General features: G+C 72.5%; 50 protein-coding genes (2 of these 50 only partly in view). 25 read left to right on the top strand and 25 right to left on the bottom strand.

Translation table 11 applies throughout. The annotated features are described in order from the left end of the window. The 4 genes from ACFVFQ_RS22850 to ACFVFQ_RS22835 form a co-directional block, all read right to left on the bottom strand. Positions 1-921 carry the 5' portion of a hypothetical protein gene (locus ACFVFQ_RS22850; RefSeq protein WP_383418925.1) on the bottom strand. The gene continues 843 nt to the left of window position 1, outside the view, so the window shows 921 of its 1764 coding nt (coding positions 1-921); it begins with the start codon at positions 919-921; its stop codon lies beyond the left edge, outside the window. Next, entirely contained in the window at positions 918-1787 is an 870-nt protein-coding gene (locus ACFVFQ_RS22845) for a nucleic acid/nucleotide deaminase domain-containing protein (protein WP_383418923.1), read from the bottom strand. Before ACFVFQ_RS22845 ends, ACFVFQ_RS22850 begins: the two co-directional genes overlap by 4 nt. A 101-nt stretch (positions 1788-1888) precedes the next feature. Then, positions 1889-2482 carry an SUKH-4 family immunity protein gene (locus ACFVFQ_RS22840; RefSeq protein WP_383418921.1) on the bottom strand — a complete coding sequence of 198 codons (594 nt, stop codon included), beginning with the start codon at positions 2480-2482 and terminating at the stop codon, positions 1889-1891. A 38-nt stretch (positions 2483-2520) separates the two neighbouring features. Continuing rightward, complete coding sequence (locus ACFVFQ_RS22835; RefSeq protein ID WP_383418919.1) at positions 2521-3390, bottom strand: nucleic acid/nucleotide deaminase domain-containing protein; 870 nt, start codon at positions 3388-3390, stop codon at positions 2521-2523. A gap of 467 nt (positions 3391-3857) precedes the next feature. Between ACFVFQ_RS22835 and rsgA the strand changes: the two genes are divergently transcribed. Next, the gene (gene rsgA, locus ACFVFQ_RS22830) at positions 3858-5045 is read left to right on the top strand and encodes a ribosome small subunit-dependent GTPase A (protein ID WP_383418917.1); all 1188 of its coding nucleotides are present in this window, start codon (positions 3858-3860) and stop codon (positions 5043-5045) included. A gap of 63 nt (positions 5046-5108) precedes the next feature. Here the strand turns inward: rsgA and ACFVFQ_RS22825 are convergent, their stop codons facing one another. Beyond that, on the bottom strand, positions 5109-5591 hold the full coding sequence (locus ACFVFQ_RS22825; protein WP_383418914.1) for a DUF456 domain-containing protein: 483 nt from the start codon (positions 5589-5591) through the stop codon (positions 5109-5111). Positions 5592-5777: 186 nt separating this feature from the next. On the opposite strand from ACFVFQ_RS22825, the gene ACFVFQ_RS22820 reads away from it, so the two are divergent. Together ACFVFQ_RS22820 and ACFVFQ_RS22815 are read left to right on the top strand one after the other, a co-directional pair. Continuing rightward, a complete protein-coding gene (locus ACFVFQ_RS22820) occupies positions 5778-7148 on the top strand; it encodes a protein phosphatase 2C domain-containing protein (RefSeq protein ID WP_383418912.1) in 1371 nt (456 codons plus the stop codon). Between the two features lie 135 nt (positions 7149-7283). Then, the gene (locus tag ACFVFQ_RS22815) at positions 7284-9026 is read left to right on the top strand and encodes a pyruvate dehydrogenase (protein WP_383418910.1); all 1743 of its coding nucleotides are present in this window, start codon (positions 7284-7286) and stop codon (positions 9024-9026) included. 34 nt (positions 9027-9060) lie between these two features. Here the strand turns inward: ACFVFQ_RS22815 and ACFVFQ_RS22810 are convergent, their stop codons facing one another. Beyond that, positions 9061-12186: an alpha-mannosidase gene (locus tag ACFVFQ_RS22810; protein ID WP_383418908.1), complete on the bottom strand. Its 3126-nt coding sequence runs from the start codon at positions 12184-12186 to the stop codon at positions 9061-9063. Positions 12187-12550: 364 nt separating this feature from the next. Here ACFVFQ_RS22810 and ACFVFQ_RS22805 point away from each other — a divergent pair, with 364 nt between their 5' ends. Continuing rightward, positions 12551-12922: an ATP-binding protein gene (locus ACFVFQ_RS22805; RefSeq protein ID WP_383418906.1), complete on the top strand. Its 372-nt coding sequence runs from the start codon at positions 12551-12553 to the stop codon at positions 12920-12922. 42 nt (positions 12923-12964) lie between these two features. Here the strand turns inward: ACFVFQ_RS22805 and ACFVFQ_RS22800 are convergent, their stop codons facing one another. Both ACFVFQ_RS22800 and ACFVFQ_RS22795 read right to left on the bottom strand, forming a co-directional pair. After that, positions 12965-14056, bottom strand: a complete 1092-nt coding sequence (locus tag ACFVFQ_RS22800) for a DUF2637 domain-containing protein (RefSeq protein ID WP_383418904.1) — start codon at positions 14054-14056, stop codon at positions 12965-12967. Positions 14057-14269: 213 nt separating this feature from the next. Next, positions 14270-15121 (bottom strand): (2Fe-2S)-binding protein, encoded by an 852-nt coding sequence (locus ACFVFQ_RS22795; protein ID WP_383418902.1) that lies wholly within the window; start codon positions 15119-15121, stop codon positions 14270-14272. 221 nt (positions 15122-15342) lie between these two features. Between ACFVFQ_RS22795 and ACFVFQ_RS22790 the strand changes: the two genes are divergently transcribed. After that, positions 15343-16119: a GntR family transcriptional regulator gene (locus tag ACFVFQ_RS22790; protein ID WP_383418900.1), complete on the top strand. Its 777-nt coding sequence runs from the start codon at positions 15343-15345 to the stop codon at positions 16117-16119. A 32-nt stretch (positions 16120-16151) separates the two neighbouring features. On the opposite strand, the gene ACFVFQ_RS22785 is transcribed toward ACFVFQ_RS22790, so the two are convergent. The 3 genes from ACFVFQ_RS22785 to ACFVFQ_RS22775 all read right to left on the bottom strand — a co-directional run bounded on the left by ACFVFQ_RS22785 (position 16152) and on the right by ACFVFQ_RS22775 (position 20231). Continuing rightward, a complete protein-coding gene (locus tag ACFVFQ_RS22785) occupies positions 16152-17027 on the bottom strand; it encodes a hypothetical protein (RefSeq protein ID WP_383418898.1) in 876 nt (291 codons plus the stop codon). Positions 17028-17306: 279 nt separating this feature from the next. After that, positions 17307-18191: a hypothetical protein gene (locus ACFVFQ_RS22780; RefSeq protein WP_383418896.1), complete on the bottom strand. Its 885-nt coding sequence runs from the start codon at positions 18189-18191 to the stop codon at positions 17307-17309. A 327-nt stretch (positions 18192-18518) separates the two neighbouring features. After that, positions 18519-20231, bottom strand: coding sequence for a PucR family transcriptional regulator (locus ACFVFQ_RS22775; RefSeq protein ID WP_383418894.1), 1713 nt, complete (start codon positions 20229-20231; stop codon positions 18519-18521). Between the two features lie 262 nt (positions 20232-20493). Between ACFVFQ_RS22775 and ACFVFQ_RS22770 the strand changes: the two genes are divergently transcribed. The 5 genes from ACFVFQ_RS22770 (at position 20494) to ACFVFQ_RS22750 (ending at position 27318) form a co-directional block, all read left to right on the top strand. Next, positions 20494-21387 (top strand): FAD binding domain-containing protein, encoded by an 894-nt coding sequence (locus ACFVFQ_RS22770; protein ID WP_383418892.1) that lies wholly within the window; start codon positions 20494-20496, stop codon positions 21385-21387. After that, complete coding sequence (locus ACFVFQ_RS22765) at positions 21387-21977, top strand: (2Fe-2S)-binding protein (RefSeq protein WP_383418890.1); 591 nt, start codon at positions 21387-21389, stop codon at positions 21975-21977. Before ACFVFQ_RS22770 ends, ACFVFQ_RS22765 begins: the two co-directional genes overlap by 1 nt. Before the next feature lie 4 nt (positions 21978-21981). Next, positions 21982-24372, top strand: a complete 2391-nt coding sequence (locus ACFVFQ_RS22760; protein WP_383418888.1) for a xanthine dehydrogenase family protein molybdopterin-binding subunit — start codon at positions 21982-21984, stop codon at positions 24370-24372. Positions 24373-24626: 254 nt separating this feature from the next. Further along, positions 24627-26093 (top strand): NCS2 family permease, encoded by a 1467-nt coding sequence (locus ACFVFQ_RS22755; protein WP_383418886.1) that lies wholly within the window; start codon positions 24627-24629, stop codon positions 26091-26093. A 34-nt stretch (positions 26094-26127) separates the two neighbouring features. Beyond that, complete coding sequence (locus ACFVFQ_RS22750; protein WP_383418884.1) at positions 26128-27318, top strand: XdhC family protein; 1191 nt, start codon at positions 26128-26130, stop codon at positions 27316-27318. 67 nt (positions 27319-27385) lie between these two features. Here the strand turns inward: ACFVFQ_RS22750 and ACFVFQ_RS22745 are convergent, their stop codons facing one another. From ACFVFQ_RS22745 to ACFVFQ_RS22730, 4 genes are all read right to left on the bottom strand, one after another. Continuing rightward, positions 27386-27577, bottom strand: coding sequence for a DUF397 domain-containing protein (locus ACFVFQ_RS22745; protein ID WP_383418882.1), 192 nt, complete (start codon positions 27575-27577; stop codon positions 27386-27388). An 11-nt stretch (positions 27578-27588) separates the two neighbouring features. Further along, complete coding sequence (locus ACFVFQ_RS22740; protein ID WP_383418880.1) at positions 27589-27783, bottom strand: DUF397 domain-containing protein; 195 nt, start codon at positions 27781-27783, stop codon at positions 27589-27591. Further along, on the bottom strand, positions 27780-28667 hold the full coding sequence (locus ACFVFQ_RS22735) for a Scr1 family TA system antitoxin-like transcriptional regulator (protein ID WP_383418878.1): 888 nt from the start codon (positions 28665-28667) through the stop codon (positions 27780-27782). The genes ACFVFQ_RS22740 and ACFVFQ_RS22735 overlap by 4 nt, the downstream gene beginning before the upstream one ends. 315 nt (positions 28668-28982) lie before the next feature. Further along, entirely contained in the window at positions 28983-30218 is a 1236-nt protein-coding gene (locus ACFVFQ_RS22730; protein WP_383418876.1) for an MFS transporter, read from the bottom strand. Between the two features lie 145 nt (positions 30219-30363). Between ACFVFQ_RS22730 and ACFVFQ_RS22725 the strand changes: the two genes are divergently transcribed. Both ACFVFQ_RS22725 and ACFVFQ_RS22720 read left to right on the top strand, forming a co-directional pair. Next, positions 30364-31392 carry an ArsR family transcriptional regulator gene (locus tag ACFVFQ_RS22725; protein WP_383418874.1) on the top strand — a complete coding sequence of 343 codons (1029 nt, stop codon included), beginning with the start codon at positions 30364-30366 and terminating at the stop codon, positions 31390-31392. Between the two features lie 59 nt (positions 31393-31451). Beyond that, positions 31452-32654 (top strand): RNA-guided endonuclease InsQ/TnpB family protein, encoded by a 1203-nt coding sequence (locus tag ACFVFQ_RS22720; protein WP_383418873.1) that lies wholly within the window; start codon positions 31452-31454, stop codon positions 32652-32654. 43 nt (positions 32655-32697) lie between these two features. Here the strand turns inward: ACFVFQ_RS22720 and ACFVFQ_RS22715 are convergent, their stop codons facing one another. Continuing rightward, on the bottom strand, positions 32698-33273 hold the full coding sequence (locus ACFVFQ_RS22715) for a GNAT family N-acetyltransferase (RefSeq protein ID WP_383418871.1): 576 nt from the start codon (positions 33271-33273) through the stop codon (positions 32698-32700). 311 nt (positions 33274-33584) lie between these two features. Between ACFVFQ_RS22715 and ACFVFQ_RS22710 the strand changes: the two genes are divergently transcribed. The 3 genes from ACFVFQ_RS22710 (at position 33585) to ACFVFQ_RS22700 (ending at position 38330) form a co-directional block, all read left to right on the top strand. Next, on the top strand, positions 33585-35102 hold the full coding sequence (locus tag ACFVFQ_RS22710) for an AMP-binding protein (RefSeq protein ID WP_383418869.1): 1518 nt from the start codon (positions 33585-33587) through the stop codon (positions 35100-35102). Positions 35103-35664: 562 nt separating this feature from the next. After that, a complete protein-coding gene (locus ACFVFQ_RS22705; RefSeq protein ID WP_383418867.1) occupies positions 35665-37398 on the top strand; it encodes an AMP-binding protein in 1734 nt (577 codons plus the stop codon). Positions 37399-37652: 254 nt separating this feature from the next. After that, positions 37653-38330 carry a hypothetical protein gene (locus ACFVFQ_RS22700; protein WP_383418865.1) on the top strand — a complete coding sequence of 226 codons (678 nt, stop codon included), beginning with the start codon at positions 37653-37655 and terminating at the stop codon, positions 38328-38330. Positions 38331-38426: 96 nt separating this feature from the next. Here the strand turns inward: ACFVFQ_RS22700 and ACFVFQ_RS22695 are convergent, their stop codons facing one another. From ACFVFQ_RS22695 to ACFVFQ_RS22665, 7 genes are all read right to left on the bottom strand, one after another. After that, complete coding sequence (locus ACFVFQ_RS22695) at positions 38427-38804, bottom strand: MmcQ/YjbR family DNA-binding protein (RefSeq protein ID WP_383418863.1); 378 nt, start codon at positions 38802-38804, stop codon at positions 38427-38429. Positions 38805-38845: 41 nt separating this feature from the next. Next, positions 38846-39370: a GNAT family N-acetyltransferase gene (locus ACFVFQ_RS22690; protein ID WP_383418861.1), complete on the bottom strand. Its 525-nt coding sequence runs from the start codon at positions 39368-39370 to the stop codon at positions 38846-38848. A 78-nt stretch (positions 39371-39448) separates the two neighbouring features. Beyond that, a complete protein-coding gene (locus ACFVFQ_RS22685) occupies positions 39449-40213 on the bottom strand; it encodes a hypothetical protein (RefSeq protein WP_383418859.1) in 765 nt (254 codons plus the stop codon). Positions 40214-40651: 438 nt separating this feature from the next. Beyond that, entirely contained in the window at positions 40652-42109 is a 1458-nt protein-coding gene (locus ACFVFQ_RS22680; protein WP_383418956.1) for a catalase, read from the bottom strand. 206 nt (positions 42110-42315) lie between these two features. Next, complete coding sequence (locus ACFVFQ_RS22675) at positions 42316-43506, bottom strand: thiamine pyrophosphate-binding protein (RefSeq protein ID WP_383418858.1); 1191 nt, start codon at positions 43504-43506, stop codon at positions 42316-42318. Between the two features lie 10 nt (positions 43507-43516). Beyond that, on the bottom strand, positions 43517-44428 hold the full coding sequence (locus ACFVFQ_RS22670; RefSeq protein ID WP_383418856.1) for a 2-hydroxy-3-oxopropionate reductase: 912 nt from the start codon (positions 44426-44428) through the stop codon (positions 43517-43519). A 57-nt stretch (positions 44429-44485) separates the two neighbouring features. Continuing rightward, positions 44486-45325, bottom strand: a complete 840-nt coding sequence (locus tag ACFVFQ_RS22665) for a TIM barrel protein (protein ID WP_383418854.1) — start codon at positions 45323-45325, stop codon at positions 44486-44488. Between the two features lie 135 nt (positions 45326-45460). Here ACFVFQ_RS22665 and ACFVFQ_RS22660 point away from each other — a divergent pair, with 135 nt between their 5' ends. The 8 genes from ACFVFQ_RS22660 to ACFVFQ_RS22625 all read left to right on the top strand — a co-directional run bounded on the left by ACFVFQ_RS22660 (position 45461) and on the right by ACFVFQ_RS22625 (position 52833). After that, the gene (locus ACFVFQ_RS22660) at positions 45461-45745 is read left to right on the top strand and encodes a hypothetical protein (protein WP_383418852.1); all 285 of its coding nucleotides are present in this window, start codon (positions 45461-45463) and stop codon (positions 45743-45745) included. Further along, positions 45742-46122 (top strand): helix-turn-helix domain-containing protein, encoded by a 381-nt coding sequence (locus ACFVFQ_RS22655; RefSeq protein ID WP_383418850.1) that lies wholly within the window; start codon positions 45742-45744, stop codon positions 46120-46122. Before ACFVFQ_RS22660 ends, ACFVFQ_RS22655 begins: the two co-directional genes overlap by 4 nt. A 170-nt stretch (positions 46123-46292) precedes the next feature. Further along, the gene (gene uraD, locus ACFVFQ_RS22650) at positions 46293-46805 is read left to right on the top strand and encodes a 2-oxo-4-hydroxy-4-carboxy-5-ureidoimidazoline decarboxylase (protein ID WP_383418848.1); all 513 of its coding nucleotides are present in this window, start codon (positions 46293-46295) and stop codon (positions 46803-46805) included. After that, entirely contained in the window at positions 46802-47218 is a 417-nt protein-coding gene (gene uraH / locus ACFVFQ_RS22645; protein WP_383418845.1) for a hydroxyisourate hydrolase, read from the top strand. The genes uraD and uraH overlap by 4 nt, the downstream gene beginning before the upstream one ends. A gap of 7 nt (positions 47219-47225) precedes the next feature. Beyond that, positions 47226-48173 carry a factor-independent urate hydroxylase gene (gene pucL, locus ACFVFQ_RS22640; RefSeq protein WP_383418843.1) on the top strand — a complete coding sequence of 316 codons (948 nt, stop codon included), beginning with the start codon at positions 47226-47228 and terminating at the stop codon, positions 48171-48173. Between the two features lie 83 nt (positions 48174-48256). Continuing rightward, positions 48257-49660 carry a nucleobase:cation symporter-2 family protein gene (locus ACFVFQ_RS22635; RefSeq protein WP_383418841.1) on the top strand — a complete coding sequence of 468 codons (1404 nt, stop codon included), beginning with the start codon at positions 48257-48259 and terminating at the stop codon, positions 49658-49660. A gap of 45 nt (positions 49661-49705) precedes the next feature. Next, the gene (locus ACFVFQ_RS22630) at positions 49706-51109 is read left to right on the top strand and encodes an 8-oxoguanine deaminase (RefSeq protein WP_383418839.1); all 1404 of its coding nucleotides are present in this window, start codon (positions 49706-49708) and stop codon (positions 51107-51109) included. Positions 51110-51378: 269 nt separating this feature from the next. Beyond that, complete coding sequence (locus ACFVFQ_RS22625; protein WP_383418837.1) at positions 51379-52833, top strand: nucleobase:cation symporter-2 family protein; 1455 nt, start codon at positions 51379-51381, stop codon at positions 52831-52833. A 79-nt stretch (positions 52834-52912) separates the two neighbouring features. Here ACFVFQ_RS22625 and ACFVFQ_RS22620 read toward each other — a convergent pair whose 3' ends face one another. Next, on the bottom strand, positions 52913-53794 hold the full coding sequence (locus ACFVFQ_RS22620) for a chitosanase (RefSeq protein WP_383418835.1): 882 nt from the start codon (positions 53792-53794) through the stop codon (positions 52913-52915). Positions 53795-54022: 228 nt separating this feature from the next. Continuing rightward, positions 54023-54589, bottom strand: coding sequence for a TetR/AcrR family transcriptional regulator (locus ACFVFQ_RS22615; RefSeq protein ID WP_383418833.1), 567 nt, complete (start codon positions 54587-54589; stop codon positions 54023-54025). A gap of 290 nt (positions 54590-54879) precedes the next feature. Between ACFVFQ_RS22615 and ACFVFQ_RS22610 the strand changes: the two genes are divergently transcribed. Together ACFVFQ_RS22610 and ACFVFQ_RS22605 are read left to right on the top strand one after the other, a co-directional pair. Next, the gene (locus ACFVFQ_RS22610) at positions 54880-56265 is read left to right on the top strand and encodes a M20/M25/M40 family metallo-hydrolase (protein WP_383418831.1); all 1386 of its coding nucleotides are present in this window, start codon (positions 54880-54882) and stop codon (positions 56263-56265) included. Continuing rightward, a protein-coding gene (locus tag ACFVFQ_RS22605) for a YfcC family protein (RefSeq protein WP_383418829.1) crosses the window boundary here: on the top strand, positions 56262-56432 show its start. It continues 1446 nt past the right edge of the window; only the first 171 of its 1617 coding nucleotides appear in the window; the start codon lies at positions 56262-56264; its stop codon lies beyond the right edge, outside the window. The genes ACFVFQ_RS22610 and ACFVFQ_RS22605 overlap by 4 nt, the downstream gene beginning before the upstream one ends.

The following is a 56432-nucleotide window of genomic DNA, read 5'->3' as shown; positions in this document are numbered from 1 at the left end:
GCGGGCGAGGGTGGGGCTGGCGCCCAGCGCTGCGGTGTGCAGGAGGGCGGCGCGGTCCGCGGCGGGCAGTTCGGTGTCCGACAGCAGGGGAGCCGCCAGCCGCCAGGTCTGCCGGAGTCCCGGCGGGGCCGGGATGCGGTCGTCGGCCAGGCAGGCGGCGAGCGACACCGGCGAGCCGTGGAGCAGGAACCCGGGGTCGGTGATCAGGGCGCGGACGGCCGGCCCGGAGTCGTCGGCGAGCAGTGCCTGGTCCAGCGCCCGCGCCCGGACGTCCTCGGGGGCCCGGTCCCACAGGGGGCGGCCGTCGGCGGTGCGGGGGAGTTGGGTGGCGAGGTCGATGCGCGCCGGCTCGTCGACGGGGCCGAGCGCCGCACCACCGAGGTCGATGGTCTCGACGGGCAGGCCAGCCGCCCCGTCGTCGAAGAGCTCGGCGTTGTCGACCTCGATGACGGCGCGGGTCTCCGGGAGCTCCAGCAACGGCCGCAACAGGTCCCGGACGAGGGCGGCGGGCCGGGCCAACGGGCCGTCGGCGGGGCCGCGTCCGGCGCGGTGGAGGTCGGCCACGAGCAGCAGCAGGGGCCGTCGATCGACCAGCAGTCGGTCCAGCAACCGGGCCGGCGACAGCGGGCCGTAGCCGAGTTGCCGCCCCACGTCCCAGGCCGCGGCGTCCGAGATCAGCCCCTCGGCGAGGACGGCCGCGTGTACGACGGTGCGGGGGTGGGCCGGCGAGCCCATCAGGAACCACGCCAGTAACCGGCTCTTCCCGCTGCCCCTGGCTCCCCGCACCAGACAGACCCGCGGGCGTTCCGGGGAGGTGTCGGCCGCCCAGTCCAGCAGCGCCGGCCCGTGGGCCGCGGTGACCTGGTCCAACGGCGGCCAGGCGGCGATATCGGGACCGCCCGGCGCGGGGGCGGCGCTCACCGGTCGGCCGCCGAACCGTCCGAGCCGTCCGGATCCTCCGGCCCGTCCTCCTGGGCGGCGCTCTCCCGCAGGGCCCGGACGCCGGCGGCCCGCGACGCGGCGGACTCGCCGTAGGGGAAGCTGTGCGTCAACTCCGCGTGCGGGAAGACCTGTCCGAGCCACAGCGAGCAGTAGTGGCCGGGCAGGAAGCACGGCTCCAGGTCGGTGTGGATGCGCAGGACCTGCTCCGGCTTTACGCCGGCCGCATGCAGCCCGTCCCACAACCGCTCCTCGGGGTGCAGGCCGAGGGTGCCGGAGCGGGTGACGATCCGCTTGCCGCTGGCCGGGTCGACGTACTCGAAGGCCGCGTAGTTCTCGACGCTCGCGGTGTCGCGGATGTCGTCCAGCACCAGCGGCCACCAGCTCTCCCGATCCACGAACGCCCGTGGATCGGCGGCCTTCAGACGCTCCGTCAGTTTCTCGAAGGCCGCGGCGGCGGTCTCCGGGCGGTCGGTGCTCAGGATGACCCGCAGGGCCTCGTGCAGCTCCGCGAGGCCGGTGGCGAACTCCTCGGGGGAGGAGTTGACGAACCGGTCCTCCTCCTCGAAGTCCAGCAGCACCGCCCACACCGAACCCTCGGCGTCCGCGCACAGTTCGAAGCCGTTGTCGGTGCCCAGCCGCGCCCAGTCCGCGCAGTCCGCCCGGCTGAGGCGGTGCCCGTTCACCTCGGCGTAGGCGCCCAGCGGGACCGGATCGTCGCCGCGGGTGGCGAAATAGGGACCGACCTGCCACGGCACGGACACCCCGGCCAGGTGGTGCGCCGGTGCGCCGGCGGGGTCTTCGGGGTCGCTCGGCCCGAAGGTCCGCAGGGATGTGTCCTCAGTCACCGGATCGGGGCTCCTTGGGCGGGAATGCGGGTAGCTGCCGGACGGGGGGTCGGTAAATGGCGTCGTCAGTGGCCGTGAGCCGCAACTGTTGGTAACGGCCGTCAGTAGTGGTCGTATTCGGGGTCTTCGATGCCGGCGAGTACGTCGTGCCAGCGCGATTCCGGAATTTCCAGGGCGGCGGGATCGATGGACCGCATCGCCGCCTCGACGCGGGAACGCGCACCCTCGGAATCGAAGAGGTCGTCGTCGCCCTCCCATTCCATGTCGTATGCGGGGCGCTCGACTTGCAGAATGTAGAGGAAGTGCACGAAATGCCGGAGCGTGCTGTTGAAGAGGTAGATCTCGCCGTCCTGCGGAAGGCAGTGGACCTTACCGGTTTCGGGGTCCAGGACGATGCTGTCGTAGGGGATCTCGGCCAGCGGGATCCACCTGTCAGCGCCCGGCGGCACCTCGTCGTACGTATCGGCGAGCTCCCAGTCGAAGTCCTCGCCGACCCGCTCGAACCGTTCGCCGATCTTGGTGTAGAAGCTGAACCACGGGTTGGCCCCCGTCGGAAGCCCCAGTGTGCGCAGTACCTCTCTGGCGTCCGGGTCGGCCACGTCGGCGAGTTGGCGCTCCGGGACGGTGATCAGCTCGGCCGGGGTGAACACGGTCTCAAGCGCTTGGCGACTGAGGTCGTCAGGGCTGGTGGTCATGCGCCGTTCCTGTCGCTGGGTAGGGGCGGGTACGGAGTCTATCTACTGGCCTTCAGCCCGTCGAGATATTGCTGCATTGCCGCATTACCGGCGGCTCTTGACGCCGTGGTGTTTCCGTACTCGAAGGTGTGGCTGACATTGACGTGCGAGAGTCTTTCGGCCATCCAGGCCGAGCAGTTGGCCGCCGGTCCGCAGGGTGCTCGTTCCGTATACAGGTCCTGTATTCGGCCCCCTTCTCCCTGTCTGAGGAAGGGCGTTCCGATCATGCGCTCGGAATGGGCGCCGGGATACTCGCTGGTGCCCCGGTGGCTGCGTCCGACGAGGATGAAATCCCCCTTGCCGTTCGCGCCCGTGATGCGCGCCGCGGCGTAGTTATTGCTGGAGAACTCGCCGCCCCGGTGCGTGCCGTAGCTGTTGTCCGCGTGGCGGGCGAGCTGGGTGGCCTGGGCGAGGTCCGAACTCCCCTGCGCTACCGGCGTCGAGGACGACTTCGGTCGTGGGTCGGTCCTGCCCTCCTGCTTGTTCTTGAGGCGCGCGGCCTGCTCGCCCTTCCGGGGGCCCCCGATCGACGAACTCTGCAGCCCCAGCCGTTCCTTGTCCTCGGAGGTCAGCTTCTCCTTCTTGTACCGCTCCTCCGGCGTCTTGGCGTTGGGGTTGTGGCGCAGCCGGCTGATGTTGCCGCGGTCGTCGAGGTGGTACACCGGCGTCTCGGTGCGCGGGCGCTTGGCGATCCGCTCCATCTCCGCCGCGTGCTTGGCGTCGGTCTCCAGATGGTTGTCGGCGACCCGCTTCAGCCGCTTGCCGGTGTCGTGGTAGAGGTCCTGGACGGCCTTCCCGGCGTCCTTGCCAAGGGTCTTGGCCAGCTTGCCGGCCCCGTCCTCCAGCGCCTTGACGATTCTGTTCGTCATGCGGAGCCCCCGCCCGCGCCATGGCCGTGGGCCCGGGCTAACCGGGTTGCGCGGCCGGGCAGTTCGACATTCAAGGTAATCCCCCGTCAAGTCGTACGTGTCGACAGCGTGGCGCACCGCCGTTCCGCTGACGACAAGGCGAGGGCAAAGGTTCGATAAGGAATTGGGCGGTGGGGAGGGGGAGTTGGCGGGGGAGGGGGCGTCGTCTGCTGGCCCGGCGGGGGCGGTTGCGCAGGGCGCGATAAATGCGTGGCGGTGCCCGGCGGGGTCGGGTTAGGGTCGCTGGCAGCCGTTGAGGAAAGGGAGGTGGGACCTGATGACCGTCGTCGTGGTGTCGGGCATTGCCCGCATGCAGCAGACCCGCACTCTTCCTTCCGTGGTCTCCGGCTGACCGACTCTCCTTCTGCGTACGCGCCCGAGTGCCGTGCGCCGCGCCGGGGCCCGTATTTCCCGAAAGGGCCATCGCGTTGTTCGACTTCGCTTTCTCCGCTGCGCATCCGCTGACCGGCTACGGCTGGGACGACGGCTTCGCGGAGAGTTTCACCCCCTTCGCCGGGCAGGGGTTCGTGCCCGGCAGAATCGTCCGCGTGGACCGCGGGCGGGTGGACGCCGTCGTGCCCGAAGGGGACGGCGTCCGGACCGTGTTGGCGGACTCCGCGCTGGTGGCGACCGGCGACCCGATGCGGGTGCCGTGCACCGGCGACTGGGCCGTGATCGACCTGGTGAACGGCCGGAGCGGCGACCATCTCGACGGCGTCGTCAGGGCGTTGCTGCCCCGGCGGACGGCGTTCGTCCGGTCCGCCTCGTCGAAGCGCTCCGAGGGCCAGGTGCTGGCCACCAACATCGACCGCATCGTCATCTGTGTGTCGCTCGCCGAACAGTTGGACCTCGGGCGCATCGAGCGGTTCCTCGCGCTGGCGCTGTCCAGTGCGGCGGACGGGTCCGCGTCGCCCGGCGCGGGCGGGGCGCGCCCGTTGGTCGTCCTCACCAAGGCGGACCTGGTGGGCGATCCCGTCGTGCTCGATCACCTCGTGGCCGACGTCGCGGCGGCCGCCCCCGGGGTGCCGGTGCTGGGGGTCAGCGCGGCAACCGGCAGCGGCCTCGACGCGCTGTCCGCGCAGCTCGCCGGCGCCACCTCCGCCCTGGTGGGGCGGTCCGGGGCCGGCAAGTCCACCCTGGCCAACGCACTGCTGGGGGTGGACGTCCAGGAGGTGCAGGCGGTCCGCGACCAGGACGGCAAGGGGCGGCACACCACCACGACCCGGGACCTGCTGGTGCTGCCCGCCGGCGGTGCCCTCATCGATACGCCGGGGCTGCGCGGCGTCGGCATGTGGGACGCGGAGGCCGGGCTGGCCCGGGCGTTCGCGGACGTCGAGGAACTGGCCGGGCGCTGCCGGTTCCACGACTGTGCCCACGAGGCGGAGCCGGGCTGCGCGGTCCAAGAGGCCGTGGAACGTGGCGAGTTGGCGCCGCGTCGACTGGAGAGCCATCGCAAGCTACAGCGCGAGAACCAGTGGATCGCGGCCAAGACCGACGTCCGGCAACGGGCCCAACTCCGGCGCGAGTGGAAGCAGAAGCAGGCGCTGGGGCGGCACATGACGGAGCGGAAGCGGGGGCAGGGGGCGGTGGGCCGGGAGCGCCGGCGGGGGCGGTAAGTAGCGTCTCCGGCCGGCCGGCCGGCCGGGCGCGGTACGGGGCGGGGCGGTGGTCGCGGGGGTTCAGCCCGCGACCACCGCCCCCACCCAGGCGCCCACCACCAGCAGGCAGGCGAACAGTTCGACCAGCACGCTCAGGCCGACGGCGCGCAGCACCGTGCGGGTGGAGGCCCAGGCGTCGCCGTGGCTGCCGAGGCGGACCCGTTCCAGCGCGTAGAGGCCGCCGAACGCGCCCAGCGGGCAACCGATCACCGGCAGCAGGAAGAAGCCCGCGATCCCGGCCATGCCGGCGAGGACCAGGGTGCGGTACGGGGCGCCCGCCTCGCGCAGATTGCGGGCCGGCAGCAGCCACTTCAGCACCTGGTTGAGGAGCAGCACGCCGGTGCCGGCCACCAACACCGTCCACGCCGACGAGGACCGCTCCGCCGTCGTCCACCACAGCAGCCCCGCCCACACCACCAGCGGCCCCGGCATGCCCGGGACCAGCACGCCGAACACCCCGAGCAGCATGACGAGCCCGACGACGACCAACTGCCCGACGTTCATGCCGCGGCCCCGGAGGCGCCGGCGCCCGGCCGGGTCCGGAGCGGCGCGCGCCCGGCGACGGCTCGAAGGCTGCGCTCTCTCAGGGCCCGCATGGCCCAAGACTGCCGGACGCGGACCGGGCGCGCTTCCTGGAATGCCCTGTTCGCGCCCTGTTTCGACGGCGCGCGCAACGGGACAATGCGACCCATGAAGCAGCAGGGGGCGGGCCGCGGCAGAGAGGACGACTGGTGGTGGCGCGAGCTGTACGGGGACGGTCCCGAGGAAGGGGCCGGGGACGAGGCCGGGGACGCCGAGCGGCCCGACGGGGTCCGGCCTGACGACGCCTCGGACACCCTCGATGACCGGATCGAGTCGGCGCTGCGGACGGTGCGGACGGTGCGGCGGGATTCGGGGCCCGGGGGAGCGTCCAAGTCCGCGGGTGCGAGTGAGAGTGCGAGTTCGGGTGCGGGTGCAGGTGCGTCGGGGGCGTCGCCCGGGCCGTCGGCCGCTGACGCGACCGCTGCTGACCGGAGCCCCTCGGAGGGGGCGGCCCTCGCCGGGACCGGATCGGAGGGTTCCGGCTCCGGGGAGTTGGCCCTCGGGGCGTTCGAACCCCGGCCGTGGGAGCCGAGCGGTTGGGAGCCGCGGCCCTGGGAACTGCCGGCCCGCTCGAAGCCGTTCTCCACGCCTTCCGCACCCCTAGCGCCCCCAGAGCCCACCACCCGGGAGCCCGCGGCCCGCTCCCTCCCCGACGCCTGCGGGTTTCCCGAGGCCGATCCGGACGCGCTCGACGAGCTGGTGCCGGACACCGTCGTGGAGGGCGCCGCGTTCGGTTCCGCGGCGGTCCGTGCCGTCGCCCGGCGCGGGGCCGACGCCCGCCGGCGCGGGGCCGCCCGCGGGGCCGCGCTCCTCACCGCCCGGTTCGGGACGGGCCGGGACGCGCTGTTGCTGATCGCCGTGGCCACCGCGGCGCCCGCCGCCCCGCGCGCGGCCCGCGACGCCTGCACCTGGCTCGGCGGCGCCATCGGCCGCAGCGCCGCCCAACTGGCGCGGGACCTCCGCACCGGCCGGACCGACGCGCTCCGGGCGGGCTTACAGCGCCTCACCAACCGCGCGCACGGCAAGCTCCGCACCGGGCCCCCCGAGCCAACCAGCACGCCACCCAGGACAGTCGACCCGCCCAGCACCCCAAGCGCCCCCAGCACCCCCGGCCCGCCCCCCGCCGCCCTGCGCTGTCTCCTGCTGTCCGCGGACCCCGGTTGCCGCACCCGGGTGTTCTTCGGCGTCGGTGCGGGCGGGCTGTTCCGGCTGAGGGACGGCGGTTGGGCGGACCTGGAGCCCGGCGACGGGACGCCGTTCCGCTTCCGCGCCGAGCCGGGGCGCCCGGGGGACGTCCTGCTGCTGTGCGGTCCCGACCTGGCGGGGCGGCTCGGCCTCGACCCGGACGCCGCCGCCCGGCTGGCCGCCGCCTGGTCCGCGCCCGCCCCGCCCGACCCCGCCGACTTCCTCACCGCCGTGCGGCCGCAGGCCACGGAGGACGTCGGGGACCGCACGGCGGTGGGGGTGTGGGAGGCGTGAGGCGGCGGGCGCCGCTCGCGCGCCCGTTCGCACGCCGCCGGAGGCGGAGCGGAGGGTCCCGTGGGTACATGGGAAGACCAGCCAGCAGCCAGCCGTGCCCGTCGGCCCGTGCACCGTCCCAAGGAGGCTCGTTCCGTGGCCAAGCAGACCGTAGCCGAACAGTTCATCGACATCCTGGTGCGGGCCGGTGTGCGACGGCTCTACGGGGTCGTCGGGGACAGCCTGAACCCGGTGGTGGACGCCATCCGCCGCCATTCCGGGATCGACTGGATCCAGGTCCGGCACGAGGAGACCGCCGCCTTCGCCGCCGGCGCGGAGGCGCAGCTCACCGGGAAGTTGGCGGCCTGCGCGGGGTCCTGCGGGCCCGGCAACCTGCACCTGATCAACGGCCTGTACGACGCGCACCGCTCGATGGCCCCGGTGCTGGCGCTGGCCTCGCACATCCCGTCCAGCGAGATCGGCACCACCTTCTTCCAGGAGACCCACCCGGACCGGCTGTTCGCCGAGTGCAGCCACTACAGCGAGCTGATCTCCAGCACCAAGCAGATGCCGCGGGTGGTGCAGACCGCGATCCAGCACGCCGTGGGGCAGAGCGGCGTTGCGGTGGTCTCGCTGCCCGGCGACCTCGCCGCCGACCCGGCGCCCGAACGGGCCTTCCAGCACGCCCTGGTGACCACCCGGCCCTCGGTCCGCCCCGGGGACGGGGAGATCGACGAGCTGGCCCGGATGGTCGACGAGGCGGACCGGGTCACGCTGTTCTGCGGCAGCGGCACCGCGGGCGCGCACGCCGAGGTGATGGAGTTCGCGGAGCGGGTGAAGTCGCCGGTGGGCCACGCGCTGCGCGGCAAGGAGTGGATCCAGTACGACAACCCCTACGACGTGGGGATGAGCGGGCTGTTGGGGTACGGCGCGGCCTATGAGGCCACCCACGAGTGCGATCTGCTGATCCTGCTCGGCACGGACTTCCCGTACACCGCCTTCCTCCCCGACGACGTCCGGATCGTCCAGGTGGACGTGCGGCCCGAACACCTGGGCCGGCGCTGCAAGTTGGACCTCGCCGTCTGGGGCGACGTCCGGGAGACGCTGCGCTGTCTGACCCCGCGGGTGCGGGCCAAGAACGACCGCAGGTTCCTGGACCGGATGCTGAAGAAGCACGCGGACGCGTTGGAGGGCGTGGTCAAGGCGTACACCCGCAAGGTGGAGAAGCACGTGCCGATCCATCCGGAGTACGTCGCCTCGGTGCTCGACGAGGAGGCCGCCGAGGACGCGGTCTTCACCGTCGACACCGGGATGTGCAACGTCTGGGCGGCCCGCTATCTCACGCCCAACGGGCGCCGGCGGGTGATCGGTTCGTTCAGCCACGGCTCGATGGCCAACGCGCTGCCGCAGGCGATCGGCGCCCAGTTCCTCGACCGCGGCCGGCAGATCGTCTCGATGTCCGGGGACGGCGGCTTCACGATGCTGATGGGCGACTTCCTGACCCTGGTCCAGTACGACCTGCCGGTGAAGGTGGTGCTGTTCAACAACTCCTCCCTGGGAATGGTGGAGTTGGAGATGCTGGTCTCGGGGCTGCCCTCGTACGGCACCACCAACAAGAACCCGGACTTCGCCGCGCTCGCCGGCGCGGCCGGGGCGTACGGCGTGCGGGTGGAGAAGCCCAGGCAACTGCGCGGGGCGCTGCGGGACGCGTTCCGGCACAAGGGGCCGGCCCTGGTCGACGTGGTCACCGACCCCAACGCGCTGTCCATCCCGCCGAAGATCAGCGCCGAGATGGTGTCGGGCTTCGCGCTCTCGGCCGGGAAGATCGTGCTGGACGGCGGGGTGGGGCGGATGCTCCAGATGGCCCGGTCCAACCTGCGGAACATTCCGCGGGGGTGAGGCCCGCCGGGCGCACCGACGGGCCGAACTCGCCTCACTCCGGGGCCGCGGCCGGGTGCTGCGGCCGGAGCCGGAGGGTCAGGATCTGGAACGGGCGCAGGGTGAGCGTCAGATCCGAGGTCGGGCCCTCCGCCTCGTCCCGTAGGGGGCGTTCGAGCAGGTCGGTGACGGTGGCGTGGGCGACGGGGAAGCCGGGCGCGAGGGTTCCGGTGGCGCGGCCGCCGTGCGATTCGTAGAGCCGGACGACGACGTCGCCGCTGCGGTCGTCGGCGAGCTTCACCGACTCGACGGTCAGGGCGGGGTGGTCGACGCGCACCAGCGGGGTGAGGTGCCCGGTGCCGGGGGCGGTGCGCAGCGGGAGGTTGAGGGCCAGGCCGCCGGCGAGGGCGTCGCCGGTGCCGGCGCCGGGCAGCAGCGCGTAGCTCAGGCGGTGGGTGCCCTGGTCGGTTTCCGGGTCGGGGCTGTGCGGGGCGCGCAGCAGGGTGAGCCGCACGGTCGTGCCGACGCCGTCCTCGTGGGGGGTGCGGGTGACGTCGTGGCCGTAGGTGGAGTCGTTGAGGACGGCGATGCCGTAGCCCGGTTCGGCGACCCGGAGCCAGCGGTGCGCGCAGATCTCGTAACGGGCCGCGTCCCAGCTGGTGTTGGCGTGGGTGGGGCGGTGGACGTGGCCGAACTGGATCTCGGCGGTGGAGCGTTCCGCGTGCACGTCCAACGGGAACGCGGCCTTGAGGACCTTCTCCGACTCGTGCCAGTCGATGTCGGTGGTGACCTCCAGGCGACGGGAGCCGGCGTGCAGGGTGAGGTCCTGGGTGAGGCGGGAGGCGCCGAAGGTGCGGGTGATGCGCACGGTGGCGGCCAGCGGGCCGGAGGCGACCAGGTCGACGGCGTCGGCGGCGGTGAGGTCGGTGTGCCGGTTGCGGTAGTGCCGGTCGAGGTCCCAGGCGTCGTACTGGTTGGGGTGGTCGGGGTGCAGTTGGAGGAGGTTGCCGCGGGCGCCGGGGGCCAGCGCCTCCCGGCCGGCGGTCAGGTCGTACACGGACGTCAGCAGGCCGTCGGGGTCGATGCGCACCCGTAGCCGGCCGTTGTCGAGGGTGACGTGGTGGCCGTCGGCGGTGGCCCGTACCGGGGTGGGGGAGTCGGTGCCGGGCGTGGGGAGCGGGGCGGCGCCGAGTGCGGGGACGTGGACGGCGACCGGCGGGCCGTCGGCGCCGTCGGGCGGGGTGAGGACCTCGTCGCGGTCGTAGGGCGAGGCGTTGTAGACGGCCGTGCCGGGCGGTTGACCGTCCCCCGTCTCGTCCGCCAGCGCCGCGAGGCCCCCCTCGATCAGCGTGGTCAGCTCGGCCTCCGCCGCGGCGTACGTGGCGCGGGCCTCACGGTGCACCCAGGCGATCGACGAGCCGGGCAGGATGTCGTGGAACTGGTGCAGCAGCACGGTCTTCCAGAGGCGGTCCAGCGCCTCGTACGGATAGCGGTAGGCGCCCGCGCCGGCCCCGGCGGTGCGCACGGCCGCGGTCGCGGCCCACAACTCGGCCTCCCGCAGCAGGTGTTCGCAGCGCCGGTTGCCCTGCTTGGTCTTGGCCTGCGAGGTGTAGGTGCCGCGGTGGAACTGGAGGTAGAGCTCGCCGGACCATACGGGTGCGGCCGCGCCGTACTCCTCGTGTGCGGCCTCGAAGAAGCGGGCCGGCGGCTCGACGGTGACCCGCGGGGAGCCCTCCAGGGAACGCAGCCGGCGGGCCCGCTCCAGCATCTCGCGGGTGGGTCCACCGCCGCCGTCGCCCCAGCCGAACGGCACCAGGGAGCGGGTGGCCCGGCCCTTTTCCGCGAAGTTCCGTTCCGCGTGCGCCAGTTCGCGGCCGTGGAGCTGGGAGTTGTAGGTGTCGACGGGCGGGAAGTGGGTGAAGACCCGGGTTCCGTCGATGCCCTCCCACCAGAAGGTGTGGTGCGGCATCCGGTCGGTGTCGTTCCAGGACAGCTTCTGGGTGAGGAACCACTTCGCGCCGGCCAACCGGGCCAACTGCGGGAAGGCGGCGGTGTAGCCGAAGGAGTCCGGCAGCCAGACCTCCTCGGTCTCCACGCCCAGCTCGTCCAGGAAGAACCGCTTGCCGTGCACCAGTTGCCGGGCCAGCGCCTCGCCGCCGGGCATGTTGGCGTCGGACTCCACCCACATCGAGCCGACCGGCGCCCAGTTCCCCTGCCGCACCGCCGCCTTGATGCGCTCCCAGATGTGCGGCTGGTTGTCCCGGACCCAGGCGTACTGCTGGGCCTGCGAGCAGGCGAACACCAACTCGGGGTATTCGGTCGCCAGTTGGGTGACGTTGGCGAAGGTGCGGGCGGCCTTGCGGACGGTCTCGCGCAGCGGCCAGAGCCAGGCCGAGTCGATGTGGGCGTGCCCGGTGGCGGAGACCCGGTGCGCGCTGGCGGCGGCCGGGTCGCCGAGCACCTCCGCCAGTTCGGCGCGGGCCGCGGCCGCCGTGCCGCCGACGTCGTACGGGTCGAGGGCGTCCAGCATCCGCTCCAGGGCGCGCAGGATGCCGTGCCGGCGGGGGCGGTCGACGGGCAGCTCCGCCATCAGCTCGGACAGCACCTCGATGTCCAGGAGCAACTGCCACACGGTCTCGTCGAGCACCGCGAGGTCGGCGGCGGCGAAGCGGTACAGCGGCCGGCGCGGGGCGGTGCGGACGTCGCCGAGGTCGGTGGGGCGAAAGCCGTGCAGCACCGCCGGGTTGGCGGCCGCCTCCAGGAACAGGCGGACCTCCTCGCCGCCGCGCGCGGGGCGGGCGACGGGGACGTGCCGGTTGCGCGGGTGGATGCCCTTGAGGGGCACGCCGGCTGCGTCGTGGACCAGGCCCTCCGCCTGGAATCCCGGGCCGTCGCCGGTGAACCCCGGGTCGAGGACGGCCTCCACCCGGCGCCCGGCCCACTCCGCCGGCACCTCGCCGGCCAGCCGGAACCAACTCGTCGACCACGGCGGCCCCCAGGCGTCCCCGAGGGCGAACGGCTCGTAGTCGGCGGCCAACGCCCGGGCGACGGGCACGGGTTCGCCCGGTACGTGCCACACCGCGAGCCGCAGCGGTCGGCGGGCCGCGTACTGGGCGGGCCGGATGTGCTGTTCGAGCGCCCGGGCCAGGCGCCCCTCCACCAGCAGTCGATCGTCGTGCACGGCGGCTCCTCAACGCTCGTACGGACGGGCCCGGTACCGGGCCGCGGACCGGCGCGCTCCGGGCGGTCGCGGAACGTATACCCACCTCGGCCCGCCCGGGCCCGTTGCGCCGGCCGCCGAAGACCGGTCCTGGGCGGCCGGGGCGGGCGCGCCGGGGGTCGGCGGCAAGCGGAAGCATGGCGGCGGGCCCGGTGGGAATGCTGACCGTGAGGCTGTTCGAGGCAGAACGCTGAGTTCGTTGGGGGCGGGGGAGAGCATGCGTCAGCCTGTGCGGTGCGAGGAGCGCAAGAGACGGCAGCGAGGGGACGGGGGGAGCGGGCGCGGGGCGGTCGCGGTGCGGCCGCCGGGAGTGTGGGAACGCAAGGTGCGACAGGCCGATCTGCGGGCCGTCGGCGAGGTGCGCAGGGAGCTGCGGGAGTTACTCGGCCGCTGGGCGCCGCCGGATGGCCGCGCACCGGCGGACCCCGAGGTGGCGGTGCTGCTGACCAGCGAGTTGATCACCAATGCCCTGCTGCACACCGAGGGCGGGGCGGTGGTGACGGTGCGGGTGACCGACCTGTTGCGGGTGGAGGTGCGGGACTTCGCCACCCGGATACCCGAGCCGCGCGCCCCGTCGGTCGCCGGGACGTCGGGGCGGGGGCTGACGCTGGTCCGGGCGCTGGCGGACAACTGGGGCGTCCGGTCCGAGGGCGTCGGCAAGTGTGTGTGGTTCGAGCTGGGCGGCGGACCGGCCTGACGCGCAGCCGGGGGGTGTGGGGCCGGCGCGGTCCGCCACCGATCAGCCGAACTGCCGCTCGATCTCGGCGAGTTTCTCCTCCAGGGTGTCCAGCCGGGGGCTGGTCTGGGGGTCGTCCTCGGTGGTGAGGTCGATGGTGCCGCGACGTCCGGGCGCGGGCCCGTCGGGCTCGGCGCCGGTCACCGCCTTGAGGGCCGGGCGGGGCCGCTTGGTCGACTCGCCCTGCGGCAGCGGCGCCGGATCGGCCGACCCGGAGGTGTCCGGGCCGGGGGGCGGGGCGGGCTCCGCGGCGGGCGCCGGCGCGGCCACCGCGACGGCGACCTGACGGGTGCCACGCCTGCCCCAGGAGCGGTGCTGCCGGTTGAGGGCCTTGATGCGGGCCCGGTCCAACTTGCCCTGCTCCCGCCGGCGGAGCCGGCTCTGGGCCTTCTCCCGCTTGTCCTCGCGCACCTCCTCGACCGCCTCGTCCAGCGTCCGTACGCCCTCCAGCAGCATCAACGACCAGGCGGCGAAGGTCTCGCGGGGCGCCCGCAGCCAGCGCACGATCCGGATCTGCGGCAGCGGACGGGGCACCAGGCCCTGCTCGCGCAGCGCCGCCCGGCGGGTCTGCTTCAGCGCCCGGTCGAAGAGGACCGCGGCCGACAGCGACATCCCGGCGAAGAACTGCGGGGCCCCGGCGTGGGCCATGCCGCGTGGCGCGTGCACCCAGTTGAACCACGCGGCGGCGCCGGCGAACGTCCACACCAGCATCCGGGAGCCGAGCGCCGCGTCACCGTGGCTGGCCTCGCGCACCGCCAGCACGGAGCAGAACATCGCCGCGCCGTCGAGCCCGAACGGCACCAGGTACTCCCAGCCCCCGGACAGCCCGAGGTTCTGGACGCCGAAGCCGACCAGACCGTGGAAGGAGAGTGCCGCGGCGACCGCGGCACAGCAGAACAGCAACACGTAGGAGGCCGAGGCGAAGACGGTCTCCTTGCGGCGGCGGCGCTCCTCGCTGCGTTCCCAGGAGTCGTCGGTGCCGGCCTGCCGGTCCGCGCGTTTACCGCGCAGCACGAGGACGGCGGCGACCAGGACCCCGGCGAGCAGCAGAAGCGCCGGAACCAGCCAACTCAGCGATATATCGGTCGTTCTCATTCCGGTGACCCCTTGCTCAGATTGCCGCGCTGTCGCGAATCGGCGAGCGCGCGCGCCATCCTGACGGAACCGGCTGTGGACGTACCGGGTTTCCGCGCAAGAGCACGCCTAGGGGTGCCGGGGTGAACGGCTGACCGGCCGGAAAATCGAACTGCCGCACCTGTTACGGGAGTTGTGTGCGAGAAATGCTCGCCCTTGTGGGCGGCCGGTGGGTCAGGAGGTTGCCGTGAGGCGGCTGATGCGCTCCGCGTCGCAGGTGCGCGGGCAGGTGGCGCAGGTGTCCTCGGGGCGCAGCGTGTAGTACATGCAGCAACTGGCCCGGTCCCGGGTCGGCAGCGCGGCGCCGTCCGGCCCGGTCAGCTCGCGGAACCCGGCGCCGGCCGCGTACGGCGCGGTGGCCCCCGGCAGCAGCCGCGCCAACTCGGCCTGCGCGCGCGGCCCTTCGCCCAGCAACTGCCCGACGTACCACAGCCCCTCGACGATCTCGTCGGACGCCATCCCCCACAGCGCCCGAGGCCCGCGCCGCACCCGGGTGCGGAAGCCGTCCAGGACGGGCCGCAGATGGTCGGCGACCGCCGCGCGGACCTCGGCGCGCAGCGCCTCCTCGTCCGGCACCACCCGGGCGCCCGGCAGGGTCGCCGCCGGGTCGTCGGGGAGGCACCCGAACGAGGCGGTGCGCACCGCCAGTCGACCCAGCCCGCGGTGGAAGCGGACGTCCGCCACCGGCAGGTGCGGCACCCGCCGGAGCAGGAACCACGGGACGGTGATCAGCAGGCAGACCGGCCAGGCGTAGCGGTGCAGGGCGAAGCTGGCGACCACGTCGGGGCGGGCGGGGCGGCCGTGTTCGGTCGTGATGCGGGCCGCCTCGTCGGCGAGGAAGGCGTCCAACACCGGGTCGCCGGCGGCCAGCGCGGAGGCCGCCCACCAGTCGTCGCCGGCGGGCGGCTCGTCGTCCCAGAGCGTCACCCGGAGGTCGGGGAAGACCTCGGCGAGCCGGGCGTAGGCGTCCTCGGCCGGGTGGCCGGCGAAGGGAGCGGCAGGCGCGGCAGCAGTGGCAGAAGGCATGCGGGGGACCACCGAATCGCGATCGTTAGCAGGTAAGGCTTACCTTATCCGACATCCCTACCCGCCCCCACGGGCGTGTGAACCGCGGCTTCGGCCGCTTAGAGTGCTAGCTCGATCGACCGATCCTGGCCGTCCGACCCCGACCAGCCGCCCGGCAGCCGCCCGGCCCCGGTGTCGACCAGGCCCCCGATCGTCAGCAGTCGTCAGCAGGAGGAGCGTCCATGGAGCAGGGCACGGCGGAACCGCGGCCGCAGGCCGGGGCGTGGCCGCCCGCAGCGACCGCCTGCGCCGCCCCGCACGGTGCCGGGGACGGCGACGGCGACGACGGCCCGGAGGCGGCCGCCGCCGGCCTGCGCCTGCCCCGGCAGCGACCGCGGCGGCACTCGGTCCGCGGTCAGGTCCTCACCGCCCTGCGCCGCGCGCTGACCGCCGGCGAACTCCTGCCCGGCGAGGTCTACTCCGCGCCGGCCCTCGCCGAGCGGTACGGCGTCTCCGCGACCCCGGTCCGCGAGGCCATGCAGCAGCTCGCCGGGGAGGGCGCCGTCGAGGTGGCGCCCAACCGCGGCTTCCGGGTCCGCGAGCGCAGCACCCGCGACCTCGCCGAACTCGCCGAGGTCCGCACCATGTTGGAGGTGCCCGCGCTGCTGCGGCTGGCCCGGGCGGTGCCGGCGGAGCGCTGGGAGGAGCTGCGCCCGCTGGCCGACGACGGGGTGGCCGCCGCCGCCCGGGGCGACCGCGTCGGGTACGCCGACGCCGACCACGCCTTCCACGAGGCGCTGATCTCGCTGACCGGGAACCGCCGGCTCACCGAGGTCGCCGGCGAACTGCTGCGCCGCGCACAGTGGTCGGCGGGCGGCGGCTCCCGTCTCCGCACGGCCGAGCTGCTGGCCGACGCCTCCGAGCACACGGCCCTGCTGGACGCGCTGATCGCCCAGGAGTACGGGGTCGTGGAGCGGATCGCCCGGGCTCACCTGTCGGCGGCGCCGCGGCCGCACTGAGCGCGGGGCCGGCCGTGCGGTGACGGCCGGCGTCAGAAGGCGGGCAGCAGCTCCGCCAGGGGCAGCGCCGCGACGTCGGCGGCGGGCCGGGAGACGTACAGCTCGGCGTGGTAGAAGCCGTCGGCCTCCTTGCCGCCGATGGGCAGCCCGCGGGCCGCCAGCGCCTCGTACGCGGCCCGGCGCTCGGCCTCGTCGGCGAACCGGCGCTGGCGGAACGTGCGCGTGGTGACCCGCTCGGTCACCAGCCCGGCCCGCGCCAACAGCGCGGAGATCGGCCGGTACGACACCGTGCGCAGCACGAACGCGGCGACCCAGGGCGGCTCGGCGAGGCAGTCGAAGAGCCGGGCGAAGGTGCGGGCGGTGATGTAGCCGACGCCGCCGGTGACGGTGATCAGGTCGGTGCCGGCCAGCGCCTGGTGCAGCGTGGGGCTGGCGGCTTCGAGCTCCAGGTTCTCCGCGAAGCCGTGGTCGAGCAGGCCGGCGGCCACCGCGTAGCCGACTGCGCGGTCCGCCGCGTCGATGCCGGTCACCCGGGCCGCGCCGGGCAGCCGGCGGGCGGCGTAGTAGGCCCGGTCCGCGCGGGCCAGGGCGTCGCCCTTGAGGGCGTGCGGGTCGGTGGTGACGTAGTGGTGGTAGAGGTCGTCGAGGGTGATCCGGTGGTTGAGCAGGGCCGCGTTGACCCCGTAGGAGCAGCACAGGTCGACGACGCGTAGCGGCGGACGGTCGCCGCGGCGGCGACGTAGGGCGTCGGCCAGGGCGCGGAACACCGCCTGGCCGTGGTGCGGGATCTGGTACGCGAGCGGGTGGAGCGTGTCGAAGTAGCGGCGCGGATCAGGGCAGTTGTAGATCGACTCGAAATGTGCCTTGCCCCAGTCGGTTCCGGAGCTCGTGGGGGTGACTCCTGCCACGGTGTGCCTCCTGAAAGGCGCTGCCAAAGGGACGCTGGACCCGGACCAGCATCCAGGCCGCGCCGCCCCATTGCAGTGCGACTTGTGGCCATTCTCGTGGCCGGTGGGGCGCCGCGCTACTGCCCGGTCGGCGGCCTGTGCGGCGGCGACAGCCACCGCGGCCCGGCCGATCCGCGACCGGCGGGGCCACATTCCGGCCAAACGGCGCGGGGCGCGGCATGGCCGATGTCGGGTGGTTGACGGCCGGGGAAGTGCCTTCGGCCGCCGCCGGCGTGGTGCCTACTCGGCGCCCTCCCCGGACTCCCCGGCCTCCGAGGGCTCCTCCGGCGGCGGCTGCGGGAGCTGGCCGGCGAGCCAGGTGGGCACGCCGCCCATGAGGCGGAACAGCCGGGCGGCCTCCGTGCGCAGCCGGGCCGCCTCGTCGTCGGGGACGGCCTCCGCCAGCGCGGCCAGCGCCGGTGCGGTGCCGACCAGGAACCCCAACTCCTCGCGGATGCGCAGGGACTCCGCGAAGCCGTGCCGGGCCTCCGCCAACTCCCCGTCGCGCAGCGCCAGTCCGGCCAGGTGGCGCCAGGTGAAGGAGAGCAGCAGGCTGTCGCCGTGGGCGGCGGCACCGGCGTGCGCGCGGCGGTAGGCGGCGCGGGCGGCGTCCGGGCTGTCCGCGAGGTGCTCGGCCATCAGGCCGCGCCGGTAGTCCAGCAGCGGGCGGCCCGGCGTGCCCGGGGCGAGCAGTGCGGCGGCCCGGCCCAGCGCGGAGCGCGCCTCGTCGGCGCGGTCGCGGACGCCCAACACCGTGGAGGTGTAGGCGAGTTGGCCGCGCTCGCAGGCCGCGCCGCCGCGTTCGTCGTCGTCGCCGGCGAGCGCCTCCGCGGTGCGCAGCGCGTCCTCCGCCTCGGCCCAGCCGGCGGCGGTGAACATGCAGCGTTCCACTAAGAGCGCGGCGCGGTGCAGCGCGGCGGGGGCCTGCCGGGCGGCGTGCGGCGCCAGGAGGGCGGCGGCGTCGAGCCAGCAGCCGCGGGAGCGCAGCCGCCACACGGCGCGGCCGAGCGGATCGTCGTCCCCGGGGGCGCCGGCCGGCGCCGGCGCGGCGCCCGGGCGTGGAGCCGGGACCGCCAGCTGATCCGCGGGACTCCTGGAATCCGCCGGATCCACGGATCCGGGCATGGCGGTGTCCGCCACAGTGCCTCCCCGAGCGCCATTGAGCGGGAATTCAGGATGCTGTGGGGCGCATCACAGCACGAATCCCGGTACCGGGCCAAGGGGATGGGTGAAAGTTTTCACAATCGGGCGGGGCGGTCCGCGTGGCTGGTAACCGGCGGTTCGGCGGCGTCACGGGGCGGGCCGTCCGCCCCGCGCACCAAGGGCGTTGCCCCGACTTCCCTCGATCGTGGTACCTCGGACGGCGCAGGCCCCGCGGCGGCCGCCCGCGCCCGGCGGGCCCGGCGGGGCGGCCGCCGAACCGGCCGCCCCGCGCGGTGCGTTGAAGCCCCGTCAGCTCATCCGGAGCGCCAGGAAGAAGTCCAGCTTGTCCTCCAGGCGCGAGAGGTCACGGCCTGTCAGCTGCTCGATCCGGCCCACGCGGTAGCGGAGGGTGTTGACGTGCAGGTGGAGGCGGGTGGCGCAGCGGGTCCAGGAGCCGTCGCAGTCGAGGAACGCCTCCAGGGTGGGGATCAACTCGGCGCGGTGGCGGCGGTCGTAGTCGCGCAGCGGGTCCAGGAGCCGGGCGGTGAAGGCCCGGCGGACGTCGTCCGGGACGAACGGCAACAGCAGGACGTGCGAGGCGAGTTCCTCGTGGCCGGCGGCGCAGACCCGGCCGGGGCGGGCGGCGGCGACCCGGCGGGCGTGCCGGGCCTCCTCCAGGGCGCCGCGCAGCCCCTCGGCGGAGTGCACCGAGGCGCTGACGCCGACCGTCAGCCGGCCGTCGTCGGCCAGGCCGCGGGCGAGCGGTTCCCGGATGGTGCGCAGCAGTTGGTCGGCGTGCAGGCCGTCCGTCGCTCCGTCGCCGGCCTCCTCCGGGACGGCCGGCAGCGGCACCAGCGCCACCGCCTCGTCGCCGGTGTGTGCCACCGCGATCCGGTCCGCGGGCTCCGGGCCGGACGTGCCGGGGGCGACCAGCACCTCCTCCAGCAGGCTCTGCGCCACCGGGCCGCCGGGCACGTCGCCGCCCTCCCACTCGACCCGGGCCACCACGATCTGCCAGTGCGGGGCGGCGCCCAGCCCGGGCAGCAGGACCGGGGCCGCCACCCGCAGCCGGGCGGCGATCTCGGCCGGCGGCGCGCCGGTCTGGACCAGCTCCAGGACCTCCTGGGCCAGCCGCCGGCGGACCGTGCGGGCGGCGTCCCGGCGGTCCCGCTCGACGGCGATCAGCTGGGTGACGCCATGCAGCAGGTCCAGCCGCTCCTCGGACCAGTCGCCGGCGTCCGCCTCGACGGCCAACAGCCAGTCGCTCAGCAGCGTCTGCCGCAGGTCACGGCTCCCGTGGCGGATCGGGAAGAGCGAGTAGGTCGTGCCCGAACCGTCGCTTGGCCGCCCCTCGTCGAGCGGGTGCGCGCCGGTGCCCTGGAGCGTGATCCGGTGCGGGCCGCGGCGCCCGCTGCGGGCCGCCGCCAGGTGCTCGCCGGCCAGCCGGGCGCCCACCTCCGCGGGCAGCTCGGGGCCGGCGCCGGCCAGGGTGGAGCCGGCGATCTGCCGGCCGGTGGGGGAGAGCACCCAGGCCCGCAGGTCCAGGTCGGAGCCGAGCAGGTCCAGCACCACCTCGGGGCCGCCGCCGGCCGGCCCGGAGGTCATCAGCCGCCGGTGCCGGTCCACCACGGCGGCCAGGTCGCCGGCCCGCTCGCTGGAGACCTGCCGGACGACGTGCTCGGTGATCGAGGCGAACGACACCTTCTCGTCGACCGAGAACAGCGGCAGCCGGTGCCGGGCGCATGCCTGCACCAGGTCGTCGGGGATGGCGCCCAGCTCCGCCTCGCCGGCCGCGAGCCCGGCCACCCCCGCGGTGGCCAGGATGCGGACGAACCTTTCGGCGTCCTCCGGCTCCCGGCGCCAGGCCAGCCCGGTGAGCACCAGCTCGCCGCCGGAGAGGTACCGGCTGGGGTCCCGCAGGTCGGTGGTCATCACGCCACGGACGGTGCGGTCCAGCTCCTCATCGCCTCCGAGTAGCGTGAGGCCCAGAGAGTGTGTGTCCAGGAGTGCGCGGAGCCGCATGACCTCGCCCGCCGTTCTGTGCTGTCTCGTGTTTCCGGTGGAATGCCGCGAGGTTTTGATCCCTCGTCTTTCGTTCGAATCTACAAGACGGGCACCGTGGCCAGCCAACCGCTTCATGGTTTCGGTGACTGCACCCGGTGGGTGTGGTGCGCGTTCACTAACCACAACCGCGTGAACGAGACATGAACGGCTCACTGGCGACGAGGGCCCAAGGTCCCGACCATGAGCAGCGGACGACCCAATTTCTCAGAAGAGGCCAACGATGGACTTCCTTCGCCCCGCCAGCTGGGAGGAGGCGCTCGCCGCTAAGGCAGCGCACCCGACCGCTGTGCCCATCGCGGGCGGTACGGACGTGATGGTCGAGATCAACTTCGACCACCGCCGCCCCGAGTACCTGCTCGACCTGAACCGGATCGGCGACCTGGACGAGTGGGAGGTCGGGGAGAAGACCGTACGCCTGGGCGCCTCCGTCCCCTACACCAAGATCATGGAGAACCTGCGGGCCGAGCTGCCGGGCCTGGCCCTGGCCTCGCACACCGTGGCCTCCCCGCAGATCCGCAACCGCGGCGGCGTCGGCGGCAACCTCGGCACCGCCTCGCCGGCCGGTGACGCGCACCCCGCGCTGCTCGCCGCCGGCTGCGAGGTCGAGGTCGAGTCGGCCGAGCGCGGCGTGCGCCTGATCCCGATCGACGACTTCTACCTCGGCGTCAAGCGCAACGCCCTCCAGGCCGACGAGCTGATCCGGGCCGTCCACCTGCCCAAGGCCGACGGCCCGCAGCAGTTCTCCAAGGTCGGCACCCGCAACGCCATGGTCATCGCGGTGTGCGCCTTCGGCATCGCGCTGCACCCCGAGACCCGCACGGTGCGCACCGGCATCGGCTCGGCCGCGCCCACGCCCGTGCGGGCCAAGGAGGCCGAGGCGTTCCTGGGCGCCGCGCTGGAAGAGGGCGGGTTCTGGGACAACGGCAAGGTCATCACCCCGTCGGTCGCCCGGCAGTTCGCGGACCTGTGCGCCGCCGCCTGCAACCCCATCGACGACGTGCGCGGCACCGCCTCGTACCGCCGTCACGCGGTCGGTGTCATGGCCCGCCGCACGCTCGGTTGGGCGTGGGAGACCTACCGGGGCCGGGCCCCGCGCACGGAGGGAGTCGCGTAATGCGCGTCAATTTCACGGTCAACGGCCGCAAGCAGGAAGCCGACGACGTGTGGGAGGGCGAGTCCCTGCTGTACGTGCTGCGCGAGCGGCTCGGCCTCCCGGGCTCCAAGAACGCCTGCGAGCAGGGCGAGTGCGGTTCGTGCACGGTCCGCCTCGACGGGGTGCCGGTGTGTTCGTGCCTGGTGGCCGCCGGACAGGTCGAGGGCCGGGACGTCGTCACCGTCGAGGGCCTCGCCGACTTCGCCAGGAACCGCGCCTGCGGCGGCCACGAGGACCGCGGCGCCGACGGCACCTCCCTCCAGGAGGCCCAGGGCTGGTCCGCCAAGGGCACCGACTCGCAGACCGGCGAGGGCGCGGAACTCGCCCCGATCCAGCAGGCGTTCATCGACGCCGGCGCCGTGCAGTGCGGCTTCTGCACGCCGGGTCTGCTGGTCGCCTCCGACGAGCTGCTGGAGCGCACCCCGAACCCGAGCGACGCGGACATCCGCGAGGCGCTGTCGGGCAACCTGTGCCGCTGCACCGGCTACGAGAAGATCATGGACGCGGTGCGCCTGGCCGCGGCCCGCCAGTCCGAACCCGAGGGGGTCTGACGCCATGGCAGACACACGCACCACCGGCATCCCGTCCAAGGTCACCCAGGGATCGCAGACCCAGGGCGGCATCGGTGAGTCCACGCTCCGCCCCGACGGCACCCTGAAGGTCACCGGCGAGTTCGCCTACTCGTCCGACATGTGGCACGAGGACATGCTGTGGGGCCAGATCCTGCGCTCCACCGTCGCGCACGCCGAGATCGTCTCCATCGACACCGGCGAGGCGCTCGCGACCCCCGGCGTCTACGCGGTCCTCACCTACGAGGACCTGCCGACCGCGGTGAAGAACTACGGCCTGGAGATCCAGGACACCCCGGTCCTGGCCCACGGCAAGGTCCGCCACCACGGCGAGCCGGTCGCCCTGGTCGCCGCCGACCACCCGGAGACCGCGCGCCGCGCCGCCGCCAAGATCAAGGTCGAGTACCGCGAACTGCCCGTCATCACCGACGAGTCGAGCGCGCTGGCACCGGACGCGATCCTCGTCCACGAGCACCGCGACGACCACCACAGCGGCCACGTCCCGCACCCCAACATCGTGCACCGCCAGCCGATCCTGCGCGGCGACGCGGCCGCGGCCGCCGAGCGGGCCGACGTGATCGTCCGGGGCGAGTACACCTTCGGCATGCAGGACCAGGCGTTCCTCGGCCCCGAGTCCGGCCTCGCCGTGCCGGACGAGGACGGCGGCGTCGACCTCTACGTCGCCACCCAGTGGCTGCACTCCGACCTCAAGCAGATCGCCCCGGTCCTCGGCCTGCCCGAGGAGAAGGTGCGGATGACGCTCTCCGGCGTCGGCGGCGCGTTCGGCGGCCGCGAGGACCTCTCGATGCAGATCCACGCGTGCCTGCTCGCACTGCGCACCAACAAGCCGGTCAAGATCGTCTACAACCGGTTCGAGTCGTTCTTCGGGCACGTCCACCGGCACCCGGCGAAGCTCTTCTACGAGCACGGCGCCACCAAGGACGGCAAGCTCACGCACATGAAGTGCCGCATCGTCCTGGACGGCGGCGCCTACGCCTCCGCCTCCCCGGCGGTCGTCGGCAACGCCGCGTCCCTGTCGGCCGGTCCGTACGTGATCGACAACGTCGACATCGAGGCCATCGCCCTCTACACCAACAACCCGCCCTGCGGCGCCATGCGCGGCTTCGGCGCGGTCCAGGCGTGCTTCGCCTACGAGGCGCAGATGGACAAGCTGGCCGACAAACTGGGCATGGACCGCGTCGAGTTCCGCCGGCTCAACGCCATGGAGCAGGGCACGATCATGCCGACCGGCCAGCCGGTCGACTCCCCGGCCCCGGTCGCCGAACTGCTGCGCCGCGTCAAGGCGATGCCGCTGCCGCCCGAGCGCCAGTGGGAGTCCAGCGAGGGCGCCGACGTCCGACAGCTGCCCGGCGGCCTGTCCAACACCACGCACGGCGAGGGCGTCGTCCGCGGCGTCGGCTACGCGGTCGGCATCAAGAACGTCGGCTTCTCCGAGGGCTTCGACGACTACTCCACCGCCAAGGTGCGCATGGAGGTCATCGCCGGCGAGCCCGTCGCCACCGTGCACACCGCGATGGCGGAGGTCGGCCAGGGCGGCGTCACCGTCCACGCGCAGATCGCCCGCACCGAGTTGGGCGTCCACCAGGTGACCATCCACCCCGCCGACACCCAGGTGGGATCGGCCGGTTCGACCTCCGCGTCGCGCCAGACCTACGTCACCGGCGGCGCCGTCAGACACGCCTGCGAGCTGGTGCGCGAGAAGGTCCTGGAGATCGGCCGCCGCAAGATGGGCAGCTACCACCCGGCGTGGGCCACCGCCGAACTCCTGCTGGAGGGCGGCAAGGTCGTCACCGACGGCGGCGAGGTCCTGGCGGACCTGGTCGACGTGCTGGAGGGCGAGGCCGTCGAGATCGAGGAGGAGTGGCGGCACCGGCCCACCGAGGCGTTCGACCTGGAGACCGGCCAGGGCTTCGGCCACGTCCAGTACTCCTTCGCCGCGCACCGCGCGGTCGTCGAGGTGGACACCGAACTGGGCCTGGTCAAGGTCATCGAGCTGGCCTGCGCCCAGGACGTCGGCAAGGCGCTCAACCCGCTCTCCGTCGTCGGCCAGATCCAGGGCGGCACCACCCAGGGCCTGGGCGTGGCGGTGATGGAGGAGATCGTCGTCGACCCCAAGACCGCGAAGGTGCGCAACCCCTCCTTCACCGACTACCTCATCCCCACCATCCTCGACACCCCGACCATCCCGGTCGATGTGCTCGAACTCGCCGACCAGCACGCCCCGTACGGGCTGCGCGGCATCGGCGAGGCCCCGACCCTGTCGTCCACCCCGGCCGTCCTCGCGGCGATCCGGAACGCGACCGGGCTGGAGCTCACCAAGACTCCGGTACGCCCTGAGCACCTGACAGGCACGTAACGGAACAAGCCGCCTGGGGCCACCTCCCCAGGCCCCCGGCCCTCCGGGCGGTGCGCGCAACAAGGGGAGTCCTGTCCGTCCTCCCGCGCACCGCCCGGAGCCCCACCGCCCCACCCACAGGCTGACCTGTCGCCAACTCCGGGCAGTCAGTACCCCGTTCGTCTCGGGCCGTCCCCCGGGTCGTGCAGCCGCATATCCATCCCAAATCTCGTCCCCACGGCGAGTGCCCCTGTGAACCTTGGGAGTTAGGCACCATGACCCAGCAGTCCACCGAGCCGAGGACCACGGCGGAAGACGCGGGCGACGGCTCGCGCCTGCCCGCCGGCCGGTCCTGGCTCGACCGGTACTTCCACATCTCCGACAGAGGCTCGACCCTCGCACGGGAGACCCGCGGCGGCATCACCACCTTCATGGCGATGTGCTACATCCTGCTGCTCAACCCGGTGATCCTGGGGTCGGTCCAGGACGTCCACAAGAACAGCCTCGACCACAGCGCCCTCGTTACCGCGACCGCCCTGGGCGCGGCGGTCTGCACCCTGCTGATGGGCTTCGTCGGCAAGGTCCCGCTGGCGCTGGCCGCCGGCCTCAACGTCTCCGCCGCGCTGACCACCCAGGTGGTCCCGCACATGACCTGGCCGCAGGCGATGGGCATGTGCGTGGTCTACGGCCTGGTGATCTGCCTGCTGGTGGTCACCGGCCTGCGCGAGATGGTCATGAACGCCATCCCGCTCGCCCTGAAGCACGCGATCACCATGGGCATCGGGATGTTCGTCGCCCTGCTCGGCCTGGTGAAGGCCGGCTTCGTGGGCAAGGGCGCCGGCGGCCCGGTCACCCTCGGCAGCGACCTCTCCGGCCACCTCGTCGGCTGGCCGGTGCTGTTCTTCTGCCTCACCCTGCTGCTGATCTTCATGCTCCAGGCCCGCAAGGTGCCCGGCGCCATCCTCATCGGCATCGTCGTCGGCTCCGCGGCCGCCATCGGCGCCACCAAGCTGGGCGGGCTGACCGCCAAGGACTGGGGCGGCACGCCGCCGTCCCTGGACGGCAACGCGGTCGCGATGCCCGACTTCGGGCTCTTCGGGCACGTCGCGTTCGGCGGCTGGGGCTCGATCGGCGTGCTCAGCGTCACCATGATCGTCTTCACCCTGGTACTGGCCGGGTTCTTCGACGCGATGGCCACCATCATCGGCGTCGGCACCGAGGCCAAACTGGCCGACGACAAGGGCCGGATGCCGGGGCTGTCCAAGGCCCTGTTCGTGGACGGCGCGGGCGGCGCGATCGGCGGCCTGGCCGGCGGCTCGGGCCAGACCGTCTTCATCGAGTCGGCCAGCGGCGTCGGCGAGGGCGCCCGCACGGGCCTGTCCTCCGTCGTCACCGGGCTGCTCTTCGCGGCCTGCCTGTTCTTCACCCCGGTCACCCAGCTCGTACCGGCCCAGGTCGCCGCCGCCGCGCTGGTGGTCATCGGGTCGATGATGATGAGTGTTGCGGGGCATGTGGACTGGAGCGACCGGGCGACCTCGATCCCGGTGTTCCTTACCGTGACCCTGATGCCGTTCACGTACCAGATCACCACCGGCGTCGGCGCCGGCGTCATCGCCTACACCGCCATCAAGGCGGCCCAGGGCAAGTGGCGCGAGATCGGCGCCTTCATGTGGGTGCTGACCGGTGTCTTCCTTGTCTACTTCTCGCTCCATCCGATCGAGCAGTGGCTGGGCGTCAAGTAGCGCCCTCCCTGCTCCCGTCCATAAGGAGACCGACATGCTGGACCTCGCCGAAGAGCTGAACCGGTGGATGGAGCAGGGACGCACCTTCGCCGTGGCCACCGTCGTGGCCACCAACGGCAGCGCCCCCCGCCAGCCCGGTGCCGCGCTCGCCGTCGACAGCGACGGCACGGCGATCGGGTCGGTCTCCGGCGGCTGCGTGGAGGGGGCGGTCTACGAGCTGTGCCAAGAGGCTCTGCAGACCGGCCGGCCGGTCCTGGAGCGCTTCGGCTACAGCGACGAGGATGCCTTCGCGGTGGGTCTGACCTGCGGCGGGATCATCGACATCTTCGTCACCCCGGTACGGGCGAGCACCCCCGGGGCCGTCGCCGGCGACGGCCCCGCGGGGAGCCTGGTGGACAGCAACGCCGCGCCGCTCGCCGCCGCGTTGACCGCCGCCGCCTCCGGCGAGGCGGCGGCGCTCGCGCGGATCATCGACGGCCCGGCCGAACTCCTCGGCCGCGCCGTCCTGGTCCGCTCCGACGGCAGCCACACCGGCGGCCTCGGCGGACACCCGGCGCTGGACCGCACCGTCATAGCCGAGGCGCAGGCGCTGCTGGACGCCGGCCGTACCGCCACGTTGGAGATCGGCGCCGAGGGCGCGCGGTGCGGACAACCGGTCGTGCTGCTCGTCGAGTCGTCCGTCCCGCCGCCGCGGATGCTGGTCTTCGGGGCGATCGACTTCGCCTCCGCGCTGGTGCGGGTCGGCACGTTCCTCGGCTACCGCGTCACGGTCTGCGACGCCCGCCCCGTCTTCGCCACCCGGGCCCGCTTCCCGGACGCGGACGAGATCGTCGTCGACTGGCCGCACCGCTACCTCGACTCCCAGGAGCTGGACTCCCGCGCGGTGCTCTGCGTCCTCACCCACGACGCCAAGTTCGATGTCCCGCTGCTGGAACGGGCGTTGCGGCTGCCGGTCGCCTACGTCGGCGCGATGGGCTCCCGCCGCACCCACCTCGACCGCCTTCAGCGGCTGCGCGAAGTCGGGCTCACCGAGATCGAGTTGAACCGGCTGCGCTCGCCCATAGGGCTGGACCTGGGCGCCCGCACCCCGGAGGAGACCGCGCTGTCCATCGCCGCCGAGATCGTCGCCAACCGCCGCGGCGGCACCGGCGCCCCACTGACCGGCGCCCACACCCCGATCCACCGCGACGCGCCGCGCCTGGGCCGGATCGGCGAGGTCGCCTGACGCCGTCGGTTCCGCGGTGCCGGTCCGCACTGGATCGGCACCGCGGACGTGAGGCTGGCTGGGATCGTCAGCCGTGTGTCTTGGCGAGGTGGACGAGAGCGGCGAACGCTTCGCGGGTCAGCGTGAGTTGTGGGCCGTTTGGGTCCTTGCTGTCCCGGACAGGCACGATGCCGGGGATATTGGCGGCAATCTCCACGCAAGTGCCGCCGTTGTCGCTGTAGGAGGATTTGTACCAGCGGGGGGATTCGGCCGTCGTCACGGGGTGCCCTTTCATGCCTGCTCGTGTGTCTTGGCAAGGTGCACGAGTCCGGCGAACGCCTCGCGGGTCAGCGTGAGTTGTGGTCCGTGCGGGTTCTTGCTGTCCCGGATGGGCACGATGCCGGAGATGTTGGCGGCAACCTCGATGCAGGCGCCGCCGTTGTTGCTGTAGGAGGACTTGAACCAGCGGGGGGATTCGGTCGTCACGAGATGCCCTTTCGTACCTGCTCGATCATGGCTACGGATGCTGCCTGGGACAACGCTTCTGCCTGCAACTGATGGTATGCCGTCAGCATGGTGAGCACTGATGTGCTTTCCCGTTCGAGATGGCCTCGATGTGCGGACTCGGCATAGGCCATGAGCTGGCGGTCCGACATGGTCAGTATGTACAGCGGCAGGTCGAACGGGCGGCGCTCCCCCATGTCGAACGAGGCGATCTGGAGCACCGTGTTCGGTAGCTCGGCGAACTCGACCAGCCGCGCCAACTGGGCGTCCATGACGGTGGGTTCGCCGATGGGGCGACGGATGCAACTTTCGTCCAGCACCACCAGGACCAACGGCGGACGTGGTCGGGCCAGTGCGGCCTGACGCTCTACCACGAGGGTGACCCGCTCGTCTGCCTGCTCGGGCGTGATCGCGCCTCGTTTGACGGCGCTGCCGGCGAGTACCGATGCATACTCCGGGGTCTGGAGCAGTCCGGGGACGACACCCACTTCGTAGAGCCGGATCTCCACCGCCCGACCCTCATACCCCACGTACTCCGGAAACCCCTCCAGCAGACTGCCGTTGCGGAGCTCCCCCCATGCGCGCTCGAACGACTCCGCGGTCCCGACGAAGCCGAAGGCCACGTCTAAGCTGCGCGAAAACCGCAGAGTTGGCGGCTTGCGGCCGGTTTCGACGGCCGAGATGTGCCGCCCCGAGTAGCCGATGTGCGCGGCGAGTTCGTCCTGCTTCCACCCACGCGCCTCCCGCGCGCTGCGCAGGCGCGCCCCGAAGGCCGCCTGTGGCGAGGCGTCCGGGTTCAGTTCCTTCAGGTTTACCAACGTGCCCTCCGTTTCTAGAACGTTGAAGACACCGTGACTGTAGGCCACGCTGACAGCAACCAGTAGTGGAAGCGCTACGGAGAGGAGTGGCCGTGTGTCGCGATGACAACCCGGAGCGGCGCCTGACCCCGCCCGTCCACCTCGGAGTGCCTGGGCCCTGGCCCGCGCCCCGCCCCGACTGCGACGTGTGCGGCGCCCTGGCCCAGCAGCGGGAACACGCCCGGCGGCGCGGGGACTTGTCCAAAGTGACCGACCTGAACATCGAGATGCGCGCGCATCCTCATCGGAAGGGCCGTCGCGCGTGAACCGTGAACGCGCGCCGTAGGCAAGCGAGTTGCTCCTAAGGTAACCCAACAGCCGTCGTCAGCCGTCGTCTTCAGTCGTCGTCGGCCGGGCGTGCCGGAGGTCGCGTACCGCGCCGGAGGCCAGTGGCAGCAGCGCGGCGAGCGCGGCCACCGTGCCGGCCGCCGTGGCCACCCGGAAGTCGCCGTACGCGCGGGCCAGCGGCCCCACGCACAACTGCCCCACCGGGATGGCCGCGTAGGAGAGCAGATCGCCGTACGCGGCGACCCGGGACAGGGCGTGCGGCGGGACGTGCTCCTGCAACGAGGTGTCCCAGGCGATGCCGGTGACGCAGACCCCGAGCCCGGCGGCGAACCCGGCGGCGACCAACCACGGCGCGTCCAGCCGCCAGCCCAGCACCAGCAGCGGCACGGCCCCCAGCGCACTCGCCGCCTGCCCCAGTGCCAACAGCCGGCCGACCGCCAGCCGGTACAGCACCGCCCCGCTCAGCAGCAGCCCGACGCCCCGGGCGCTGAGCACCAGCCCCCACACCGCCCGCCCCGCGGTCCGCTCGGTCAGCGTCGGACCCAGGATCTGCCAGGTCCCGGTCTGCACCAGATTGATCACGAAGAACGCCAGCGTGGGCGGCCCCACCCAGCGGATTCGCCGGAACTCCCGCCAGCCGCCCAGGATTTCGGACCACACCGAGCGCGGTGGGTGCGCCGGCCGGCCGCCGCCGGTCCGTAGGCGCAGCAGGCACCCGGCGGCGACCGCATAGCTCACCGCGTCGCCGGCGAGCGCGGGCCCGCTGCCGGCGGCCGCCACCAGCAGCCCCGACAGGCTCGGCCCCAGCACCTTGGCGACGTTCCGCACCGTGCCCAGCAGTGCGTTGGCCGGCCGCAGCGCCGCGCCCCCGACCAGCTCCGGGAGCAGCCCGCGCAGCGCCGGGGTGGCGAACGCCGCGCAGGTCCCGCCCAGCACCTCCAGCCCGGCGACCGCCGGCAGCGCGTAGTGGCCGGTCAACAACAGCCCGGCGACCGCGCCTTGGGCGGCCGCCGCGCCGAGGTTCGCGGCCACCAGCACCGTCCGCCGCCGGAACCGGTCCGCGGTGGCGCCGCCCACCAGCAGGAACGCCAGCAGCGGCAGCATCCGGGCGGCGAGCACCGCGCCGAGGTCGCCGGGTCGGTCGCCGGAACCGTCCAGTACCGCGAACGCCAGCGCCACCGGGGCCATCGCGCTGCCCAGCAGCGACACCGCCTGCCCGGCCAGGAACCAGCGAAACGCAGGGAGAGTGAGGGGGGAGGGCTGGGAGTCCATGGCCGGAGTCTGTGCGGGCGGCCGCGGAAACCTATGCTTTCGGCAGGGGGCGAAAGGTTCGGACGAAAGGTTCGGACGAAAGGTTCGGACGGCAGGGCGGGGCGAGCGCGCGGGCGGGCCGGCCCGCGGAGGGAGGCGGCGACGGATGGTGGCCCTGCGGCTGAGCCCCCTGGCGCTCTCCCGGTCCCGCTTCGCGCTCTCGCCGCTCGCCGAGACCCTCGGCGCGGTGCTCGCACTGTCCCGGCCGCACCCGGCCGCCTGGTTCGCCGACTGGCACGCCCGCCGGCTGCCGGCCTTCACCGCCACGCTCGACGCCGACCCGTTCGCCACCGGCCTGCTCGGCCTGCTCGGCGCGACGACCTGGCTGCCCCGCTCCGTGGCGATCCCGCCGCCGAACGGCCTGCGCACCACCCTCGCCGACGAGTTGACCGCCGTCCGCGCCGTCCCCGACGCGGTCTTCCGCGCCGAACTGGAGCTCTCCCGGGCCCACCCGCACCCCCGGTACGCCGCCGACCACCGCCGCCACCGCGACCTCACCTGGCTCACCGGGCGTGACTGGGGCGCCCGCACCGCCGACCTGCTGCACGCCCTGTGGAGCGCACACCTCGCCCCCGAGTGGCCCCGTCGCCGCGCCCACCTCGAACGCGACATCGCGCACCGCGCCGGCCTGCTCGCCACCCGGGGCTGGCCCGGCGCCCTGGACCAGATGAGCCGGCACAGCACCTGGGAGGGCCCGGACGCCATCCGCTTCGGCCACCGCCCCGGCCCCGACCGCGTCATCGGCGACGCCGGACTGCTCCTCGTCCCGGTGAGCCTGGCCACCGGCACCTGGCTCTGCGAGGGACCCGCCGGCCACTACGCCCAGGTCTACCCGGCTCGCGGCGCCGCCCCGGCGCACGCCGTCGACGGCCCCGGCCGCGCCCTGGAACGCCTCCTCGGCACCGGCCGCGCCACCCTCCTGGTCACCCTCCGGCAGCCCGCCACCAGCACCGAACTCGCCGCCCGGCTAGGGCAGTCGCTCGGCACCGTCGGCGGTCACCTGGCCGTGCTGCGCGAGTCCGGGCTGGTCGTCGGGACGAGGATCGGGCGGCGGGTGGTATACCGCCGCACCGAGCGCGGCGAGCTGCTGGCGGCGGACGGCGAGGGGCCGGCGCCCGGGGCGGCAGCGGACTGAAATCCGCTGCCGCGCGGAAAACCTCTCAACTGCCAGTCCACTAAGGTAGGTTGGGATGCATGACGGCAGTAGTGACCACGGAGCAAGGCGGGCACGTCCGGTACGCCTACCGTGTGCGTCTGTCGGCTACCGCGCGCCGGGCGCTCGAAGCGGAGTGGAACCGGTGCCGGTGGATCTGGAACGAATGCGTGGCGCGCTCGAAGAAGGCGTTCGCCGCGGGTGAGAAGGTCGGCCCGGCCGCGCTGGATCGGATGCTCACCGAGGCGCGGCGGGTGACACCCTGGCTGCAGGAGGGCTCCAGCGTTCCTCAACAGCAACTCGTACGCGATTTCGGCAAATCCCGTGCGAAGGCCCTGAAAGACATCAAGGATCGCGTTCCGCAGCACCGCAGGGCCGGGATGCCCCGCTGGAAGACCAAGCGGGAGGCGTGGCCGACGCTCAACTACACTCGGCGCGGCTTCCGGATCAAGGACCGTCGGTTGCACCTGGCAGGTGGAATCGTGCTGCGCGTGGTGTGGTCGAGGGGTCTTCCAGCCGATCCGTCCAGCGTGCGCGTCTACCAGGACAGCACCGGGGCGTGGTACGCCTCCTTCGTCGTGCCCGCGCCGGTCGAATCCCTGCCCGTGACGGGCCGCGCTATCGGTGTTGACTGGGGTGTGCGGGAGACCGCGACCACCACATCCGATGCCCACGACCTTCCCCACCCGCAGCACGGGAAGACGGCCGCGCAGAAGCTGGCCCGCTATCAGCGGATGATGGCCCGGCGTAAGCCGAAGCGCGGCCAGGCCGCATCTGCCGGCTATCGCAAGGCCAGAGCGCAGACGGCCAAGCTGCACAAGAAGGTGGCCCGGCAGCGGCAGGACACCGCCCGTAAGTGGGCGAAGTCGGTGGTTCGCGACCACGATGCGCTGGCCGTGGAGGACTTCCGCCCGAAGTTCCTCGCGAAGACCACCATGGCCCGCAAGGCGGCCGACGCCGCGATCGGCGCCGCGAAGGCAGCGCTTCTTGAGATGGCCCGCAAGCATGGGCGCATCGTGCACCTGGTGCATCCGGCGCACACCACCATGGACTGTGCGCAGTGCGGAGCGAGAACCAAGCACGCACTACCTCTCTCGGAACGAACGTATGCCTGCACCGCGTGCGGAGCCGTATCCCCCAGGGACAAGAACTCCGCGCGCGTGATGCTGGTCCGGGCAGGTCTGAACCCGGCTGGTGCCGAGGGTGTAAGACCAGGCGGGGCGCTGCCCCGTTTGGCTGCCTGAGCCAGGAATCCCTCCGCAGGGAGGGGGCAGTCAAGGGGGAGGACTACTGAGTCGTCCGAGCCGTTGGCGCTGCGTCCGTTGGCCGCAGCGCGGCCATCAACAGCACGTCGTGCCAGGCCCCGTCCCAACGCAGCGCCTCGCGCAGCCGGCCCTCGACGGCGAAGCCGCACTTCTCGTACCCGCGCCGGGCCCGCTCGTTGAAGGCGAAGACCTCCAACTCGACGCGGTGCAGGCCCACTCGGTCGAAGGCGTGGCCGAGCAGCAGTCGGATCGCCTCGGGGCCCAGCCCCCGACCGGTGGCCCCCGGAACCAGGGCGATCCGGAAGCTGCCGTGGGCGTTGTCCCGGTCGATCCGGCTGAGTGCCAGATCGCCCAGATAGCCACCGGTCTCCCGGTCCTCGACGGCCAGGTCCAGCCGGTCCGTGCGGGTGCCGCACTCGGCGATCCAGGCCCGGATCTCCGCCAGGGTCCAGTCATGATGAGTCCCCGTCAGCCGTCGGGTCTCCGGGTCTTGAAAGGCGGCGTGGAAGGCGCTGGCGTGTCGGTCGGCCAGGGGCACCAGGCGGATCCGGTCGCCTTCGAGCACCGGCTTCTCGGTGAGGGCGCGGACGTCGATCATGGAGGGATGATCGCGGCGCTGTTGCTTACGCGGCAAGCGAATTGTGGAGGCCGCCCACGTTGTTGGCTGTCCCGCCGTGGCGCCTGCGGCGGGCGGTGCCGCTGCGCGGGGCTGTTGGGTGCGGTGACGGGCCTCCGGGGCCGGTGTCCCGGACTGCTTCGCTTTACGTCCGGGACACCGGCCCCTCCGGCCCGTCCCCTCCCGTTGGGGGTGGGATTCACTGATCGGGGGCTCGGGTGGCTGGGTATGCACCGGGCGTTGTGGTGAGAACGGATGCGACCGTTCCCGATGTACTGAGCACAGGAGAGAGCATGCGGACACCGATGACGATCGCGGACTTCCTCGACCGGGCCGAGTTGGGCTTCCGCGACAGCCCGGGCGTGGTCGACGAGCCGCGGCAGCCCGCCCCGCCGGTGCCCGACGCGACCTACGGGCACTTCGCCGAACGCGTCCGTGCCTGGCAGGCGGGGTTGGACGCGCTCGGTGTGGCGGAGGGCGAGCGGGTGGCGGTGGCCAGCCACAACTCCGCGCGCCTGTTGGAGCTGCTGTTCGCGGTGCCGATGAGCGGCCGGATCTGCGTGCCGGTCAACTTCCGCCTCAAGCCGGAGGAGGTGGCGTACGTGGTGGAGCAGAGCGGTTCCTCGGTGCTGCTGGTCGATCCGGAACTGGATGCGGCGCTGGCCGACATCAAGGTCCGCCACCGCTTCGTCCTCGGCGAGCGGACCGAGACCGAGCTGATGCGGTTCGGCGTCGAGCCGCGCCCCTGGTCCCGCCCGGACGAGGACGCCACCGCGACCATCAACTACACCTCCGGCACCACCGCCCGCCCCAAGGGCGTGCAGCTGACGCACCGCAACATCTGGGTCAACGGCATGGCGTTCGGCCTGCACACCCGGGCGTGGGAGCGCGACGTATATCTGCACACCCTGCCGATGTTCCACTGCAACGGCTGGGGCATGCCGTATGTGATGGCCGGCCTGGGCGTGAAGCAGGTCGCGCTGCGGAAGGTCGACGGCGCCGAGATCCTGCGGCGCGTCGAGGAGCACGGCGTCACGCTGATGTGCGGCGCACCGACCGTGTGGAACATGGTGCTGGACGCGGCCGCGACCTGGCAGGGGGAGGTACCGGGCCGCGACCGGGTGCGGATCGTCTGCGCCGGCGCCCCGCCGCCCACCCGCACCATCCAGCGCGTGGAGGAGGAACTGGGCTGGGAGTTCACCCAGCTCTACGGCCTCACCGAGACCTCCCCGATGCTGACGTTCAACCGCACTCGCCCCGCCGACCTCGACCTCCCCGCCGAGGAGCGGGCCCGCAAGCTCTCCCGCGCGGGGCTGCCCGCGCTCGGCGTCAAGCTGAAGATCGCGGAATCCGGCGAGGTACTGGCCCGCTCCAACACCGTGCTCGACGGCTACTGGGAGAAGCCGGAGGAGACCGCCGAGGCGCTCCAGGACGGCTGGTTCCACACCGGCGACGGCGGCACGCTCGACCCGGTCGACGGCCATCTGACGATCTCCGACCGGAAGAAGGACGTGATCATCACCGGCGGCGAGAACGTCTCGTCGATCGAGGTGGAGGACACCATCTTCAGCCACCCGGCGGTCGCCGAGGTCGCGGTGATCGGCGTACCGCACGAGAAGTGGGGCGAGACGATCAAGGCCCTGGTGGTGCTCGTGGAGGGGGCGACCGTGCAGGAGGCCGACATCATCGCCCACTGCAAGCAGCACCTGGCCGGCTACAAGGCCCCCACGTCTGTCGAGTTCCGCGACACCATTCCCCGTACCGCCACCGGCAAGATCCAGAAGTTCAAACTGCGCCAGCGGTATTTCTAGTCCCTTCCCACGTTGTCGGTTTTCCCGCCGTGGGCCTGCGGCCGGCTGCTTCCCACGTTGTCGGTTTTCCCGCCGTGCGGGGTGCTGTTGTTTTTTGCGCCTGCGGCGCGGGCGTTGATCCGCTGCGCGGGGCTGTCGGGTTGCGGTGACGGGTCTCCGGGGGCGGTATGCCAGACTGCTTCGCTTTACGTCTGGCATACCGCCCCCTCCGACCCGTCCCCTCCCGTTGAGGGGTGGTTTTCTGTGGGTGGGGGCTGGTCCTTGTGGTCCGCTGACGGCCGTTGCCCGGTGGTTGGGCTCGCCCGTCCTCTTATGGTCGCCACGCAGGCTTACGCGTCTTTGTACTCTTACGGTCACCACTCAACCCAGCGGGCCGAGTTGGCCCACCGGGAGGACGTGGCACCCACCGTCTTCATCCACCCACCCCGGAGGACCGTCACCGCAACCCAACAGCCCCGCGCAGCGGCAACAAAGCCCGCGCCGCAGGCGCAAGAAACAGCCACCCGCGCGGCGGGAAAGCCAACAACGTGGGAAGCCAGCCAACCGCAGAGGAGACACACCGTTGACCATCGAGTCGTACGCGAGCGGGGCGGCGGATCGGCCGTTGCTCGGCCACACCATCGGCGCCGACCTGGCGCGTACCATCGCCCGTTTCGGCGATCGGGAGGCGCTGGTCGAGGTGGCCGGCGGTCGTCGCTGGAGCTACGCCGAACTGGGTCGCGCGGTCGACGAGGTGGCGCTGGGGCTGCTAGCCAAGGGCGTCGGGAAGGGGGACCGGGTCGGCATCTGGGCCCCCAACTGCGCCGAGTGGGTGCTCGTCCAGTACGCCACCGCCCGGATCGGCGCGATCCTGGTCAACGTCAACCCCGCTTACCGGGTTCACGAATTGGCGTACGTCCTGAAGCAGGCCGGGGTGACCGTGCTGGTCTCCGCGGTCGCGCACAAGAGCAGCGACTACCGGCGGATGATCGAGCAGGTGCGGGCCGACTGTCCGGCGCTGCGGGACGTGGTCTACCTCGGCGACCCGACCTGGGGCGGGCTGCTGGCCGCCGGCGCGGCCGTGCCGCACACCCGGCTCGCCGCCTGCGAGCAGGCCCTGACCGCCGACGACCCGGTCAACATCCAGTACACGTCCGGGACGACCGGCTTTCCCAAGGGGGCCACGCTCTCCCACCACAACATCCTCAACAACGGGTACTGGGTGGCGGAGACCCTCGGCTACACCGAGCGCGACCGGGTGTGCCTGCCGGTGCCCTTCTACCACTGCTTCGGCATGGTGATGGGCAACCTCGGCATCACCTCGCACGGCGGCTGCATCGTCATCCCGGCGCCCTCCTTCGACCCGGCCACCACCCTGCGGGCCGTCCAGGACGAGCGCTGCACCGCGCTGTACGGGGTGCCGACCATGTTCATCGCCGAGTTGAACCTCCCGGACTTCGCCGACTACGACCTCACCTCCCTGCGCACCGGCATCATGGCCGGCTCGCCCTGCCCGGAGGAGGTGATGAAGCGGGTGGTCGCCGAGATGCACATGGCCGAGGTGTCCATCTGTTACGGGATGACCGAGACCTCGCCGGTCTCCACCCAGACCCGGCGGGACGACGACCTGGAACACCGCACCGCGACCGTCGGCCGGGTGCTGCCGCACATCGAGGTCAAGGTCGTCGAGCCGGGGAGCGGGGTGACCGTGCCGCGCGGCACCCCGGGCGAACTGTGCACCCGCGGCTACAGCGTGATGCTCGGTTACTGGGACGACCCGGAGCGCACCGCCGAGGTCATCGACGCGGCCCGTTGGATGCACACCGGCGACCTGGCGGTGATGAACGACGACGGCTACGTCCGGATCGTCGGCCGCATCAAGGACATGATCATCCGGGGTGGGGAGAACGTCTATCCGCGGGAGATCGAGGAGTTTCTGTATTCCCATCCCAAGATTGCGGATGTTCAGGTGGTGGGCGTTCCGGATGCGAAGTACGGGGAGGAGATCGCCGCCTGCGTCATCCTGCGGGACCCCGCGGACACCCTCACCCGCGACGAACTGGCCCGCTACTGCCGCTCCCGGTTGGCGCACTACAAGGTCCCGCGCTACCTGGAGATCACCGAAGCCTTTCCGATGACCGTCAGCGGCAAGGTCCGCAAGGTCGAACTCCGCGAGCGGCTGGCGACGAAGCTGGACATGGCGGAGCAGGGCAAGTCGGGGGAAACCGCGGAGAGTTCGGGGGAGGGGGAGGCGGTGCCGGGGCGGCCGCGGGGTGCGGCGGAGTCGGCTCGGGAGGGGAGTGTGAGGTCGGTGTGAGGGGCTGATCGGGCGTCGGGGGAGGGGAGTTGGGGGCGTGTGCGCCCCGGCGCGGTCGGGGTGTGGGGTGGCGGTGGTGCGACCATCGGGGTGCCACAGGGCCGCCGTCGGCCCGCAGGGGGCCGGCCGATAAGGTCCTGACCTGGCTCGTTCCCGGTTTCCGGGGACGGGTGAAAGGCCGTCAACCAGGCCAAATTCCAAGGCCGTTAGCAGGCCGGAAATCCCAGCGGGATTCCCGCCAAGAGGGGACATTCATGACCCGTATCGCACGTTGGGCGACCACCGCCGCCGCGGTGGCCGCCGCCCTGGGTGGCTTCGCCGCCCCCGCCTTCGCCGACGTCGTCCAGCCCGGCAGCCCCGACGGCCCCACCCGCGAGGTGCTCACCGCCGGCTGCGCGAGCGGCCAGGACGCGGCGACCGTGGCGCCGAGCGTGGTCGACGCCGACAGCGGTGCCCGCTTCTACCGCTGCGACCCGGTCACCCACCGGGTGGCGGCCCAGGAGGGCCACGCGACCTGCGCGCCCGGCGGCCTCTTCGACTGGTCCCGGGGCCTGTGCGAACCGGCCGCCACGGTGCCCGAGATGGCGACCCGGCTGACCGCCGGCAAGGCCACCCTCGCCACCAAGCCGCTAAAGGTCCTCGGGCTGCACGCCACCCTGGTGCGGGCCCGCGCCGCCGGTCCGCAGGACGCCATCTGGAACGCCACCGTCACCTTCAAGGACACCACCGGCAAGGTGCTGTGCGTGGCGAAGACGGACGCCACCGGTCGGGCGTCCTGTGACGCCACCAACCCGCGCTCCGGCGTCGACGTGCTGAGCGGCGGCTACACCGCCGAGTACGCCGGCAACGGCGCGGTCAACGGCGGCTACGACACCGTCGCCCCGGCCACCGCACAGGGCGGCATCCGCGCCGTCCTGCCGCCCCGAGGCTGACCGGTCGCCCGGCGCGGTGCCCCGCGCTCGCGCACCCGTAGGCGGTGCGCCCGCGGGGCACCGGCCGGGCGTTCGCCGTTCCGGCCGCAGGGTCGGTCACCGTCGCTCGCCCGGCCAGTCCAGCAGCAGCCGCTGGGCGCGCGGCAGCGAGGCCACGATCAGGTCGTAGGAGTCCTCGATCAGCTCCCGCACCAGCCGGTCGGGGAGGGCGCCGGCGAGTGAAACGGTGTTCCAGTGGCGCTTGTTGAGGTGGTAGCCGGGCACCACCTCGGGGTGCTCGGCGCGCAGCCGTTGGGCCAGCTCCGGGTCGCACTTGAGGCTGACGGTCAGCGGCTCCGCGTCCAACGTGCTGAGCGCGAAGATCTTGCCGCCGACCTTGAACGTCGAGACCTCCGGGTGCCGGGGGAAGGGGTTCTCCTCGGTCGCGCCGTTGAAGCCCAGGCAGAAGGCGCGGAGCGCGTTGGCATCGAACATCGGCACATTATCGTCCGGGGGGGGATGGCATTGACGGTGCGTCATGTTGTCGGTGCCGCCCCGGCTTCGCGGCGCATGCAGACGCGTGGCCAGTGGTCCAGGCCCAGCTCCGCCTCGTGGGCGCGGATCGCCCGTAGGCCCGGCGTCAGCTCGGCCGGGGTGAGGCGGCAAAAGCCGAGCCGGGCGTAGTAGGGGGCGTTCCAGGGCACGTCGGCGAAGGTGGTCAGGGTCAACGCCGGGAGCCCGCTGTCCTGTTCGGCCCGGTCGATCAGGGCCCGGCCGATGCCGCGGTGGGCCCGCTCCGGGTGCACCGAGACCTGCTCGATGTGGGTGCAGCCGTCGACCGGGTCCCACAGGAGGTAGCCGCGCGGCGGTTCGCCGGGCCGCTCGTCGTCGTAGGCGGCCAGCGCCCGGCCCGCGCGCTGGTACTCCGTCAGCAGCGCGAGCGGCGGCGGTTCGTCGTCGGCGATCCGCGCCATGTCGAGGGCGCGGAACGGCTCGCCTGCGGCGCGCTCCAGGGCGCGCAGGGCGGGCAGGTCGCTGGGGTCGGGGACGCGGATGATCATGCGGCCAGTGTCGCGGGTCGGGGCGCGGCCCGGCGAGCGGGTTTCCGCGCCGCCGGGCCGCGCCATCGGGCCCCGCGCTCAACCGGGCGGCCCGGCGCCCTCCGCGATCAGCTCGTCGGCCGCGTCGTTGACCGGCTGCGGGGTGCCGGTGAGGTCCATGACGAACAGCGGGACGTGCAGGGCGTCGGCGCGCGACCGGGCGTCGCGGGCGTAGCCGGCCAACGAGAAGAAGACCGCGACCGCGGAGTCGGCCAGGCCGTTGAGCCAGGCGCACTCGATCTCGCGGAGCGTGGTGGCCCGGGTCGACGGGTCGACCTGGGCCACCACGCCGGTGCCGCGCAGGTCCACACCGGCCGCGGTCCGCTCCTGGGCCCGGGCCACGTCGCCGAAGCCCAGCCACTTCAGGTACTGGGCGGCCGCGGTGACGCAGTCCCGGGCGGTCCGGATGGTCACCGGCCGGAAGGCGGGCCGTTCCGGCGGCGGGCCGGCGTCCGGCCGGGACGTCGGCGCCGGGCGGGGCGGCGCGGCGGGCGAGGGCCGGTGCGCCGCGGGTCGGCCGGTGAGGGGCTTGGGCGAGGCGGGCACCGGGACGACCGGCACCCGGACGACCGTGCCGCAGGCGCAGCCGGACTCCGGCGCCGGCCAGGCGTCCTGCCGCCCGCAGTCCTCGCAACGGACCTCCACCCAGGACCCCTCCCAGGTGCGGTGCACTATCTCCACCGGCGCGCCGCCGCGCATCACCGGCATCGTCAGCGGGGCACCGCAGGCGCACGGGAAGGTCGGTGGGGTGAAGGCGTTCTCGCGGCGGCATGTGGGGCACCGCACCGGCACGCTGTCGGCCATGTCGGCTCCAGGCAGGTCGGGCAGGAGGTCGGTCGGCTCTGCTTGCCGTACATCGTCTCCCCAACGGCCCCTGTCGGGGGCGGGAATGCGCCGGAAGGCAGCGATCGGGCGTGCCGGCGCGGGCACGTCACAGGGCCCGGACCTCCGTGACCGTACGGATGTCCGGGCCCTGCGGGTGGTTCCCGTCCGGCAGTGCGGGAGATGGGCGCGACAGGACACGCACCACCGGACGGAGTCGATGGAGAGGGGCGGTGGTGCTTCGAGCGGGGCAGCAGGCGGGCTCCGCGGTGGGGAGGCGGCCCGTCCTCCTTGGCGGCCGGGCCTGCCACCGCACTGGATCTCCCCGGATTCCGCGGAGCTCCGCGCTGCTTTCCCGTACCGGCCGACCACCCCTCAACGGGCCGACCAGTACGGGTGCGCAAGGAAACTGACCTCCCGTCAGTCCTCGCGCAGTTCGCGGACGCGCGCCTCGACGCGCTTGCCGTAGTCCTGGTCGGCGGCGTGGAAGTGCGCAAGGTTCCGCTCGATCACGTCGTCGCGGCTGACCTGGGAGAGGCCGCCGGCGATGTTCTCCACCAGGCGCCGCTTCTCGTCCTCGGACATCAGGCGGTAGAGCTCACCGGCCTGGAAGAAGTCGTCGTCCTTGGTGTGCGCCGGGGCCGGGTGGGTGCCGACGTGGCCGGAGACGGCGAGCGGTGCGTAGAGCGGCTGGTCGGTCTGGACCGGGCCGCCGTAGGAGTTGGGCTCGTAGTTCTTGGCGTGCCGGTCGTAGGCGTTGCTCGCCATCTGGCCGTCCCGGCCGTAGTTGTTGGCGGTGGTCGCCTTGGGGGCGTTGACCGCGAGCTGGGTGTGGTTGACGCCCAGGCGGTAGCGGTGCGCGTCGGCGTAGGCGAAGAGCCGGCCCTGGAGCATCTTGTCGGGGGACGGGCCGATGCCGGGCACGAAGTTGTTCGGCGAGAAGGCGGCCTGCTCGACCTCGGCGAAGACGTTGTCGGGGTTGCGGTCCAGGACCATCCGGCCGACCCGCTGGAGCGGGTAGTCGCCGTGCGGCCACACCTTGGTCAGGTCGAACGGGTTGAAGCGGTAGGTGGCCGCCTCGGCCACCGGCATGATCTGCACGTACAGGGTCCACGAGGGGTACACGCCCCGCTCGATGGACTGCAGCAGGTCGGTCTGGTGGCTGTTGGCGTCCTTGCCCGCCAACTCCTGGGCCTGGTCGGCGGAGAGGCAGCGGACGCCCTGGTTCGTCTTGAAGTGGTACTTGACGTAGAACGCCTCGCCCTCGGCGTTGGTCCACTGGTAGGTGTGGGAGCCGTAGCCGTTCATGTGGCGGTAGGAGGCCGGGATGCCGCGGTCGCCCATGAGCCAGGTGACCTGGTGGGTGGCCTCGGGGGAGTGGCCCCAGAAGTCCCAGACGTTGTCCGGCTCCTGCTTGCCGGTGAACGGGTCCCGCTTCTGCGAGTGGATGAAGTCGGGGAACTTCACCGCGTCCTTGATGAAGAAGACCGGGGTGTTGTTGCCGACGAGGTCGTAGTTGCCCTCCTCGGTGTAGAACTTCACCGCGAAGCCGCGCGGGTCCCGCACCGCGTCCGCACCGCCGAGGCTGTCGGCAACCGTCGAGAAACGGATGAACAACTCGGTCCGCTTGCCTATGGTGTTGAGGAAGTCGGCGCGGGTGAAGGCGGTGACGTCGTCGGTCACCTCGAAGTGGCCGTAGGCACCGGAGCCGCGGGCGTGCACGACCCGCTCGGGGATCCGCTCACGGTTGAAGCGCGCGAGCTTCTCCAGGAGGTGCTGGTCCTGGAGCAGGACCGGCCCGCCGACGCCGGCGGAGGCGGAGTTCTGGTTGTCGGCGATGGGGGCGCCAGACTCCGTAGTGAGAGTGCGCGCCGTCAGCGTGGGCTTCGACATGGTGACCTTCCGTACGAGAGCGCGGAAGTTGGCTTCCGCATGTCGGGAGCGTAGAAAGCGCCCCGACCAGACGTCAACAGTTTGTTGAAACAAAACCTGGGTGGGTATTCCGGGCGGTGGCCGCGCCTGGGCGCGACAGGACAGGTGTCAGCGCGACCACCGCCCGGAAGCTCTGTGGTGGGCCCTAGGGCTCAGGTCCCGTACGCGACGGCGTCCACCGGCGGCCCGCCGCGGGCCTTCGCCAGGCGCGCCGAGCGGACCTCCACCAGCACCGGCCGCCGGGTGGAGACAGCCTCCTTGCGGGCCCACTCCATGGCCGAGCGCAGTTGCGCCGGATCGCGGACGTCGCGGCCCGCGCAACCGTGGGCCCCGGCCAGCTTCACCGGGTCGGTGAGCGGATCGGCGTCCTCCGGCTCGCCGAGCAGCACCACCACGAACGGCACGTCGTACTGCGCCGCCGTGGCCAACTCCCCGGCCGTCAGCGGGAAATCGCGGCCGTCGACGACCACCACGACCTCCGCCGCCCGCTCGCTCGGGGAGTCCAGCGCGGTGCGGACCCCGATCGCGGTCGGCACCTCCCATCCTGGTGGGCCGCTCCGGCGCGCCACCCGGTGGTGGCGCGGGGCGGTGCACGGCACCGGCAGCCCGCTGACGACGTAGGCGTCGACCGGCGACCGCGCCCCGTAGACCTCGGCGAGCTCCGTCAGGGCCCAGTGGGCCGCGGCGCCCGCCGGGTCCGGCGGCACGGTCAGGGGGAGCACCGCTCCCGGCGCCGGGGACCGGTCGCCGTCCACCAGAGCCGGCCCGGCACCGGGAGCGGAGCTGTCGGCCGGCGCCGGGCCGCACACGATCTCCTCCGCGGCCAACTCGGCCGGGACGTCGACCAGTACGGGCCCGGGCCGGCCCTCCCGCGCGATCCGGAACGCCTCACGGAAAGCGCCCGGGATGCGCGCGGGGTCCTCGATCCGCTCGGCACGCTTGGTCACCGCACCGGCCAGCCGGACCAGGTCCGTCGGCCGGTACCCCGCGTGCCGCAGCGGAAGGGCGGGGGCGGTCGCCGGGGGCGCGGCCCGGCCGGTGACGCACACCAGCGGGACGGCGTCCTGCTGCGCCGCGTACAGGCCGCTGAGCACCCGGACGGCACCCGGGCCCGCCGCTACCGCGGCCACGCCGGGCCGCCCGGTCGTCCGGGCCCAGCCGTCGGCCATGTGCGCGGCGCCCTCGGCGTGGCCCGCGGACAGGTGCGCGATGCCGCCGGTCCGCTCCATCGCCGCGTACAGCGGCAGCAGCGCGGCGCCGGGACAGCCGAAGACGGTGTCGACGCCCTCGTCCCGCAGGATCTCAACGGCCGCCTGTGCGGCGGGAATCCGACGTGCCCCCATGGCCCGGTGCTCAGTCCTTGGGGGTGGGCGTGGAGAGGCGTTCGACGCTGCGGAGGAGGGCGGAGTGGTCCAGGCCGCCGTCGCCTTGGGCGCGCAAGGAGGCGACGAGGGTGGCGACGAGGGAGCCGACGGGGAGGGCGGCGCCGACGGTGCGGGCGGCGTCGGTGACGATGCCCATGTCCTTGTGGTGCAGGTCGATGCGGAAGCCGGGCTTGAAGTCGCGGTTTTTGAAGTTGTCCTTCTTGCGGGTCAGGACGGTGGAGCCGGCCAGACCGCCGTTGAGGACGTCGAGGGCGGCGGTGAGGTCGACGCCGGACTTCTCCAGGAAGACCACGGCTTCGGCGCAGGCTTGGATGTTGATGGCGACGATGAGTTGGTTGGCGGCCTTGACGGTCTGGCCGGCGCCGTGCGGCCCGCACAGGACGATGGTCTTGCCCAGGGCCTCGAAGAGCGGCTTGGCGGTGTCGAAGTCGGCCTGGTGGCCGCCGACCATGATGGACAGCACCGCTTCGATGGCGCCGGCTTCGCCGCCGGAGACGGGGGCGTCCAGGACCCGGATGCCCTTCTCGGCGGCGTTCTTCGCCAGGTCGATGGAGGTCTGGGGGGTGATCGAGGACATGTCGATCAGCAGGGCGCCGGTCTTGGCGTGGGCCAGGATGCCGTCGGGGCCGTAGGCGATGGCCTCGACCTGGGGGGAGGCGGGGACCATGGTGATGATGACGTCGGCCTCGGCGACGGCCTCGGCGATGCTGGCGGCCGCGGTGCCGCCGGCCGCGGCCAGACGGTCCAGCTTGTCCTGCTCCAGGGTGTAACCGGTCACCGCGTAGCCGGCCTTGATCAGGTTCTCGGCCATGGGGGACCCCATGATGCCCAGACCGATCCACGCGATCGCCGGGCGGGAGGGGGCAGCCAGGTTGCTCATTGGGAAGCCTCTTTCACACTCAAAAACGGGGACGCGTACGGCAGCGAAGCCGACGGGCTAGTGGGCGGCGCGCAGTTCGGCGGGCAGCCAGCCGAAGCTTTCGGCGCTGGGGCGCTCGCCCGGCTTGTACTCCAGGCCGACCCAGCCGTCGTAGCCGTTCTTCTTCAACTGGCCCAGCAGGGCGTCGAAGTCGAGGTGGCCGGTGCCGGGGGCGCCGCGGTCGGGGTTGTCGGCGATCTGCACGTGTCCGGTCTTGTCGGTGTAGCGGTCGATCACGGACGGCAGGTCCTCGCCGTTCATCGACAGGTGGTACAGGTCCATCAGGAACCGGGCGTTGTCCAACCCGGTGGCGGCGTTGACCGCGTCGACCACCTCGATCGCCTTGGGTGCCGAGACGATCGGGCACTGAGGTGACTCCGGCGCGTTCAGCGCCTCGATCAACAGCGTGCCTTCCACCTCGGCCACGGCCCGCGCGGCGAAGGTCAGGTTCTCCAGCGCCAGCGCGTCCTGCTCGGCGGCGCTGGCGCCCTGAACGCGGTTGCCGTACAGGGCGTTGAAGGACGTGCAGCCCAACGACGCGGCGAACTCGACGGCCACCGGCACGTTCGCCCGAAACCGCTCCGACTCCTGCCCCGGCACCGACAGTGCACCACGATCGGGCCCCGGCAACTGCCCGGCGTAGAAGTTCAACCCGGTCAACTGCGTCCCGGCATCACGCAACGCGTCGGCCAGCGCGTCCAGTTCGGACCGCGGCGGCGTCGGGGCGTCCACCCACGGCCACCACAGCTCCACCGCCGTGAACCCCGCCGCCCGCGCGGCCGCCGGCCGCTCAAGCAACGCAACCTCGGTGAACAAGATCGACAGATTGACGTTGAAGCGCGTGTCCGTGAAACCCATAGGGTCCGGCGCTCCTTCCGAATAGCGGAACTTACTTTCTGCGTAATGGAACACTGCCGGGCGGCGGGGAAGCTGTCAAGGGGGGTCGCGGGCAATTTCTGGTCGCCGGGCCGAACCGCGCGTAGGTTGAACGGCGTGCGATTGAGAGTTGAGTTCACGACGGAGCCGTTCGATCTGGACGAGGCGCCGGCCCATGCCGTGGTGGCGCGGGAGATCGTCACCGGCGCCCAGCTGGACGCGGTCGACGTCGGCCCCTTCGGCAACACCGCGGAGGGCGACGCCGACCGGGTGCTGGGTGCGGTCGACGCCCTGCTGCGGCGGTCCCTGGCGGCCGGCGCCACCCGGGTCTCCCTTCAGGTCAATGTGATCGGGGAGGGCCGGCAGGCCGGTCCGGCGCACGGCGAGGGGGACGCGACGTGAGCGAGCCCGCCGACCACGCCTTCGTTCGGGCGGTCAAGCCGCTGGTGGACGCGATGGGCGGCCAGATGGTCGCCCCCGACCAGGCCACCGGCGACGACGTGGTGCTGGCCTGGGAGGGGCAGGACCGGGTCGCCGTCCGCCTTCCACACCTTTCGGAGTCGCTCGATCACATCCTGGTCGAGCTCCAGCGCCGGCACGGCATGCCGCTCTCCGAGCTGGACCGCAAGACCAAGCAGTCGGTGGTCCGGATACTGGAGAGCCGGGGCGCCTTCTCCGTCCGGCACGGCGTGGAGACCGTCGCCGGCGCCCTCGGCGTCAGCCGCTTCACCGTTTACAACTACCTGAACAGGGAAAGCGCCGCGAAGAACGCCGACTGAGGCGAAGGGGTCCAACTCCCCATCCAGCGGCCGAAGCCGCCGCCCGGAAACCCCGGACGGCGGCTTTTGTGTTGCCGACTTTTCAACAAAGTGTTGACGAGATGTTGCCGGAGGTCTTAGCTGTTTCCAGCCAACCAGAGCTGTCCAGCACCAGGCCACGGAGGCTTCCCGTGTCTTCGAGTACGCCCCAAGGGCTTACCCGGTTCAACGCATCCGATGCCGGCGAGGCTCAGGCCGCCCTGCACGAGGTGTGCGCCAGCCGGGCTTGGGGGAGCAAGGTCCTTGCCCAGCGCCCCTTCACCACCACCGACGCCCTGTTCGCCGCCAGCGACGCCGCCATGGCCGAGCTCTCCGCCCAGGACCTGGCTGAGGCGATGGCCGGACACCCGCCCATCGGACGGCCCAAGCCGGGCGACCCCACATCGCACCGCGAGCAGAGCGGGATGGCCGGCGCCCCGGACGACCTCAAGGCGGAGATGCTCGAACTCAACCTGGCCTACCAGGAGAAGTTCGGGCACGTCTTCCTGATCTGTGCCTCCGGCCGCACCGCCGAGCAGATGCGGGACGCGATCCGTAACCGGATCGACAACGCGCCGGAACAGGAACGCGAGATCGTCCGGGTGGAACTCGGCAAGATCAACCGCATCCGCCTGAACCGCATCGCAGAAGGAGACCCCACATGAGCAGCGAGACGGCCGCACCGACGTCGGTGTCCACGCACATCCTGGACACCAGCGTGGGCCGCCCCGCGGAGGGCGTCGCCCTCACGCTCGCGGTGCGCTCCGGCGGCGCTGGTGCCTGGACCGCCCACGGCGCCGGCAAGACCGACGCCGACGGGCGCTGCAAGGACCTGCCGGCGCTGCCGGAGGGCACCACCCACGTACGCATCGAGTTCCAGACCGAGGCGTACTTCGTCTCCAACCAGCACAGCGATTCCAACCAGCAAGCCGAGGAACAGCAGGACGCCCCCGCGCTACGGGACAGCGGAGCCTTCTTCCCGGAGGTGGCAATCACCTTTGCCGTCAAGCCGGGCGAGCACTACCACGTACCGCTGCTGCTCAACCCGTTCGGCTACTCCGTATACCGAGGGAGCTAGCACCGACATGACTGCCTCTTCCCGCCCGGCCCGCCCCGTGATTCTCGGCCAGAACCAGTACGGCAAGGCGGAAAACCGCGTCGTCAAGATCACCCGCGACGGCGCGACCCACCACATCAAGGACCTGAACGTCTCGGTCGCGCTCTCCGGTGATCTGGAGGACGTCCACCTGTCCGGCTCCAACGCCAACTGCCTGCCCACCGACACGACGAAGAACACCGTGTATGCCTTCGCCAAGGAGTACGGGATCGAGTCGGCCGAGCAGTTCGGCATTCACCTGGCCCGGCACTTCGTCGGCAGCCAGGAGCCGATCAAGCGGGCCCGGATCCGGATCGAGGAGTTCGCCTGGGAGCGCATCGAGACCTCCGACGCCAGCTCGCAGTTCATCGGCGCCGAGGAGGTCAAGCACTCCTTCGTCCGCAAGGGTCAGGAGACCCGGCTGACCGAGATCACCTACGACGGTGAGAACTGGCAGGTCATCTCCGGCCTGAAGGACCTGATCGTGATGAACTCCACCAACTCGGAGTTCTGGGGGTACATCAAGGACAAGTACACGACCCTCCAGGAGGCGTACGACCGCATCCTGGCCACCCAGGTGTCCAGCCGCTGGCGCTTCAACTGGACCTCCGACGAGCAGCGGATGCCCAACTGGGAGCGTTCGTACGCGCAGGTCAAGAAGCACATGCTGCAAGCCTTCGCGGAGACCTACAGCCTCTCGCTCCAGCAGACCCTGTACCAAATGGGTTCGCGCATCATCAACAACCGGTCCGAGGTGGACGAGATCCGCTTCTCACTCCCCAACAAGCACCACTTCCTCGTGGACTTGGAGCCCTTCGGGCTCAAGAACGACAACGAGGTGTACTACGCGGCCGACCGCCCGTACGGCCTGATCGAAGCCACTGTTCTGCGCGACGGTGTCGAAGCCCGGATCCCGATGGATCTGACGAACCTTTAGCGGCTTACGACGCAACGCCGTGCCTCGCGTCCCCTCCCCACCCCGCAGCGGGGAGGGGCCGCGATATCCGAGGGGATCGACCCATGGCACAGCAAGAGCAAGCCCCGCACCACCCCGTCCCACCGGTTCACCCGGTGGACGAGAAGCCGACCGTCAGGCGGCTCGTCCCCGCCGCCCTGCAACACATCGCAGCGATGTACGCCGGCGTCGTCACCCCTCCGCTCATCATCGGCCAGGCCGTCGGCCTGGACCTCGCGGGCCGGACCCGGCTCATCGCCGCCAGCCTGCTCATCGCCGGCGTCGCGACGCTGTTGCAGACGCTCGGCATCCGCCGCTTCGTCGGCAATCGCCTCCCGTTCGTCAACGCGGCCAGCTCCGCCGGCATCACCCCGATCCTCGCCATCGCCGAGAACACCGCCAAGGGGCACCAACTCCCCGCCATCTACGGGGCGGTGATGTGTGCCGGCGTCTTCTGCCTGGCGATCGGCCCGTTCTTCGGCAGACTCCTGCGCTACTTCCCGCCGTTGGTCACCGGCGTCGTGATCACCCTCATCGGGGTCACGCTGATGCCCGTACCGGTCGGCTGGGCCCAGGGCGGCGACAAGCACGCCGCCGACTTCGGCTCCATGAAGAACCTCGCCCTGGCCGGCTTCACCCTCCTCGTGGTGCTGCTCTTCCAGCGCTTCGCCAAGGGCTTCGTCAAGCAAGTCGCCCTGCTCATCGGCCTGGTGATCGGCACCCTCGCCGCGATCCCGTTCGGCATGGCCAGCTTCGACGGGCTGCGCACCGCCCCGGTCGCCGCGCTGCCCACCCCGTTCGCCTTCGGTGCCCCGGAGTTCCAGCCCGCCGCGATCCTCTCGTTGTGCATCGTGATGCTGGTGCTGATGACCGAGTCCTCGGCCGGGATGCTCGCCCTCGGTGAGATCTGCGACCGCAGGACCACCAGCGACACCATCACCCGCGGCCTGCGCACCGACGGCATCGCGACGCTCCTCGGCCCCGTCTTCGGCGGCCTGCCGACCAGCGCCTTTGCGCAGAACGTCGGCGTGGTCTCGCTGACCCGGGTCCGCAGCCGGTACGTCGTCGCGCTGGCCGGCGCGGTACTCCTGGTCCTCGGCGCCTTCCCCGTCCTGGGCGCCGTGGTCTCCCTGGTGCCGATGCCGGTCCTCGGCGGCGCGGGCATCGTGCTGTTCGGCTCGATCGCGGTCAGCGGCATCCGCACGCTCGCCGAGGCCGGCCTTGAGGACAGCTCCAACATCATCCTGGTGGCCGTGTCGCTCGGCGCGGGAATCATCCCGCTCGCCGCGCCGACCTTCTACGCCGGGTTTCCCGCCTGGGCACAGACCGTGCTCGGCTCCGGGATCAGCGCCGGAGCCCTGACCGCGGTCACGCTCAACCTGTTCTTCCATCATCTCGGCACCCGGAGCACCCCACGGGCAGCGGTACTGTCAGCCGCCTCGCCCGGCTCCGGCACTCAAATCCCGTAGGGCCATGCCGTGCCCAAACCGCCACGAAAGCACGAGGAAAGCAGCATGGCAGCATCGGCATCCCCTGACAGCGCGGTGCAGCGGCGCATCGTCATCGAGAACTGCGCCATCGCGACCGTCGACGCCGACGACACCGAGTACGCCAACGGACACGTCGTCATCGCCGACAACACCATCGAGTCCGTGGGCGCCGGCAAGGCACCCGAGGGGCTGGCGCACGTCGTCCGCCGCGTGGACGGCACCGGCCACCTTCTCACCCCGGGCCTGATCAACACCCATCACCACTTCTACCAGTGGATCACCCGGGGCCTGGCCACCGACCACAACCTCTTCAACTGGCTGGTCGCGCTCTACCCGACCTGGGCCCGGATCGACGCGCAGATGCTCACCGCGGCCACCCACGGCTCGCTCGGCATGATGGTCAGGGGCGGCGTCACCACCGCGTCCGACCACCACTACGTCTTCCCGCACGGCGCGGGGGACTTGGTGTCCGCCGAGCTGGCCGCGGCCGCCGACATCGGCGCCCGGATCACCCTGGCCCGCGGCTCGATGGACCGCAGCGAGAAGGACGGCGGACTGCCGCCGGACTTCGCCGTGGAGACCACCGAGGGCGCGCTGCTCGCCACCGAAGCGGCCATCGACGCGCACCACGACGCCTCGTTCGGGTCGATGGTGCACATCGCGGCGGCGCCCTGCTCGCCGTTCTCGGTCTCCACCGAACTCCTCCGCGAGGGCGCCGCGTTGGCCCGTCGCAAGGGCGTACGGATGCACACCCACGGCTCGGAGACCGTGGAGGAGGAGAAGTTCTGCCACGAGCTGTTCGGCATGGGCCCGACCGACTACTTCGAGTCCACCGGCTGGCTCGGCGAGGACGTGTGGATGGCGCACTGCGTCCACATGAACGACTCCGACATCGACGCCTTCGCCCGCACCAAGACCGGCGTGGCGCACTGCCCGTCCTCCAACGCCCGCCTGGCCGCCGGCATCGCCCGCGTCCCGGACATGCTCGCCGCCGGCGTCCCGGTCGGCCTGGGCGTCGACGGCACCGCCTCCAACGAGTCCGGCGAGCTCCACACCGAGCTGCGCAACGCGCTGCTCATCAACCGCCTCGGCGCCCACCGCGAGGCCGCCCTCAACGCCCGCAAGGCACTTCGGCTGGGCACCTACGGTGGCGCCCAAGTCCTCGGCCGGACCGCCGAGATCGGCTCCCTGGAGCCCGGCAAGCTGGCCGACCTGGTCCTGTGGAAGCTGGACGGGCTGGGCCACGCCTCGATCGCCGACCCGGTCACCGCGCTGGTCTTCGGGGCGGCCGCGCCGGTCACGCTGTCGCTGGTCAACGGCCGGCCGGTGGTCGAGGACAACCACCTCACCAACGTCGACGAGGACGCCATCGCCCGCAGCACGCGGGCCGAGGCGCAACGTCTGGCCCGTATCGCGGCCGAGGGCTGATCACCCAGGACGCGGCACACCTTCGGACTCGGCCGGGAGGGACGGCTCCCGGCTGAGCTTGCGGACCCCAGCGGGGCCCGCAAGCACCGGTCCGGGGGTGCGGGAACACCTCGCACCCCCGGACCGATCCCCCACACCCATGCGCCACAAGCGCGGCCACCTTCCCGCTCACCAGCGCGACTTCGGCACCACGCACCACATGGCACGCCCTCCGTGACAGGCTCGCACCGCCGGCTTCCGGCGGAGCAGAAATCGACAGGAGGCCCGCAGTGGCCGCAATCACCGGGCAGAAGTCGGAGGAGGACCGGAAGCATCCGGTCGACGCAACCCTCCCGCCCCTCAAGATGTTCACCAGCGGCCTCCAACACGTGGCCGCCATGTACGCGGGTGTCGTCGCCCCGCCGATGATCGTGGGACCCGCCTGCGGGCTCAGCCCCACCGAGACCGCCTTCCTGATGGGCGCCAGCCTCTTCACCGCGGGCATCGCCACCCTCCTCCAGACCCTGGGGTTCTGGAAGGTCGGCGCCAAACTCCCCTTCGTCAACGGGGTTTCCTTCGCCGGCGTCACCCCCATGGTGGCCATCGCCAAGGAGCACCACCCCCACGACGCCCTGCCGGTGATCTTCGGCGCGGTCATCGTCGCCGGCGTGCTGGGCTTCCTCCTCGCCCCCTACTTCTCCAAGCTCGTCCGCTTCTTCCCCCCGGTGGTCACCGGCACCGTCATCACCCTGATCGGCGTCTCGCTGCTCCCGGTCGCCTTCCGCTGGTCCGAGGGCGGCAACGAACAGGCCGCGGACTACGGCTCGTTGCACAACATCGGGATGGCCGCGGTCACCTTCGTGATCGTGCTGGTACTGCGCCGGGTGCTGCGCGGCTTTCTCCAGCAGATCGCCATCCTGCTCGGCCTGGTCGCCGGCACGCTGATCGCGATCCCGGTCGGCATCACCGACTTCTCGGCGCTCACCAAGGCCGGCCTGTTCGGCTTCCCGACGCCGTTCCACTTCGGCGCCCCGCAGTTCAACGTCGCCGCCATCGTCTCGATGTGCATCGTGATGCTGGTCTGCATGACCGAGTCCACCGCCGACATGCTCGCCCTCGGCAAGATCGTGGGCCGCCCGGCCGACGAGCGCACCATCGCCGGCGGCCTGCGCGCCGACACCCTCGGCTCGGCCGTCAGCCCGCTCTTCAACGGCTTCGCCAACAGCGCCTTCGCCCAGAACATCGGCCTGGTCGCGATGACCAAGGTCCGCAGCCGCTTCGTGGTGGCCACCAGCGGCGCGATCCTGGTCGTGCTCGGCCTGTGTCCCGTCGCGGCCTCGATCATCTCCCTGGTCCCGCTGCCCGTCCTGGGTGGCGCCGGGATCGTGCTGTTCGGCTCGGTCGCCGCCAGCGGCGTCCAGACGCTGGCCAGCGCGGCCATGGAGAAGGGCGACAACGCCCTGATCGTCGCCGCCGCGATCGGCGTCGGCCTGATCCCCATCGCGGCCCCGGACTTCTACCACAGCCTCCCCAAGGACCTGCTGGTCGTCCTGGACTCCGGCATCAGCACCGGCTGCCTGGTAGCCATCGTCCTCAACCTCGCCTTCAACCACCTCGGCAAGCGGCCCGGCGCCGACGGCCACGCGGCGGACCCACCGCCGGCCGAGGCCGCCCCGGAGATACCCCAACAGCCTGACCGCGGCCGGATGGACGACGGCGAGGCCGCCGCCTCGCCCGCCCACTGAACGCTTCCGTCGTCGACGAACGGCCCGTAGGCGAACGGCAACCGCCGTCCCCCTACGGGCCGTTGGGTCATCCCGTGGGTCAGCCGATGTGGTAGCCGTCCCCGTACACCTTCCAGTCCAGCGGCGTGTGCAGGTCCAGGTTGCCGTCCTTCAGGAACACCCGCTGCTCGGTGTCGACCCGGCTGGTGTCGCTGTGCGCCTCCTCCTGCTTCATCGCCCACACCCGCGCGTCGAGGAAGGCGCCCAGGTAGGTCTTCTCGTCGCCGCCCTGGGCCGGCGGCTTGGCCTTGGCCAGTGCCCGCTTGCGGATGCCGGAGAAACTGGTCGGCTCGCTGCCGTCGCCGTGCATCACGAGCGCGTCGTAGTACGCGAACTGGCCCAGCACGCCGATCCCGTCGGCCTTGCCCTGCTTGACCGCCGGGTTGAAGTACACCCGGTCCCGCTCGTCGTTCTGCGCCTTCTGGAAGTCCGGGTCGGCCGCGGCCTTCCGCCAGTCCTTGGGGTAGTCGGGGTCCAGGCCCTCGTGCGAGTCGCTGCCGTCCACCTTGCGCAGCGCCGGCAGATACGTGGCCAGGACGTTGTCGGGCTTCCGCTTGGTGTAGAGCTCGACCAGCTCCAGCATGTCGTGGGTGCCGGAGGTGAAGCCGATGATGCCGCCCGTGTAGCCGCGGCCGTCGCCGATGTCCTCGATGTACTTGTACTGCGCCTTCCAGTCCAGCGAGGAGTTCTCCGCGCTGGAGACCAGTTGCATGGCGATCTCCTTCTTCGCCGGGTCGTCCAGCCCGGTGGCGGCCCGCGGGGCGTGCGCGGCGTGTGGGGCATGCGGGGCATATGGGGTGGCCTGGGCCGGAGTTCGGTCGACCGATGCGGCGGTGGTGGCGACCGCGGTGGCGGGGACGGCGAGCAGCGCCAGGCCGAGCGCGACGCGGGTGGCGGTTCTGGCTATCGATCGGGAGCGCATGGAGTCCTCCTGTCGGAGTGGGCCGTGGGGGGTTCCCCAATCGTTAGGAACCTTTCCTACCAGACCTGTTGGGCTCCGTATAGGCGTCGGGGGTGGGCAACGTCCGTTGGGCGGCGGGCAGTTGGGGTGGCTATCGCGTCCGTCGTGGGCCGGGCACGGCTCTGGGCTCGCCGTTCTCGGTTCCGTTGTGGGACGGGTCCGTCCCCGCCGTCCGCCACGGCCGCGCCCTCAGTCGGCGCCGTCGCCCAACAGTCCGCCCACCAGCGCCCGCATCTCCTCCGCCGGGTCGAACGCGCCGTCCGGGAGCGTCAGTTGGCGCAGCACGACCCCCTCCAGGTGGTCCACCAGAATGCGCCCGTGCCGCTCCGGCGCCCCGGAACCCAGGAGGCGCACCCACTCCGTGCTGTGCCGCAGCACCGCCTGTCGGCCCCGGTCGAGTGGCGCCCGCAGCTCCGGCCGCGCCGCCGACTCCAGCAGCAGCGCCAGCCGCGCGGCCGTACGCGACCGCCCCGGCCCCGCGGCGTGCCGGGCGAACGCGGCCATCGCCTCGGCCAGTTCGCCGGGGCCGACCGGCGCCGGCCCGGTGGCCAGCGCCGCCCACTCCCGCCGCTCCAGCGTCAGCAGATGCTCGGCGATGCCGTCGATCAGCGCGGCCCGGTTGCGGAAGTAGTTGGAGGTGGTCCCCGTCGGCACGCCCGCGGTCCGGTCCACGGCCTGGTACGTCAGTCGCCGTGCCCCCTGGGCCCCCAGTACCTCGACCGCCGCGTCCAGCACCTGCTCCCGCCGCCGCGCCACCCGTTCCCACCCGCCCGCTCTTATCGCGCCGTTACTACGCCCATAGTAGAGCGAACCCCTACCGCCGACCGGCGCCGCGGGGGCGCGCCCACCGGGAGTTCGCGGCGCGGCGCACCCGCGGCGGCGGTGCGCCGCCAACCGCCGGCCACCAGCCGCGACATGGCGCCCGCCGCCCCAACGTGGCGGCCTCGCCGCGCCCCATATGCCCGATATGGTGCCGTTGAATTCGAAAGCTGACAGACCGTCAACGTGTGCGCCCCGCGGTCGGGCGCCACAGAGAGGGGGCCCGTGTGCCCCACGAAGCCACCACGCCGGAACCGGCGTCGACGCTGGAAGCCATCGTCGACGGCCTGATGGACGACCTCTGCGCCGACCTCAAACGCCTCGCCGCCATCCCGTCCATCGCCTTCCCCGGCTTCTCGCCGGAACCCGTCCTCCAGGCCCGCGACCTCGTCGTCGAACTCCTCCGGGGCGCCGGCGTGAGTGAGATCGGCGAGCTGAACCTCCCCGACACCGCCCCGGTGATCACCGCCAGCGTGCCCCCGCCCACCCCGGACGCCCCCACCGTCCTCCTCTACGCGCACTACGACGTCCAGCCGCCGGGCGACGAACACCTCTGGGACTCCCCGCCGTTCGAGCCCACCGACATCGACGGCGGCATCCGGGCGCGCGGGATCGCCGACTGCAAGGCCAATGTGATGGTGCACATCGGCGCGCTCCGGGCGTTCGGCGGTCGGCCGCCGGTCGGCCTCAACCTCGTCATCGAGGGGCAGGAGGAGTACGGCAGCGCCTTCGACGCCTACCCGCCCACCGACCCCGACGCCTTCGCCTGCGACGCGATGGTCATCGCCGACACCGGCAACCTCCGCCCCGGCACCCCCACCCTCACCACCGCCCTCCGCGGCACCGCGGACGTCGTCGTCGAGGCGCACACCCTCCAAGCCGCCGTCCACAGCGGCGCGTACGGCGGCGCCGCCCCCGACGCGCTGCTCGCCCTCCTCAAGGCGCTCGGCACCCTCCACGACGTGCACGGCGACGTCGCCGTCGAGGGGCTGCGCCGTGAACCCTGGCCCGGCACCGCGCTCGCCGAGGACGAGTTCCGCGCGGTGGCCGGGGTGCGCGAGGGCACGCCGCTCCTCGGCTCCGGCGGGCTCGGCGAACGCCTGTGGAACGGCCCGGCGCTCACCGTGGTCGGACTGGACGCCCCCTCCGTGGACCGCGGCGCCTCCGCCGTCGTCCCGCACGCCCGCGCCAGGCTCAACCTCCGGGTCCACCCCCGGCAGGACCCGCAGCAGGCCCAGGACGCCCTCGTCCGTCACCTGCGCCGCCTGCGCCCCTTTGGTGTCACGCTCACCGTCACCCCCGGTGACACCGGCCCCGGTTACGAGGCGGCCACCGACGGGCCCGCCTACCGCGCAGCCCGCGCCGCGCTGCGCCGCGCCTGGGGCGACGACCCCGTCCACGCCGCGTCCGGCGGCTCCATCCCGTTGGTCAACGGCCTGGCCGCGGCGGTACCGGGCGCCGAGGTCCTGCTCTTCGGCGCCGAGGACAACCTCTGCAATCTGCACGGCCCCAACGAACGGGTGCTGCGCTCCGAGCTCCGCGGCGCGCTGCTCGCCGAGGCCGCCTTCCTCGCCGAGTACGCCGCCGCGCACCGGCCCGGAGGTGCCGCATGACCCCGGGGGCGTCCGACGACGAGGCCCCGAAGTCGCCCGACGGCGCTGCCCGGACGCCGCCCGCCGACGGTGCATCGACGCCGCCGGCGGGCGGCGCGACCGTGTCGGAAGGCGAGGACACCGGAGGCCGCCGCTTCACCTTCCCCAGCGCCCTCACCGTCCTCGTC

The organism is Streptomyces sp. NPDC057743, assembly GCF_042798755.1.
Classification (GTDB): Bacteria; Actinomycetota; Actinomycetes; order Streptomycetales; family Streptomycetaceae; genus Streptomyces.
The sequence above is the reverse complement of the archived record's forward strand: the minus strand, read 5'-3'. Positions and strand labels throughout refer to the sequence as shown.

Coding starts and splice junctions, on each gene's coding strand:
- ACFVFQ_RS22840 (WP_383418921.1), bottom strand. CDS start 2,482: ATGACCACCAGCCCTGACGACCTCAGTCGCCAAGCGCTTGAGACCGTG.
- ACFVFQ_RS22835 (WP_383418919.1), bottom strand. CDS start 3,390: ATGACGAACAGAATCGTCAAGGCGCTGGAGGACGGGGCCGGCAAGCTG.
- ACFVFQ_RS22825 (WP_383418914.1), bottom strand. CDS start 5,591: ATGAACGTCGGGCAGTTGGTCGTCGTCGGGCTCGTCATGCTGCTCGGG.
- ACFVFQ_RS22820 (WP_383418912.1), top strand. CDS start 5,778: ATGAAGCAGCAGGGGGCGGGCCGCGGCAGAGAGGACGACTGGTGGTGG.
- ACFVFQ_RS22800 (WP_383418904.1), bottom strand. CDS start 14,056: ATGAGAACGACCGATATATCGCTGAGTTGGCTGGTTCCGGCGCTTCTG.
- ACFVFQ_RS22795 (WP_383418902.1), bottom strand. CDS start 15,121: ATGCCTTCTGCCACTGCTGCCGCGCCTGCCGCTCCCTTCGCCGGCCAC.
- ACFVFQ_RS22790 (WP_383418900.1), top strand. CDS start 15,343: ATGGAGCAGGGCACGGCGGAACCGCGGCCGCAGGCCGGGGCGTGGCCG.
- ACFVFQ_RS22780 (WP_383418896.1), bottom strand. CDS start 18,191: ATGCCCGGATCCGTGGATCCGGCGGATTCCAGGAGTCCCGCGGATCAG.
- ACFVFQ_RS22775 (WP_383418894.1), bottom strand. CDS start 20,231: ATGCGGCTCCGCGCACTCCTGGACACACACTCTCTGGGCCTCACGCTA.
- ACFVFQ_RS22770 (WP_383418892.1), top strand. CDS start 20,494: ATGGACTTCCTTCGCCCCGCCAGCTGGGAGGAGGCGCTCGCCGCTAAG.
- ACFVFQ_RS22765 (WP_383418890.1), top strand. CDS start 21,387: ATGCGCGTCAATTTCACGGTCAACGGCCGCAAGCAGGAAGCCGACGAC.
- ACFVFQ_RS22760 (WP_383418888.1), top strand. CDS start 21,982: ATGGCAGACACACGCACCACCGGCATCCCGTCCAAGGTCACCCAGGGA.
- ACFVFQ_RS22755 (WP_383418886.1), top strand. CDS start 24,627: ATGACCCAGCAGTCCACCGAGCCGAGGACCACGGCGGAAGACGCGGGC.
- ACFVFQ_RS22750 (WP_383418884.1), top strand. CDS start 26,128: ATGCTGGACCTCGCCGAAGAGCTGAACCGGTGGATGGAGCAGGGACGC.
- ACFVFQ_RS22730 (WP_383418876.1), bottom strand. CDS start 30,218: ATGGACTCCCAGCCCTCCCCCCTCACTCTCCCTGCGTTTCGCTGGTTC.
- ACFVFQ_RS22725 (WP_383418874.1), top strand. CDS start 30,364: ATGGTGGCCCTGCGGCTGAGCCCCCTGGCGCTCTCCCGGTCCCGCTTC.
- ACFVFQ_RS22720 (WP_383418873.1), top strand. CDS start 31,452: ATGACGGCAGTAGTGACCACGGAGCAAGGCGGGCACGTCCGGTACGCC.
- ACFVFQ_RS22715 (WP_383418871.1), bottom strand. CDS start 33,273: ATGATCGACGTCCGCGCCCTCACCGAGAAGCCGGTGCTCGAAGGCGAC.
- ACFVFQ_RS22710 (WP_383418869.1), top strand. CDS start 33,585: ATGCGGACACCGATGACGATCGCGGACTTCCTCGACCGGGCCGAGTTG.
- ACFVFQ_RS22700 (WP_383418865.1), top strand. CDS start 37,653: ATGACCCGTATCGCACGTTGGGCGACCACCGCCGCCGCGGTGGCCGCC.
- ACFVFQ_RS22695 (WP_383418863.1), bottom strand. CDS start 38,804: ATGTTCGATGCCAACGCGCTCCGCGCCTTCTGCCTGGGCTTCAACGGC.
- ACFVFQ_RS22690 (WP_383418861.1), bottom strand. CDS start 39,370: ATGATCATCCGCGTCCCCGACCCCAGCGACCTGCCCGCCCTGCGCGCC.
- ACFVFQ_RS22685 (WP_383418859.1), bottom strand. CDS start 40,213: ATGGCCGACAGCGTGCCGGTGCGGTGCCCCACATGCCGCCGCGAGAAC.
- ACFVFQ_RS22675 (WP_383418858.1), bottom strand. CDS start 43,506: ATGGGGGCACGTCGGATTCCCGCCGCACAGGCGGCCGTTGAGATCCTG.
- ACFVFQ_RS22670 (WP_383418856.1), bottom strand. CDS start 44,428: ATGAGCAACCTGGCTGCCCCCTCCCGCCCGGCGATCGCGTGGATCGGT.
- ACFVFQ_RS22665 (WP_383418854.1), bottom strand. CDS start 45,325: ATGGGTTTCACGGACACGCGCTTCAACGTCAATCTGTCGATCTTGTTC.
- uraH (WP_383418845.1), top strand. CDS start 46,802: ATGAGCAGCGAGACGGCCGCACCGACGTCGGTGTCCACGCACATCCTG.
- pucL (WP_383418843.1), top strand. CDS start 47,226: ATGACTGCCTCTTCCCGCCCGGCCCGCCCCGTGATTCTCGGCCAGAAC.
- ACFVFQ_RS22635 (WP_383418841.1), top strand. CDS start 48,257: ATGGCACAGCAAGAGCAAGCCCCGCACCACCCCGTCCCACCGGTTCAC.
- ACFVFQ_RS22630 (WP_383418839.1), top strand. CDS start 49,706: ATGGCAGCATCGGCATCCCCTGACAGCGCGGTGCAGCGGCGCATCGTC.
- ACFVFQ_RS22620 (WP_383418835.1), bottom strand. CDS start 53,794: ATGCGCTCCCGATCGATAGCCAGAACCGCCACCCGCGTCGCGCTCGGC.